58 protein-coding genes and 1 other RNA gene (2 of these 59 running past the window's edge) are annotated in these 57,671 nt (G+C 31.3%); 3 read left to right on the top strand and 56 right to left on the bottom strand.

Translation table 11 applies throughout. The features are described from left to right. The 41 genes from FVE72_RS01055 to FVE72_RS00855 all read right to left on the bottom strand — a co-directional run. On the bottom strand, window positions 1-768 hold the beginning of the coding sequence (locus tag FVE72_RS01055) for a hypothetical protein (RefSeq protein WP_026736915.1). It extends 1,398 nt beyond the left edge of the window; the window shows 768 of its 2,166 coding nt (coding positions 1-768); it begins with the start codon at window positions 766-768; its stop codon lies off the left edge, out of view. Between the two features lie 462 nt (window positions 769-1,230). Further along, a complete protein-coding gene (locus tag FVE72_RS01050; RefSeq protein WP_155830839.1) occupies window positions 1,231-1,602 on the bottom strand; it encodes a hypothetical protein in 372 nt (123 codons plus the stop codon). Between the two features lie 30 nt (window positions 1,603-1,632). Then, complete coding sequence (locus FVE72_RS01045; RefSeq protein WP_036055978.1) at window positions 1,633-1,908, bottom strand: hypothetical protein; 276 nt, start codon at window positions 1,906-1,908, stop codon at window positions 1,633-1,635. Window positions 1,909-2,110: 202 nt separating this feature from the next. Continuing rightward, on the bottom strand, window positions 2,111-3,604 hold the full coding sequence (locus tag FVE72_RS01040; RefSeq protein ID WP_026736914.1) for a contractile injection system protein, VgrG/Pvc8 family: 1,494 nt from the start codon (window positions 3,602-3,604) through the stop codon (window positions 2,111-2,113). Between the two features lie 13 nt (window positions 3,605-3,617). After that, the gene (locus FVE72_RS01035) at window positions 3,618-4,073 is read right to left on the bottom strand and encodes a hypothetical protein (protein WP_006806861.1); all 456 of its coding nucleotides are present in this window, start codon (window positions 4,071-4,073) and stop codon (window positions 3,618-3,620) included. Between the two features lie 15 nt (window positions 4,074-4,088). Continuing rightward, window positions 4,089-4,820 carry a hypothetical protein gene (locus tag FVE72_RS01030; protein ID WP_026736913.1) on the bottom strand — a complete coding sequence of 244 codons (732 nt, stop codon included), beginning with the start codon at window positions 4,818-4,820 and terminating at the stop codon, window positions 4,089-4,091. Continuing rightward, window positions 4,817-6,091, bottom strand: a complete 1,275-nt coding sequence (locus FVE72_RS01025; RefSeq protein ID WP_026736912.1) for a hypothetical protein — start codon at window positions 6,089-6,091, stop codon at window positions 4,817-4,819. Before FVE72_RS01025 ends, FVE72_RS01030 begins: the two co-directional genes overlap by 4 nt. 28 nt (window positions 6,092-6,119) lie before the next feature. Continuing rightward, window positions 6,120-6,638 carry a hypothetical protein gene (locus tag FVE72_RS01020; protein WP_006806856.1) on the bottom strand — a complete coding sequence of 173 codons (519 nt, stop codon included), beginning with the start codon at window positions 6,636-6,638 and terminating at the stop codon, window positions 6,120-6,122. A gap of 22 nt (window positions 6,639-6,660) precedes the next feature. After that, window positions 6,661-10,620, bottom strand: coding sequence for a PAAR-like protein (locus FVE72_RS01015; RefSeq protein ID WP_051411708.1), 3,960 nt, complete (start codon window positions 10,618-10,620; stop codon window positions 6,661-6,663). A 24-nt stretch (window positions 10,621-10,644) separates the two neighbouring features. Next, complete coding sequence (locus FVE72_RS01010; RefSeq protein ID WP_006806853.1) at window positions 10,645-11,622, bottom strand: tetratricopeptide repeat protein; 978 nt, start codon at window positions 11,620-11,622, stop codon at window positions 10,645-10,647. A gap of 282 nt (window positions 11,623-11,904) precedes the next feature. Beyond that, window positions 11,905-12,684, bottom strand: a complete 780-nt coding sequence (locus tag FVE72_RS01005) for a hypothetical protein (RefSeq protein WP_026736911.1) — start codon at window positions 12,682-12,684, stop codon at window positions 11,905-11,907. A gap of 642 nt (window positions 12,685-13,326) precedes the next feature. Further along, window positions 13,327-14,664 (bottom strand): signal recognition particle protein, encoded by a 1,338-nt coding sequence (gene ffh / locus FVE72_RS01000; protein WP_026736910.1) that lies wholly within the window; start codon window positions 14,662-14,664, stop codon window positions 13,327-13,329. Beyond that, window positions 14,664-14,993 (bottom strand): YlxM family DNA-binding protein, encoded by a 330-nt coding sequence (gene ylxM / locus FVE72_RS00995; protein ID WP_006806354.1) that lies wholly within the window; start codon window positions 14,991-14,993, stop codon window positions 14,664-14,666. Before ylxM ends, ffh begins: the two co-directional genes overlap by 1 nt. 14 nt (window positions 14,994-15,007) lie before the next feature. After that, complete coding sequence (tgt, locus tag FVE72_RS00990; RefSeq protein ID WP_036055972.1) at window positions 15,008-16,168, bottom strand: tRNA guanosine(34) transglycosylase Tgt; 1,161 nt, start codon at window positions 16,166-16,168, stop codon at window positions 15,008-15,010. Window positions 16,169-16,211: 43 nt separating this feature from the next. Beyond that, a complete protein-coding gene (locus tag FVE72_RS00985; protein ID WP_036055970.1) occupies window positions 16,212-18,377 on the bottom strand; it encodes a RelA/SpoT family protein in 2,166 nt (721 codons plus the stop codon). A 378-nt stretch (window positions 18,378-18,755) separates the two neighbouring features. Continuing rightward, window positions 18,756-19,286, bottom strand: coding sequence for an adenine phosphoribosyltransferase (locus tag FVE72_RS00980; RefSeq protein ID WP_026736908.1), 531 nt, complete (start codon window positions 19,284-19,286; stop codon window positions 18,756-18,758). 9 nt (window positions 19,287-19,295) lie between these two features. Next, complete coding sequence (locus tag FVE72_RS00975; RefSeq protein WP_026736907.1) at window positions 19,296-19,748, bottom strand: NUDIX domain-containing protein; 453 nt, start codon at window positions 19,746-19,748, stop codon at window positions 19,296-19,298. Beyond that, on the bottom strand, window positions 19,735-21,054 hold the full coding sequence (locus FVE72_RS00970) for a hemolysin family protein (protein ID WP_026736906.1): 1,320 nt from the start codon (window positions 21,052-21,054) through the stop codon (window positions 19,735-19,737). The genes FVE72_RS00975 and FVE72_RS00970 overlap by 14 nt, the downstream gene beginning before the upstream one ends. A gap of 44 nt (window positions 21,055-21,098) precedes the next feature. After that, a complete protein-coding gene (gene accB / locus FVE72_RS00965) occupies window positions 21,099-21,584 on the bottom strand; it encodes an acetyl-CoA carboxylase biotin carboxyl carrier protein (protein ID WP_026736905.1) in 486 nt (161 codons plus the stop codon). 27 nt (window positions 21,585-21,611) lie between these two features. Next, window positions 21,612-22,463 (bottom strand): bifunctional methylenetetrahydrofolate dehydrogenase/methenyltetrahydrofolate cyclohydrolase FolD, encoded by an 852-nt coding sequence (folD, locus tag FVE72_RS00960; RefSeq protein ID WP_026736904.1) that lies wholly within the window; start codon window positions 22,461-22,463, stop codon window positions 21,612-21,614. A 1-nt stretch (window position 22,464) separates the two neighbouring features. Then, entirely contained in the window at window positions 22,465-23,121 is a 657-nt protein-coding gene (locus tag FVE72_RS00955) for a redox-sensing transcriptional repressor Rex (RefSeq protein WP_026736903.1), read from the bottom strand. Window positions 23,122-23,149: 28 nt separating this feature from the next. Then, complete coding sequence (gene fmt, locus FVE72_RS00950; RefSeq protein WP_026736902.1) at window positions 23,150-24,082, bottom strand: methionyl-tRNA formyltransferase; 933 nt, start codon at window positions 24,080-24,082, stop codon at window positions 23,150-23,152. A gap of 4 nt (window positions 24,083-24,086) precedes the next feature. Continuing rightward, on the bottom strand, window positions 24,087-24,599 hold the full coding sequence (gene def, locus FVE72_RS00945) for a peptide deformylase (protein ID WP_026736901.1): 513 nt from the start codon (window positions 24,597-24,599) through the stop codon (window positions 24,087-24,089). 27 nt (window positions 24,600-24,626) lie between these two features. Next, window positions 24,627-26,816, bottom strand: coding sequence for a replication restart helicase PriA (gene priA, locus FVE72_RS00940; protein ID WP_232049492.1), 2,190 nt, complete (start codon window positions 26,814-26,816; stop codon window positions 24,627-24,629). Between the two features lie 44 nt (window positions 26,817-26,860). Continuing rightward, window positions 26,861-28,825, bottom strand: a complete 1,965-nt coding sequence (locus FVE72_RS00935) for a penicillin-binding transpeptidase domain-containing protein (RefSeq protein WP_006807714.1) — start codon at window positions 28,823-28,825, stop codon at window positions 26,861-26,863. A 96-nt stretch (window positions 28,826-28,921) separates the two neighbouring features. Further along, window positions 28,922-30,355 carry an Asp-tRNA(Asn)/Glu-tRNA(Gln) amidotransferase subunit GatB gene (gatB, locus tag FVE72_RS00930; protein WP_026736899.1) on the bottom strand — a complete coding sequence of 478 codons (1,434 nt, stop codon included), beginning with the start codon at window positions 30,353-30,355 and terminating at the stop codon, window positions 28,922-28,924. 16 nt (window positions 30,356-30,371) lie between these two features. Further along, window positions 30,372-31,481, bottom strand: a complete 1,110-nt coding sequence (locus FVE72_RS00925) for a DUF3829 domain-containing protein (protein ID WP_026736898.1) — start codon at window positions 31,479-31,481, stop codon at window positions 30,372-30,374. 115 nt (window positions 31,482-31,596) lie between these two features. After that, window positions 31,597-33,060: an Asp-tRNA(Asn)/Glu-tRNA(Gln) amidotransferase subunit GatA gene (gatA, locus tag FVE72_RS00920; protein ID WP_026736897.1), complete on the bottom strand. Its 1,464-nt coding sequence runs from the start codon at window positions 33,058-33,060 to the stop codon at window positions 31,597-31,599. 214 nt (window positions 33,061-33,274) lie between these two features. Continuing rightward, the gene (gene gatC / locus FVE72_RS00915) at window positions 33,275-33,577 is read right to left on the bottom strand and encodes an Asp-tRNA(Asn)/Glu-tRNA(Gln) amidotransferase subunit GatC (protein WP_006807704.1); all 303 of its coding nucleotides are present in this window, start codon (window positions 33,575-33,577) and stop codon (window positions 33,275-33,277) included. Continuing rightward, the gene (locus tag FVE72_RS00910; protein WP_006807700.1) at window positions 33,567-34,238 is read right to left on the bottom strand and encodes an HAD-IB family phosphatase; all 672 of its coding nucleotides are present in this window, start codon (window positions 34,236-34,238) and stop codon (window positions 33,567-33,569) included. Before FVE72_RS00910 ends, gatC begins: the two co-directional genes overlap by 11 nt. A gap of 9 nt (window positions 34,239-34,247) precedes the next feature. Beyond that, window positions 34,248-34,934, bottom strand: a complete 687-nt coding sequence (locus FVE72_RS00905) for a pseudouridine synthase (protein ID WP_026736896.1) — start codon at window positions 34,932-34,934, stop codon at window positions 34,248-34,250. After that, window positions 34,921-35,547: an SMC-Scp complex subunit ScpB gene (gene scpB, locus FVE72_RS00900; RefSeq protein ID WP_006807703.1), complete on the bottom strand. Its 627-nt coding sequence runs from the start codon at window positions 35,545-35,547 to the stop codon at window positions 34,921-34,923. Before scpB ends, FVE72_RS00905 begins: the two co-directional genes overlap by 14 nt. Before the next feature lie 57 nt (window positions 35,548-35,604). Next, window positions 35,605-36,645: a rod shape-determining protein gene (mreB, locus tag FVE72_RS00895; protein ID WP_026736895.1), complete on the bottom strand. Its 1,041-nt coding sequence runs from the start codon at window positions 36,643-36,645 to the stop codon at window positions 35,605-35,607. Between the two features lie 70 nt (window positions 36,646-36,715). Further along, window positions 36,716-39,178, bottom strand: coding sequence for a DNA translocase FtsK (locus tag FVE72_RS00890; protein ID WP_026736894.1), 2,463 nt, complete (start codon window positions 39,176-39,178; stop codon window positions 36,716-36,718). Window positions 39,179-39,392: 214 nt separating this feature from the next. Continuing rightward, the gene (tenpIN, locus tag FVE72_RS00885) at window positions 39,393-39,926 is read right to left on the bottom strand and encodes a type III toxin-antitoxin system TenpIN family toxin (protein ID WP_232049461.1); all 534 of its coding nucleotides are present in this window, start codon (window positions 39,924-39,926) and stop codon (window positions 39,393-39,395) included. A gap of 85 nt (window positions 39,927-40,011) precedes the next feature. Then, a complete protein-coding gene (locus tag FVE72_RS00880; protein WP_036055967.1) occupies window positions 40,012-40,857 on the bottom strand; it encodes a PhnE/PtxC family ABC transporter permease in 846 nt (281 codons plus the stop codon). An 11-nt stretch (window positions 40,858-40,868) separates the two neighbouring features. Further along, window positions 40,869-41,669 carry an ABC transporter permease subunit gene (locus FVE72_RS00875; protein ID WP_026736891.1) on the bottom strand — a complete coding sequence of 267 codons (801 nt, stop codon included), beginning with the start codon at window positions 41,667-41,669 and terminating at the stop codon, window positions 40,869-40,871. Between the two features lie 2 nt (window positions 41,670-41,671). Beyond that, window positions 41,672-42,424, bottom strand: a complete 753-nt coding sequence (gene phnC, locus FVE72_RS00870; protein ID WP_026736890.1) for a phosphonate ABC transporter ATP-binding protein — start codon at window positions 42,422-42,424, stop codon at window positions 41,672-41,674. A gap of 144 nt (window positions 42,425-42,568) precedes the next feature. Beyond that, window positions 42,569-43,570 (bottom strand): phosphate/phosphite/phosphonate ABC transporter substrate-binding protein, encoded by a 1,002-nt coding sequence (locus tag FVE72_RS00865; protein ID WP_026736889.1) that lies wholly within the window; start codon window positions 43,568-43,570, stop codon window positions 42,569-42,571. 28 nt (window positions 43,571-43,598) lie between these two features. After that, a complete protein-coding gene (locus FVE72_RS00860; protein ID WP_006807817.1) occupies window positions 43,599-44,489 on the bottom strand; it encodes a DMT family transporter in 891 nt (296 codons plus the stop codon). Between the two features lie 90 nt (window positions 44,490-44,579). Beyond that, window positions 44,580-45,239: a helix-turn-helix transcriptional regulator gene (locus tag FVE72_RS00855; protein ID WP_026736887.1), complete on the bottom strand. Its 660-nt coding sequence runs from the start codon at window positions 45,237-45,239 to the stop codon at window positions 44,580-44,582. A 93-nt stretch (window positions 45,240-45,332) separates the two neighbouring features. Here FVE72_RS00855 and FVE72_RS00850 point away from each other — a divergent pair, with 93 nt between their 5' ends. Together FVE72_RS00850 and FVE72_RS00845 are read left to right on the top strand one after the other, a co-directional pair. Beyond that, window positions 45,333-45,749, top strand: coding sequence for a pyridoxamine 5'-phosphate oxidase family protein (locus tag FVE72_RS00850; RefSeq protein ID WP_026736886.1), 417 nt, complete (start codon window positions 45,333-45,335; stop codon window positions 45,747-45,749). A 15-nt stretch (window positions 45,750-45,764) separates the two neighbouring features. Beyond that, window positions 45,765-46,325 carry a DNA-3-methyladenine glycosylase I gene (locus FVE72_RS00845; protein ID WP_006807828.1) on the top strand — a complete coding sequence of 187 codons (561 nt, stop codon included), beginning with the start codon at window positions 45,765-45,767 and terminating at the stop codon, window positions 46,323-46,325. A gap of 29 nt (window positions 46,326-46,354) precedes the next feature. Here the strand turns inward: FVE72_RS00845 and FVE72_RS00840 are convergent, their stop codons facing one another. The 13 genes from FVE72_RS00840 to FVE72_RS00785 all read right to left on the bottom strand — a co-directional run bounded on the left by FVE72_RS00840 (window position 46,355) and on the right by FVE72_RS00785 (window position 55,792). Then, window positions 46,355-46,951 carry an Abi family protein gene (locus tag FVE72_RS00840; protein WP_258454532.1) on the bottom strand — a complete coding sequence of 199 codons (597 nt, stop codon included), beginning with the start codon at window positions 46,949-46,951 and terminating at the stop codon, window positions 46,355-46,357. Continuing rightward, window positions 46,884-47,246: an Abi family protein gene (locus FVE72_RS11530; RefSeq protein WP_258454531.1), complete on the bottom strand. Its 363-nt coding sequence runs from the start codon at window positions 47,244-47,246 to the stop codon at window positions 46,884-46,886. Before FVE72_RS11530 ends, FVE72_RS00840 begins: the two co-directional genes overlap by 68 nt. Before the next feature lie 182 nt (window positions 47,247-47,428). Further along, window positions 47,429-47,767: a transfer-messenger RNA gene (ssrA, locus tag FVE72_RS00835) on the bottom strand. A gap of 51 nt (window positions 47,768-47,818) precedes the next feature. Further along, window positions 47,819-48,427, bottom strand: coding sequence for a protein adenylyltransferase Fic (gene fic / locus FVE72_RS00830; protein WP_036055964.1), 609 nt, complete (start codon window positions 48,425-48,427; stop codon window positions 47,819-47,821). Between the two features lie 106 nt (window positions 48,428-48,533). Continuing rightward, complete coding sequence (locus FVE72_RS00825) at window positions 48,534-49,409, bottom strand: DMT family transporter (RefSeq protein WP_006807826.1); 876 nt, start codon at window positions 49,407-49,409, stop codon at window positions 48,534-48,536. Between the two features lie 2 nt (window positions 49,410-49,411). Further along, on the bottom strand, window positions 49,412-49,858 hold the full coding sequence (gene smpB / locus FVE72_RS00820) for an SsrA-binding protein SmpB (protein ID WP_026736883.1): 447 nt from the start codon (window positions 49,856-49,858) through the stop codon (window positions 49,412-49,414). Window positions 49,859-49,879: 21 nt separating this feature from the next. Continuing rightward, entirely contained in the window at window positions 49,880-52,000 is a 2,121-nt protein-coding gene (rnr, locus tag FVE72_RS00815) for a ribonuclease R (RefSeq protein WP_026736882.1), read from the bottom strand. Between the two features lie 12 nt (window positions 52,001-52,012). Continuing rightward, entirely contained in the window at window positions 52,013-52,591 is a 579-nt protein-coding gene (gene yqeK / locus FVE72_RS00810) for a bis(5'-nucleosyl)-tetraphosphatase (symmetrical) YqeK (RefSeq protein WP_172966384.1), read from the bottom strand. 18 nt (window positions 52,592-52,609) lie between these two features. Then, window positions 52,610-53,155: a GerMN domain-containing protein gene (locus FVE72_RS00805; RefSeq protein ID WP_026736880.1), complete on the bottom strand. Its 546-nt coding sequence runs from the start codon at window positions 53,153-53,155 to the stop codon at window positions 52,610-52,612. A gap of 41 nt (window positions 53,156-53,196) precedes the next feature. Next, a complete protein-coding gene (locus tag FVE72_RS00800) occupies window positions 53,197-54,261 on the bottom strand; it encodes an N-acetylmuramoyl-L-alanine amidase family protein (RefSeq protein WP_026736879.1) in 1,065 nt (354 codons plus the stop codon). 78 nt (window positions 54,262-54,339) lie between these two features. Continuing rightward, window positions 54,340-54,597, bottom strand: a complete 258-nt coding sequence (gene yajC, locus FVE72_RS00795) for a preprotein translocase subunit YajC (protein ID WP_006807679.1) — start codon at window positions 54,595-54,597, stop codon at window positions 54,340-54,342. A gap of 118 nt (window positions 54,598-54,715) precedes the next feature. Next, on the bottom strand, window positions 54,716-55,459 hold the full coding sequence (gene sfsA, locus FVE72_RS00790) for a DNA/RNA nuclease SfsA (protein WP_026736878.1): 744 nt from the start codon (window positions 55,457-55,459) through the stop codon (window positions 54,716-54,718). 12 nt (window positions 55,460-55,471) lie between these two features. Further along, entirely contained in the window at window positions 55,472-55,792 is a 321-nt protein-coding gene (locus FVE72_RS00785) for an ArsR/SmtB family transcription factor (protein ID WP_006808455.1), read from the bottom strand. Between the two features lie 170 nt (window positions 55,793-55,962). On the opposite strand from FVE72_RS00785, the gene FVE72_RS00780 reads away from it, so the two are divergent. Next, on the top strand, window positions 55,963-56,247 hold the full coding sequence (locus tag FVE72_RS00780) for a nuclear transport factor 2 family protein (protein WP_172966383.1): 285 nt from the start codon (window positions 55,963-55,965) through the stop codon (window positions 56,245-56,247). A gap of 81 nt (window positions 56,248-56,328) precedes the next feature. Here the strand turns inward: FVE72_RS00780 and nrdG are convergent, their stop codons facing one another. After that, window positions 56,329-56,877, bottom strand: a complete 549-nt coding sequence (gene nrdG, locus FVE72_RS00775; protein ID WP_146966316.1) for an anaerobic ribonucleoside-triphosphate reductase activating protein — start codon at window positions 56,875-56,877, stop codon at window positions 56,329-56,331. A 31-nt stretch (window positions 56,878-56,908) separates the two neighbouring features. Then, window positions 56,909-57,671: the final stretch of an anaerobic ribonucleoside triphosphate reductase gene (locus FVE72_RS00770; protein ID WP_232049459.1), read on the bottom strand. It continues 1,361 nt past the right edge of the window; 763 of the gene's 2,124 nt are visible here — the last part of the coding sequence; the start codon falls outside the window, past its right edge — the gene reads right to left on this strand; its stop codon occupies window positions 56,909-56,911.

The following is a 57,671-nucleotide window of genomic DNA, read 5'->3' as shown; positions in this document are numbered from 1 at the left end:
TTCCACCAAAGCGGTACTGTTTTTTTCCTCAATAAGAGCAAGGTCTTTCGTTTCTTCCTGTTTATATTCGATTACTTCAAGCTCTCCTTTATCTCCCACCTGTAACATTCCAAGTTTTATCTTTTCGGATTTCAAGCTGTTTTCATCATGTCCTAAAAGCAGTCTTGTTTTTATATCTTCTATTGCTAAAGGCAACATTCCCAGTACATTACTGTAATTTTGAGATGCTTCCTCAAATTTTGCATTTAATCTGTCCCCGTATTCAAGTTTCTTAGGATTTCCTTCATCAAGTTCTTCGTATTTATTATATATGTATGCGATTTCTTTTCTTGTCTGTTTTATATCTTCTATTACTTTTTTAGGTGAAATGAGCTCAAGGATATTTTCAAATTTGAAATCCACGTTTCTGTTTCCTTGTGATTTTCTTGCTTCAATAAGAGTATTCAACATTTTAAAAAAAGTATTTCCGTTATCGATTTTTATTTCGGTTATCAATTCTTCCGGAATGCCTTCAGGTTTCTTTAAAATATATTTAATACTTTGAGTTTCCGCATTGTAATAACTGTAAACTTTAGGTTCAAATTTTGTCAAAAATTCATCAAAGCTGCTGACCAAAAGGTGTTTATTGATTTCAATTATTCTTTCATCATCCAATGAATCCAAATCTTTAGAATCATCAATTAACGTTATTAAATCCATTTTTTCAGGATTTATTTCTTCAAATAGAATCGTTCTATTCGTTTGATTGATAAAATTTTTATTTGCCATATATTATTAAAGTTTAAAATAATAAATTATATAAACTTTCTCCTTTCATATATAATATTTAAAATTTGATTACTTTTGAATAGAACTGAATTTCTAAATTTGAATTTTTTATTCTTATAGTTTTATTATATTATAATTTTACTTTTACTTTTCACTGTTGCCAATAGTTTTTTATTTTATTAATTGTATATATTATTTATCATTTTAAATTATTAGAAATTCGTCTATTTTTATAAATATTCTCTAAAAATATAACACTTAATCTATAATTATATTTTTTAATCTATTTTTATAACAAATCTATTTTACTTTAAACTTTTCTTTTTGTCAATACTTTTTTTACAAAAAAATAATTTTTATTTAATTTTTTCGAAACAAAAAAGAAACTGTATCAAATAATATCACTTATTTTTCAACAGTTTCTCTCACATCCGTTCAAATATTTACTCATTAAATTATAGGTTATTTTTTTCCTGCACTTTTATAAATATCTTTCATATTCTGTATTTTTTCATCCAACTCAGCTATCCCCCATTTATTATTATCTTTTTCCAGATAAATACCTGCTTTCATAATCGAGTAATCTTTAACAGTATCTATGGCTTTCTTCATTTCATCAAATTCTCTTGTCAGTACTTTATCAATAAGTTCTTTTTGACTCATTCTTTCTATTTCTTCTGGTTTAACACCTCCTAAAACTCCGTCTTTTCTCATATTTTTAAAAGTTTTTTCCATTATTTTGCTCATATCCAACATTTGTATTTCCAATGTAACTTCAACCACATCATTTGTTACGTATCTTATTTTCTCTACTTTTACTTTAGATTTTTTCATATACATATTCAAAAAATCAGAATAAAATTTTTATATTTTTTTCTGATAAAACAAAAGAAGCTCTTTATCGGAACCATCCTCAGGCTCTATCGACTGAAATATTTGAGAAAATACATTTCGAAAGCCTTCCATTGACGCTTCCTTAATCAAATTATAATCTCTTTTTGCTGCAATCTCTATTTCTTTATTATTCTTTTTCAAATCCTGTTCCGATAAAGTAACATTCTTTTTAAGAATTACTTTATAATCCTCTGAAAATAACTGTACCGACAGTAACAACATAACAAAAACAATTATTTTTTTCATAATTTTTTATATAATAGATATATAAGCCTTATTACTGCTAATATATTTATTATACTTCTCCTTTCGTATAATTTATATTAAAATTATACAATATTTTAAATATAATTTTCAATATTTTTTATTATCTGATTTCAAACAAAAATAAACAAATCCTGTCACATAGGAAAACACTGATAAAATTTGAAAAATTTCCCTTTCCTGATTAATTAGTATGCACTTTTTTCCCTTTTATTCTTATTTCATCCGGTGTTTCCATTCTGATTTCTTTTTCTTTCCCTACAATATCAATACTTTTGCCGTATACCGACATTTCTCCTATAGACTCTATTCCGATATAATCATCTGAAACTACTACCAGATTTTTTATCCCTTTATTTACAAAACTTTCTGCTGTTTCACTACTCGTTTTTGAGTTTCTTGTATAAGATTCTTCTATATTTACCGTTACACTATTTTTATCAATGTTGAAATTAAAATCTTTTCCGTTTATATGAAAATTTCTTTTTTCATAATTACTGAATCTTCCGTTTCCGTCATTGTTTATTGCCCATGAAACTCTTGCAAAATTTTCATCTTCAAAAGGAAAATATACTTCTACATTGTCATTAACTTCCGGAGTACAGAAAAATCCTGTATTCGTTTGAGAATAGAAAGTCTGATAACCCAAAGGAATTCTTTTTATTCCGTAATCATTATAGGCCCTATTTTTATTTTCAGAATCTTTTCCCTTTTCATGTACTATTTTATTAAGTCCTTCAAAAAATGTCACTTCCATTTTAGCTATATTATTTTCTTCAAACACTTTTTCGACCTTTACTTCTATCGCACTTCCTTTTATTTTTTCATTATATTTCCTGTATATATGGTAGCTTTCCATATTTGTAGCTAAAAAATTACTTTTCAGAATATAATTTTTCAAAAATATTTTTGATTTTAAAACTGTCAGATTACTTCCCTTATCCGAATTATCCTTTTCATTATTTATAGATATTGTATCTCCTGAACTTATTGCTTTTCCCGAATTTATTTTATAATATAAATTTTTATGTTCTCTTACAATTGAATAATCAGAAAAATATCTATTTTCCTGTTTTATTTCGCTGTTTTCTATAATTCCGAAGGTTATTACTCCGTCTTCGGTTACAAACATTCCTGTTTTCAAATGGCTTGATATTCTTGCTAAAAATTCCCAGTCGGTTTCATCATACTGTATAATCAGGCTATTTACAGGTTTTTGTGCTATATCCGAATATTTTATTTCTATTTTTTTATCAACATAGTCTTTATTTATTTCTTCTATAATATTCGCAAAGGTCCAGCTTATATCCTGAAATACTCTGTATTTTTTCTCATACTTTCTATCAAGTAATATACTTTTTGAAAACGCCTCAATCAAAATTCTGCACCCTTCACTTCCATAATCCAGAACTTCAAAATAATCAACTATTCCCTGAAATATTTTTCTTTTCCCTTTCATTTCACGAAGTTCTATTTTTACTTCTATATCTTCTTTAGAAACTGTATTTTCCAAATTCTTTTTTTGACTTATATCTGTTTCTATCTGCAAATTCAATTTTTGATGTTCATTTATGCTTTCTTCCAAAACAAAGTCTTTTAATATAAATCCGTTCAGATTTTTTCCGTCTAAAACAATACTTATATCCTTACCCTCATACATCCCTTCCCAATTAACCATATTTCCCCCAATCTTACTTTATTTCAATTTTGTGATTTTGATGAAATTTCTGTTTCAGCTTTATTACAAAAAGTCCGATCCCCTTTTCAATACTGAGCTCCTGAAAAAAATTATGCACAAACATATCGGAAAATTTATAATTTATTTTTTTATCGGAGCCTAAATCTACATCTACCTCAATATTTCTGTAATCATTATCCCCCAGATAAGATTCGGACCAGCTTACCAGATCAATAATATTTTTCTTATTCTTTTCATATAAATCATCGTTTATTCCTAAATTTCCCGAATCAGTACTTTCCAAATTGGAAATTATTTTTCCTGTTATTTCCATTTCAACAGAGCTTCTGTTATTTGCATAATCATTTTTTTCCGTTAATCCGATATTATATTTTACTTCTATGATTTCATCTTCACTTATATTTATTTCTTTCTTCTGATTATCCGTTATTTTTATTTTGTATTTCATTTCTCCCCCTCTTCCTTAAAATACTGATACTTCCCCTATTTTCATAGTATCATTTACACCAATCACACCAAAATGATGCCCCCAATAACATTTCAAAGTCGTTCCGAACGGTAAAAACAGACTTTCTAAAACCCTTATTTTTGCTGTATTTATTTTATCTTTTTTATAATTTATATAAACAATTATTTTATTGTCCTCAAATTTGTCCATATAAATAATACTGTCAGGAAAAAAGTATTTTATCCCAAGTTCAAAACTTTTTCTGTTCTCAATTTTAGTCGAAATATTGTTATAAATCAATAAAACTGCTATTTTTCTATCTTCTTCCGACATTCTCCGAAAGTATTTTAAAATATTTCTTCCAAACTTCCCTTTTTCTATGTCTTTTAATATATATTCGCAATATATATCAGCAACAGTTGTTCCTGTTACAAAATCAAGTTCTCTCAAGTATGCCAGAGCATTATGCTCAAGATTATTTTTAAATTTTTTATTAATTAAATCCGAATATCCTTTTTTCTCTTCGATATTTTTAAAAGTATACAGAAAATCCGAAAATATATGATTAAATCTTATATAAGGATTCACTTCTATAATATTATTCTCTCCCTGAAAGTCTTCGTTTATAAAATCACTGTTTATTTCCAGATAAGGGGAAGCATTTTCTTTTATTAAAAATATGACGTTACTTATGTCAACTTTTGGACACCATATATATTCATATCCTTCTCTTCTTCTTTTACTCATATCAGATATCCTCGACAATCGTATTCAGGCATTCTCCATTGTATCTCCGAAACAATAAAACTCAGCATATCTTCTGTATACTTATTTCTGTTTAAACACTTCACAAATAGATTTAATACGATTTTCCCTTTTTTCTGAAATAAATCAAAATCAGTTTCTACAAATTCATTACAATTATAAACATCTATATTTTTTTCCTTTTCTTTATTAAAAACAACGTCTTTTAATTCAAAATTATTTTTTATAAACTCATAATCAAAAAACTTCTTTTCCAAATAGGCTTTGCTTCTTATTCCATTTTCATTATTATAATGTTTTCTTATTTTATCTACAAAACTGATTTCTCTATAATTTGTAAAATGAATATAATCGAGATTTTCCTTATTAAAATTCATTTCCATAATTTTTCTGCATAGTTCTACCGATTTTATTGAAAATACTTTCCAGATACTGTTATCATCCCTTCGGGAAATTATACTTAACTCATTTTTATTTTCTGTATAACAACACAAAATATCATTTTTATCATTATTTTCAATTAATAATTTCTCATTTTCATCAAATTTCAAAATATACTCAAATGAAATATCAACTTTTGTGGGACGGATAAAAATTGTACTTTTTATCTGTTTTTCTTCCACATTCCAAAGCAGCTTCTTTCCTCTTATTACATTATCATCATAGTACTCAAAATCATAATCTATTTTATACTTCTTATTTTTAACCCCTTCATATATTTTATCCGTCATTTCAAAATCATAATCCGATACTTTAATTCGATACATTCTTTTTATATGAGACATATTTACTGTATTCCAGTTTTGTCCGTTCAGCTCAAATGCCTCATAAAGTCTTTTTATCTTTTCCCCATATCGTATATCTTTTTCAAGCACTACTTTTATTTCATAAGTTTCATCATCAGTATGTATCCAAGCATTAAACGTTTCTTCTTCTATATCTTTCAGCTGATAATAAGGTACATCCAAATACATATTTTCAAAATATATATTTTCATTAAAAATATCGGATATATTTTGATTTTCACTTACTATAGGATAAAAAGCTCCTCCGAATTTATATGCCTCTTTTTCATCCACTAATAACGTTTCAATAAAAAGTTCCTCATAATTATTGTTTTGAACTTCAAAAAATTTTTCTTTAATTTCGGAAAATCTTTTATCTGTTTCATTTTTCAACTCAAAAAATAGCTCTCTGCTTGAATTTCCAAGCAACTTCTTTTCAAGTTCCTCTCTTTCCCTTTCCCCTTGCATAGTAATTTCCTTTCAAATGAGATTTTTTCTAGCTTATAAACCAATCCATTATATAGTATGAGTTTCCTACCTTTTTCAAATAAATTTCATCAAATCTGCTCATATCGTCAAATTCCGAACTACAAGTTACCGTCCCAAAAATTTCTCCTTCAATATAACCTATGCGAGTAGGCTTTTCAGTTATTTCAAGAGAACAAATATACTCATATCCTCTTATATTGGCTTTTTTAAATATTTCATGTCGATAATTCAATTGTTTAAGTTCATTTGTTAAACTAAGCAATAATTTTGATGTTTGCTTTAAATATTCATCATTATTATAATAAGGATTCCCTTTAAAAATATCTTTATCATTTTTTTCCAACACATACCTTTTATTAACTCTTGCATTTGCAATAACAAGCAAGACTCTTCTTAAACTTTTCAATTCTGTATCATAAGTAGTATATTTTGGTGATTTAATTTTTTCATACTTATTTCCTGTATATTTTATTTCGGAAATACTTAACGTACTTAAAATCAAAAAAATTATTATATATTTTTTCATTTTTCCTCTCTTTCTATCATTTCTAGCCTATTGAACCTGAATTTTTATATTTTGTTATTATCGGTAAATTCCATTCTTCTGAAGATATAGTATAACTTTTAGGTTTCATGTAATAGTCAATTCTTTTTTCAGAATATGCTGTTACATTGATTTCATTATTTTGATTTCCGCCTAAAAAAACATGAGCTCCTTTCGGTGTTTTTCCTATCAGAATAGCTACATGGCTATATCCGTTATGCCATTTAAAAACTCCTATTGCTCCCACAAAAGGCTTTGTTTTTTCTCCTTCAAACCATCCTCGCCTCGGAAGTCCTTTTCTTGGTGCAACACCCCAATCATAGCCTGCTACAGAAGGATACGATGAATTTTTAAAGCCTGCTTTATTTATACAATAAGAAATAAAAGCTGCACACCATGCCTCCTTAGTCGGATCTTTTTTCTCATGCTTGGCTATTACAAAATAAACATTTTTTATTTGGCTATAAAGAGGTTCATTACCTTCTTTTTTACCCTTATATTTTTCACATTGCTCCTGTGCTATTTTAATCCAAGGTGCCTTTTTCTCAACCCCCACATGAGGACAATTATCTCCTTTACAGAAAGACTCCGCAGAATCTTTAGAAGAACTTTTGCCTGTTTCATTTTTCTTATCGGGAACAATTTTACCTGTTTCTTTATTTGATGAAATCTTATCAGATTTATCTTTTTCTGTCACTGTTTCAGGCAAAGGAGGTACATCTTTTAAAGGTTTATTTTCCTTATGATTCTGATTCCATTCCATTTGGTTGAATGGACATCTTCCCACAGATTTTCCCTGTTCCCTTATTTTATTCTGAATATCCCATTCTGTAGGAATATTTTTCACTGTTGCGTATAGAGATTCTCCTATACCTACCCAAGTCATTATTTCCGAACTCGGAATTTTCATTTTTTGACTATCTTTTGATTTTTTAAATTTACTGTCTATTCCATAACCTGTCAAATCTATATTTACAGTCCCTATTCCTACGGCATCTTTATTCAGTTCATTTTCTATTGTCTGCCTTTCCTGACTATCCATATTAAGATTCCCTGCTTTCATTAAATAACCGTATACTATTGCAGGCAATATTTTAGCTGAATAAAAATTTTTTCTTTCATAATCACATAATGATATTCCCGACTTTCTGATCACCCCTTTCGTATCCAGTTTTGGTCCCGATAACTGTTTTACTCTCTTATTCGCCTCCAAAAATGTCGACATTATTTTATTTTTAAGTTCTTTTTCTCTTGTTTCCGACGCTTCTGTTTTTGCTATTTCCATTTTTTTCTTATTATCTTTTACAAATTTCTCGTATTCTTTTTTCTTTTTTTCGTCAGCCTTCCCCATTCCCAGAACTTCTTTTACGTCATTTTTCAAATATTCAACAGCTCTTTTTTCAGTTTCCTGTTTGTATTTTCTCCATTTTGCATATTTTTGAGAAGATTTTTTCAATTCGGTTTGCATAAAATTATTATTTATATCTCTGCAAATATCTATTAACAATTTATACTCGCAATCGGCATCTCTTTGAGCTTCCTCGGTTTTTTTGTTTTCAGTAACTGCGGTACCCATTTCCTTCTGCCCTGCATCATCTATGCTTACAGTTCCCCCGTATTTACATTGTATAGTAGAGATATCAAGTAATGCAGGATGATTTCTGACTTTTACATCGGTATTTTTCTCCCACATTGCCAATAATTCAGGTTTACAGATTCCGATAGCTTTGCACATTTTAAAAGGCATTATTTTTTTATCATTTATATTTGCCTGTTTTCCCCCTTTAAGAGTTACGCTATCCTCAGCGATTATAAGTCTGCTTATATCCTGACCCAGTGTACACTTTAACATGCAATTATCATTTACAAACATCTCCTGATTAGGTTTTACTATATTTTTCAAATCATAAAACTTTCTGTAGAAAGAGTATAAATCCATAGAATCAATATTCGCAGCATAATCTCTCAATTCTTTACTGTCTTTAAATAAATTATGAATTATTGATTTATCCTTTTCAAAATCATTATTGTCCCTATATTCACTGTATACTTCGTCTATAAGATTGCTTATTTTTCTTATATTTCTCACTTTAATTGCGGACTTTGAATTTATCCAGTCGTTCAAAATTGTAGTTACCCTCATCTCCTTTCCCAATTTTTCCAATCTGTTATAAAGTCCGTTTTCGTTTTTTGAAGGTAAATCAATCCCGTTTTGCTTTTCAACATACCACAATAAATAATTTCTCACAATATTACTGTCTTTATATTTATGATTATCAAAATATTTAATTTCTTTTTCTTCTTTAAAACCTGTCTGAATTTTTAAAAACTCTATTATTATATTGTCTATGAGCCTTCTTGCCAGAGGAAAATGTCTCACTCCGTTTTCGTCTGTCAAATAACTTTTTCTATGCTCGTCCGATTCTCCCAACTCTCTTATCAAATTTTCACATTTCATCTTTGAAAATTCCGAAGAAGGTTTTTTAGTCACTCTTATTACTATTTCATCAATATCCTTTATTCCTTCCATATATTTATTGTACTTTTCAGGAAGGTTATTCTTCTCTACTTTTCTTTCTGAAACATTTTCATTACCCGTGTTTACTTCATTTACTATATTTTTTATTTTTTCCAAACTCAATTCTTTATTTTCACTATTTTCCCTTAAAGGTTTCCGATCGGGAAACAATACATATTTCGCCGAATACTGACTCAATACATATTCCAACGATTCTATTTTACTTTTATTCGGGATAGGGTATGAAAAAATATAGTATATTATGTCCTGTATTTTTAATACTTCATTTATTCCGTCTCTTCCTCTCAATAAATCAAATCCATGCTGTCTTATTACATTTCCTATATTTTCGTTATTTTTTGTCGCTTCGTCATAAATTTTCAGGATTACATTTATATCTTCTTTATTTTCATCCAATACTTTTTTCGCTGTAGTTGTTTCAATATATTTGACATAATCCTTGTTATACATACTTTCATCCTGAAATTTTGCCTGAAGTCTTTTAAGTACAACTTCATTTGAATTAACGAAAACTATATCAGGAGCTTTCTTATTTTCCGCTCTGTCTTTTTTATACTCTTCATTATCCCATACTTCCTGAAATTTTTGACCGTTAAAAATATAGACTCCTTCTTTATCCTCCACTGCCTCCCCTTTGACATTGGATTTTTCCAAAGTTTTTGACTGTTTATTTATATTTTTATTGTCATCATTAGAATCATTTTTAAGAACTACCTTATCTTTTACAGAACATTGAAATATTGTCATAAAATTCTCTTTAAAATATTTCCATCTTTTTTCTCTAGATTTTGTATGTTTATTTATTTTATCCATTATTAAATCAAAAGCTTTTCTATATTTTTCAATTCCATTTTTACTTTCTTCAATAATATTTACATATGTTTCGCACTTTTTGTTTAATAAATCTGCAAAAGATGCTCTTACTGCGTATTTAGGTTGTAGTATCAAATCAGGATTTGAAACAAAATCTATATTTTCTTCAAAAACTTTATTATAAATTTGAGTTGCTTGCATATAATTACTTCTTCCTGTTACCTGTATCAATCCGCGTCCTCTATATTTATATCCATCTCCACTATTTATCCCTCTATTTCCTAGTTCTTTTCTATCTCCATAAGCTATGTTACCTATCATTTCCTGATTAGCTTTTTTCCCATGACTTCTCCCATATTTTACTGCTAATTCTCTATTGTTTCTAAATTTAGAAAATGTACTTATCAGCTGTTCTTGACTATAATTTAAACTTTCTTCAAAGCTAACATAGTCTGTTTCTTGTCTAAAATGAGCAAAAAAATGTGAATAAGCTAAACATGAATCTAAATTAAACTTTTTAAAACATTTATTTATTTCATCTATTGTTGATACAAATAATTTTTCTTTTCCTCCAGGAAACATTTTTTTTAACTGCTCTATTGTTACTTCCATTTTCTTTCCCCCACTTTTTTATACCTAAAAACCCTCTTTCGACATATCAAATATTTCAATTTTTTTATTAACCCTATGAATATTTTCTTCACGTTCAACTATATTATTATTTCCATTAGTATCAGTAACTTTTTCATAACTTTTACTTTTGATCTGGCTTACAATTAAATTGTTTTTATCGTAAATTATTTCTATATAATAATCGCTGAAACTTTGATTAGAGTCCATATTTCTGTCGAAAATTATATACTTGTTATTTTTTATTTCATAATATACTTGACTACCAGCTCTTCCGCCATACCCTCTTAAAGTCAACGGTATTATTACTTTGCAATTATCAAATATTTTATAATCATTTCCGACACTTACCAGAAACTTTAAACATTTTGTATTTTTACCTTTTTTATATTCTCTGTCTGTAAATTCTATATCTTCCCCAGAACCTCCATTTGCTATATCAAATCTATCATCAGTTATATTTGAATACTCTATTAAATAATCTTCATTTTTATCACTATTAACATATCCTGAAATTACTTTTTTTAATTTTACCGTATTTGAAAAATATATTTCTTTATTATTAGATAACAACTTTTTGATTTTATTTCCCTTTATTAAAAGTTTTATATAATTATTATAATATTTTTCAGATTTTTCTTTTTCCTTTAATTTCCATAACACATCTGCATAATTCAAATTTGCAACATCTCTATCAGGAAATTTTTCCAATATTTTCTCCAATAAATATTTCGATTTTTTTAACTCTCCCCTTTTTTCCAACTCATAAGCATAATCATTTAATGCTGTAATATTCTCTTTTGTTATTCCGTTCTTTAATTTATTATCAATTTCATTATGTTGATCATTATTTCTACTGCTGATTTTATTAGTTTTATTATCAGAGTTCAGCTCTGTTTTTTCTTTATCTGTATTTTCTCCGCAACTATTAAAAGCAAGCACAATAAATATTATAAGGACTTCATAAAATCTTCTTTTTTTCACGATTCTATATCTCCTCTCATTCCAGATTAATTTTTTATATTCAAGGGAAATAATGAGAACTTCCACAATTATTATATTTTCAACATTTAATAAATCAAAGATTAGCTTCTCCTTATTTCCCTATAATAAACTTTTAGTCATTTTTATTCTGTCTGTACCTTGTTTCTCATCTCATTTTTAACCTTTAACCCTCTTTTATTTTCCCTTTTCTAAGACCCCTGTTTCGCAAACTGTTAAAACAACCGCAATTTTTCCCATATCAGTTCCTCTCCTTGCAAACAATTATTCTATAGTTATCTTTTGAGGTATCACTCTCCTTTTTTCAACATTTTTCCTTTCCTTTCCCAATTCATCGAGTATTTTCAATAAATTCATGTATAATTCTTCATTTGTATAATCCGACTTATGCAGATTCAATTTAGCATTTATATACGAAATTATCACTTCCCTTTCTACAGGACCTTGTAAGCAGTTCACATAAAAATTTATGTCAAATATATCCAAATTTTCTTTTTTTGCAGCTTCCGAACCCCAAAGCTTGGTTATTTTCGGATGAAGAGTTCCAAATTTGTGATTTGATGAATATTTGCTGTTTATTATTTCGAGTAGATTGAAATCTCTTCTTAAATCCTGAAAATTCATATAATCATTTCTTAATTCAGCTCCCTCCCTTGTAATAAATCTTGTTATTTCTATTCCGTCTGTTCCTGAATCATCTAATGTCTCAAGAACAAATTCCCCCTTTCTTTTATAATATTTTCTTTCTTCTATATTGGAAATCAATCGTAATTTAAGTACATATCTGTTTTCCGTTTCAGGCATTTTAAATTTATAATCTTCATACATCCAGTATATCTCGTTCTGATATTTTACAATACCTTTTGTAACGATAACTTCTTTATTTTCCTCATCAGTTATCAAATCAAATCCTTTTATGATACCGTCTTTTTTATTAAAATACATCAAGTTCAATATTTCCGAAGGATTATCTCTCAGTAACTCCAAACTTTCTTTGTCTACAACATTTCCTTTCCTGAATACAGGATATTTATTTTCAAACATTTTTGTCCTTTCTTTTATTCAAGTAAATATTTTTGAAGAGAGAAACTTTATTAAATTAAAAAATATTTTTACTTTTTTTATTTTTCTCAATTTAACTCCCCGTTTTCTTTTTAAAAATATTTCATTTATTATAAACTTATCTTTTCATTACAATTTTACCCGACTTATTTTGATTTGTCAATATTATTTAATCTTTGTTTATGATTAATCAATTTTAAATATATATAAAGAATTTAAACAAATCAATTATTTCACTATGATTTTTTATTTTAGAAGTATTCTTTTTCAAGTGATATTAACTTTTAAATTTTATTTTTATGATATTACTGAACTCTTTTTGTTTCTAAATTTTTAATTTTAAATTTTTGTTTTAATTTTTAATAATCAACTATAGTTAAATTTTATTTTAATGTTATAGTTTATATTACTATATTTTTCAAATTTAGTCAACTGTTTTTTTCAAAAGAAAAAGAGGCTTCTATCGCCTCTTTTTAATCTCTTTTCTATTTTCTTCTCTGTTTTTTATTAAAAAACCTTTAATTTTCTCCGACATCAAAATTTTAGTCATCTACTTTTTGCTACTTTTTTATAAAAAGTAGGTAAAATTTTTTCAATACTTTTTCCTGAAAAAGCAGAATCAAATTATCTCTTCCTTTTAGACTTCGGTTTCATTCCTCCAAGTCCTGGAATTGCACCGCTGTTAAACATTTTCATCATTTGCTTCATTTGTTCAAACTGCTTTATAAGCCTGTTTACGTCGTTTACTTCCACTCCGCTTCCTTTGGCAATTCTGATTTTTCGGCTTCCGTTCAGTATTTTCGGATCTCTTCTTTCTTGAACTGTCATCGAAAAAATTATTCCTTCCACTCTTTTCATTTCTTTTTCAGCCATAGCCATATCAATAGCACCCGTATCAACACCCGGTATCATTTTCATAATTCCTGCAAGAGAGCCCATTTTTCTTATCATTTTGAACTGTTTCAAAAAATCCTCAAAATCAAACTGATTTTTTCTGAATTTTTCTTCCATTTTCTTCGCTTCATTTTCATCGATAACTTCCTGAGCTTTTTCCACAAGAGATACTACATCTCCCATACCGAGTATTCTCGAAGCAAGCCTGTCAGGATGAAAAGGAGCTATATCATCAAGTTTCTCTCCTTCACTTATAAATTTAATAGGTTTTCCTGCGACTTCTTTTACGGAAAGTGCCGCTCCTCCACGAGTATCTCCGTCAAGTTTTGTTAAAACAACCCCTGTTATATCAAGTCTGTCATTAAAAGTCTTAGCCACATTTACGGCATCCTGTCCTGTCATTCCGTCAACTACAAGGAGTATTTCATGAGGGTTGAACGTGCTTTTTATATTCTGAATCTCTTCCATAAGCTGCTCATCTACGTGAAGACGTCCTGCAGTATCTATTATTACATAAGTGGCATGAACATTTTTAGCCTCTTCTATTCCTTTTTTGCATATTTCGATTACATCCGTACTTTCATCAATAGTAAATGACGGTACTTTCACCTGTTCCGCAAGGACTTTCAGCTGCTTTTTTGCCGCAGGTCTGTAAACATCGGCTCCAATCAGAAAAGGACTTTCTCCTTTGGATTTAAGGTGTTTCGACAGTTTCCCCGCAAAAGTTGTTTTACCTGCCCCCTGTAATCCTGAAAGCATTACTATTGTAGGTGCTTTAGGAGATTTTGCTATAAGTACGTTTGTTCCGCCTAAAACTTCCACTAATTCGTCATGCACTATTTTTATAAATTGTTGTGTAGGATTTACACCTTTTATCACTTCTTCGCCAAGAGCTTTATCTCTTATTTTTGCAACGAAATTTTTAGCAACTCCGTAGTTTACATCAGCTTCAAGCAATGCCAATCTGACTTCTCTTAAAGCCTCTTTTATATTGGCTTCGGTAAGTTTCCCCTGACCACTCACTTTTTTAAATATATCTTTAAATCTGTCTCCTAAGCTATTAAACATTAAAGCACCTCATTATAATCAAAATCTTCTATTATTTTTTCCAAATTTTCTTTTGTAAAATCATTTTTCAAATTTTCCAACTTTTTTTTCAACTCTTTTTCTCTTTCAAACATTCCGAGCTTTTTCTCATATTCATCAAGCTGTTTAAATCCTCTTTTTATATTATCAAAAACTGCCTGTCTTGTAATTTCATATTTTTCGGCAATTTCGCTCAATGACTCGTTTTCTTCAAGATACAGTTCCAGATACTGCTTCTGTCTTTGGGAAAACAATTCTCCGTAATACAGAAAAAGTGTAGAATATCTCAAAAAATCATCCAATTTATCCATAAATAAAATTTCCTTTAAATGGAAAAAGGCTTTATCCAATCGCTGTCTTTTCCCATAGTATAATTTTTTATAAATTCTTCTTTAAATTCTTTAAATCTTTTTTCCAAAATGGCGTTTCTTGCATCTTCCATTAATTTAAGAAGAAAATAAAGATTATGGTAAGTTGCAAGCCTTTGTCCCAGTATTTCATCAGCTTTAAACAAATGTCTTATATACGCTCTTGTATAGTTTTTACATACATAACAGTCACATTCATCTAAAGGTCTGTTATCTCGCGAATATGCAGCATTTTTTATTACAAGCCTTCCGTATTTTGTAAACACTGTTCCGTGTCGTCCTATTCTCGTAGGCTGAACACAGTCCATCATATCTATTCCGTGCTCTACCGCTTCAAGCATATCAAGAGGCTCTCCCACACCCATTAAATATCTAGGCTTGTTATCAGGGGCTTTCGGAGTTATATACTTCAATATTCTGTACATATCTTCTCTCGGCTCTCCTACTGCAAGCCCTCCTATAGCATATCCGGCAAAGTGTTCGTCCATTTCTGTAAGTTCATTTAAACTTTTATCTCTCAAGTCCTCGTAAATTCCACCCTGAACTATGGCAAAAAGTCCCTGTCTATCTTTATTTCTGTTAGCCTCTATACATCTTTTTGCCCATCTTGTAGTTCTCTCTACAGAAGGAATCATATATTCTCTTGTAGACAATCCCGGAGGGCATTCATCCAGTACCATCATAATATCACTACCGAGATTATTTTGTATTGATATTGATTTTTCAGGTGAAAGAAAATGCTTTGAGCCGTCTATATGAGAACTGAAATGCACTCCTTCTTCTTTTATTTTCCTCAAATCTCCCAGACTGAATACTTGAAATCCGCCACTGTCAGTCAATATCGGTCTATCCCAGTTCATAAATTTATGTAGTCCCCCGAAATCATTTATAAGCTCGTCTCCCGGTCTTAAATACAAATGATACGTATTTCCTAAAATTATTTGTGAATTTATTTCCTCAAGTTCTTCTCTTGTCATTGCTTTTACTGTAGCCTGAGTTCCTACAGGCATAAAAACGGGAGTTTTTATCAACCCGTGAGGAGTTTCTATTACTCCTGCTCTGGCATTCCCGTCTGTCGTTTCAAGTCTGTATTTCACAGGATTATCAAATTTACTCATTTTTTACTTTTTCCTCCGACTTTCTGTTTATTTACATTTCAAATTACTTTCTTATTATATCCACTACATCTTTCATAGACTTAAGATTATTCGCCAATCTTTCAAAATCTTCTCTGTTTTTTATCATAATTCCGAAATGCAGTAATACATATCTGTTCATATTTTCTCTTACATAATTTGTATTAACATTTATAAGTTCCATTTTATATTCATTAAGTATTCTTATAATATCAAGCAGCACTCCGTTTCTTTCGAGAACTTTAACGGTAAAGTTAAACTGATATTTGGCATTACTTGAATTGGCAGTTTCTTCATCCCACGACACTTCTATCTCTCTGTCAGGCTCATGTTCCATTAACGAATGAAAATTATCACAGTCGGCTCTATGTATGGCTATTCCTCTACCTCTCGTAACATAGCCTTTTATTTCATCGCCGGGAAGCGGATTGCAACACTTTGCAAAACGGTACATTGTATTTTCCGTTCCTGAAATTCTTACTCCACCCTGACTTTTTTCTTTACGTCTGTTACCTTTTTCAGTTTCTTCTTCAAGAACCTGTTTCAGATTTTTTTCTTCTTTCACCTCAAATTTTTTCAAAAATCCGTCAAGGGATAAATCACCCATCGCAAATTTATAAAACAGAAGATCCATAGTCGTTATATTGAATTTTTTCATATAAAGGAAAACTCTTTCATCTTCTTCCAGATCTTTCAGTTTTATTCCCAGTTTTTCAAACTCTTTTTCAAGAAGTTGCTCTCCTTCTTTAGTTTTTTCCTCAAATTCCTTATCTTTAAACCACTTTCTTATTTTGACCTTGGAACTATGATTGTTAACCATATTAATCCAGTCTTTTCCCGGTCCTTTTGTATTTCTCGAAGTCAGAACTTCCACTTTATCAGCATTTTCCAATACCTGATCGAGCTGAACTATTCTGTCATTAACTTTTGCCCCTATAGTTCTGTAGCCTATCTGTGTATGCACCTGAAATGCAAAATCAAGTGCCGTAGATCCGTTCGGAAGTTCCATTACATCTCCCTTAGGAGTAAAAACGAATATTGTCTGATTTAATACATTCCCCGTTATTGTCTGTGCAAATTTTTCGGGATTTTCAGAATTTGTCTCAATCATCTTTTTAACTGCAGCATAATATTCTTCATTTTTAGCTTTGGATTTTTTTTCTTTGTATTTCCAGTGTGCAGCAACCCCGTCCTCAGCTATTCTGTGCATATCAAAAGTTCTTATCTGTATTTCCACATTCTGATCATTAGGTCCCTTTACAGTCGTATGTATCGACTGATATCCGTTTGACTTGGGAACGGCTATATAATCTTTAAATCTGCCCGAAACAGGAATAAAAAGATTATGAATTATCCCCAAAACATTATAGCATTCTTCTTCTTTGTCGACTATTATTCTTATCGCAATCAGATCATTTAAATCAGCAAATTTCTTTTCTTTTTCGTACATTTTTCTGTAAATGCTGTATAAATGCTTAGGTCTTCCTGTAACTTCAGACTTTACATTATGTTTTTTTAGTTCTTCTTCTATTTTTCGAATAATTTCAAGGGTGTAATTTTCTCTTTCTTTTCTTTTAAAATTCACTAAATCGCTGATTTCTCTATAATCTTCCGGATATAAAAATCTGAAACTTATATCTTCCAGTTCCCATTTTATCCTTGCCATCCCTATCCTGTGAGCAATAGGTGCGTATATTTCTATAGTTTCTTTAGACTTAATCTGCTGTTTTTCAGGCGACATATATTTTAATGTACGCATATTATGCAGTCTGTCTGCAAGTTTAATAATCACAACCCTTATATCCTCAGACATTGCGACAACCATTTTTCTTATATTTTCTATTTTTTTACTGTCCGTTTTCGGTAAATTTCTCAGTTTTGTTACTCCGTCAACCAATTTACTTACATCTTTTCCGAAAGAATACTCTATATCAGGCAAAGTTATCAATGTATCTTCAACTACATCATGCAAAATCCCTGCAACTACAGTATCTGTATCCATTCTCATATCAACCAGTATTTCTGCAACTTCCACAGGATGCAGTATATAGTCTTCTCCGCTTCTTCTTTTTTGGCCTCCATGAGATTCTGCAGCCAAAGTAAAGGCTTCCGTTATTTTGTTTATGTCAACTTCAAGATTATTCTTCTTTATTCTGTCAATTAATTTTCCCAATAATTCTTTTTCTTCCATAATATCTCTCCGTTTTTGAGATTTATTAACTGCCCTCGTATACTCCCGATACCCACGTTCTGTAGGATTGTGTCGACTACAAAAATGCGGGATTTTATTTTTATATAATATTAAGAATCCTTTATCTTTCCCGACATTAAAATTTTACTTCGAGAAATACGATACGAAACGTTATAAAAACAACTGTTTGAGCGTAGCGAGTTTGTTGTTTTTATAGTGCAGTGAGTTATTTCGAGTTAGTAAAATTTTAGTCGGATTGTTTTTTGCTGCTTTTTTTAAAAAGCAGTTAAAAAATTTTGATCTGTTTTTTCGTTTACCTTTTTTGAAAAAAGGAAATTAAATATTTTTGCTGCTTTTTTCTAAAAAGTAGGTAAAAGTTTAATATTGCAACTGTGAATAAACCTCATGCCCTTTCAGAACATCTCTGCCTTTTAAATCTTCCAATTCAATCATAAAAGCCAATTCATATATACTTGCACCGAGCATTTCAACCAATTTTACCATAGCTGCAGCAGTTCCTCCCGTTGCCAGAAGATCGTCCACAATAAGTACTTTATCCCCTTTTTTAAAAGAGTCTTTATGGATTTCTATACTGTTTTTACCGTATTCCAACTCATATTCGATTTTTACAGTTTCTGCAGGCAGTTTCCCCACTTTTCTCGCAGGAACAAATCCCACTCCTATATTATAAGCGATAGCAGCCCCGAAAATAAATCCTCTCGCATCTGCTCCCAATACATAATCAATGCCTTTATCTTTATATCTTTCTGTAAAATCTTTTATTACAATATTAAGCCCTTTTTTGTCTTTTAATGCAGTAGTAATATCTCTGAATACAATTCCTTTTTCAGGAAAGTCGGGAATAGTTCTTATTAATCCCTCCACTATTTTTTTTTCTTCAGTTTTCATTTTTTCCTCCTACTTATCCCATAACAATCCTAAATACGGGACTATCTTTTCTTTATTCAATAATTTTATAATCTGTTCTTTTATATTCGGGTACAATTTTATATTTTTTATTTTTTCTTTTTCAAAAAATTTCAAATCGGTAAGCATTTCTTCGTTGCCTAATTTCAAATCTTCTTTGGAAGTATCTTTTCTTTTTACTTTAAAATACAGATTTATCACATGTTTTTCTTTATTGGGAGCTATTGTTTCCGAAAGAAACAGGAAACTTTCGACTTCTATATCGAGATTCGTTTCTTCTTTATATTCTCTTATGAGAGATTCTGCCGTACTTTCACCCCAATCTACACCACCTCCGGGTACGAGCCAATATTTTTTATCATTTTTGGAATGCTCTATTAAAAGTATCCTCTCATTTTCTATTAAAATTCCGGCGACTCTTACTCTAGGTCTAATCTTTTCCATCGTCAGCTTCCCTTTCGTTATTTTTTTCAGTAATTATTATTCTCAATTTCTCTATTCTTTTATTGTCAACTTCCATTACTTTCAGGATAAATCCGTCTCCTTTTACCTGATCTCCCTCTTCGGCAACTTTTCCCAACTCGTCCTGAACATAACCCGAAACTGTGTCGTATTCTTCGGAAACAGGCATATTAATATCAAGTTCTTCGTTCAGTTCTTCTATTACCGTATCTCCTCTTATATCAAATATTGTTTCTTTTATCTGCTGAATACTTTCCTCTTCCTGATCAAATTCATCCCTTATTTCTCCGACAATTTCTTCGAGCAAATCTTCAATAGTTACTATTCCTAAAGTCCCCCCGTACTCATCAATTATAATTGCCATGTGAGACTGTTTTTTCTTAAATTCTTCAAGTAATTCAACCAGAGTTTTCGTAGTCGGTACAAAATAAGGCTCTTTCATCAGTTCCTTAATTTTCATATCCGAATGTTCTTCTTTGTTGTATTTTATCATATCTTTCATATGGACTATACCGACTATTTTGTCTATAGTTTCATTATATACAGGAATCCTCGAAAATCCCTGTTCCACTACTTCATCCCAAACTTCTCCTATGGTTTTTTCCATATCAAGAGCAAAAACTGTCGTTCTCGGAGTAAGTATTTCTTTAACTGTCGTATCGGAAAATTCAAAAATACTGTGTATCATTTCCTCTTCGCCTTCTTCGATTACCCCTACTTCTGTTCCTTCTTTTACGAAAGTTTTTATATCCTCTTCCGTTATCTCGAACATCTGTTCTTTTACTTTTATCCCGAATAATTTAATTATAAGTTTGGATATTTCAAGAAAAATTAAAATTACCGGTCTTAAAATAATTCTTAACGTATTTAACGGAACTATCAATGTTCTGGAAATTTTCGCAGCACTGTTTTTGGCAAATACTCTCGGTGTAATTTCAGTAATTATAAGCATTATAATTACTATAATGACAAATGCCGAAAACATATAAAATGATCTGTTCATATGACCGAAAAAACTGTTATAATAGCTTTCAGCAAGCATTACTGCAGTAGATACCGACAATACATATACTGCCGTTTTTCCCAATAAAAGCGTTGTTAAAAGTTCATTGGGATTTTTCAGCCATAATTTGAGCAGTGTTTCTTCTTTTGAATTTTTCTCCTTAATATCTCCTATATGAATTCTTTTAAGAGAAATCAATGCAGCTTCAGTTGCCGAGAAAAATGCGGATAAAAATAATAATATAATTAATAAAATAATTTTTACCCAAATCCTCTGTTCTTCCAAAATATATTACACCTTCCTTTAAATTCGGACTTTTTAATCATTTTCTATTCTATTATAACTAAAACCTGTCCTTTTTTTATGGCATCTCCGTCTTTTGCCATTATTTTTTTTACTTTTCCCGAAACTGAAGATTTTACTTCATTCATAAGTTTCATAGCTTCCACTATACATAATGTCTGACCTTCAGTTACATTATCCCCTTCTTTAATAAACGGTGCCGATGTAGGTGACGGAGCTATATAAAAAGTTCCTACCATCGGTGATTCTATTTTTGTTCCGCTTATTTCCTCAGTTGTTTCAACTTTTTCCGCTACTGTTGAAATATTGTCAATAACGGCTTCCGAAGATACCTGATTACTTGCTTCAGGTTGTACATTTACAGGTGCTCCCCCGTAAATCACCGTTCTTTTTTCTTTTCCTTTTTTTCTTAACTGTATCTCAAAGTTATTTTCTTCATACTGAACTTCCTCAATTTTATTTTCATTCATACTTTGAGCCAATTCTCTTATAAATTTTATTTTTTCTTTCACAAGATCTCTCCTTTCGATTACACTTTTTTATTTTTCAACTTTATTAATGTATGATTTAAAAGTATTTTTTATTAAACTTGCTATTGTCATAGGACCTACTCCTCCCGGAACCGGAGTTATATATCCCGCTTTTTCGGATACTTCTTCATAATTGACATCTCCGCACAGTTTCCCGTTTACTCTGTTTATTCCTACATCTATTACAACAGCACCTTCTTTTATATCTTCAGCACTTATAAGATTCGGTACCCCCGCGGCTGCTATTACAATATCCGCATTTTTAAGTTTTTCTCTTATATTTTTAGTTTTTGTATTGCACACCTGTACAGTTGCAGATTTTTCTATAAGCATAAGAGCCAGTGGTTTTCCTACTATATTACTTCTTCCGACAATTACTACATCTTTTCCTGCCGGATCTATATCGTATTCTTCTAAAAGCTGTATTATTCCGTAAGGAGTACACGGCAAAAATCCGCTTTTGTCTCCTGTCATCATTTTACCTATATTTACAACATGAAATCCGTCTACATCTTTTTCAGGCGAAACGGCATTTATAACTTTAAGTTCATTTATATGTTCAGGCAGCGGAAGCTGTATTAATATTCCGTCTATTTTATCATTTTTATTAAATCTTTCAATTTCTTTTATAAAATCTGCTTCTGTAACATTTTCATCCAGTCTGACAATTTCCGAATAAAATTTTACACTTTCACATGCCTTTATTTTATTTTTCACATAAACTTCCGACGCAGGGTTATTTCCTGCCATAATTACTGCAAGTCCTGCAGTTCTTTCGTATTTATCTCTTAATAATTTATGTTCTTTTTCTATATATTTCAAAATTTTTTGAGAAATATCTTTTCCGTCTATTTTTATCAAATTATTCCTCCCTGTCGTTTATATTCAATCTCCAGAAGTTCAATTCCTGCAACTTAGCAGAAATATCAATATCTACAACTACTATATTTTTAGGAAGCTCCAATTTATATGTTGTCATATTCAGTATAGCTTTTATACCGCTTCTTATAAGCTTTTCAGCAGCAATCTGAGCCTGATCTTTTACAACTGCCAATATAGCTGTCTCTACCGCTTCCGAAGAATTTTTTATAAAATCTTCTACTTCTTCCACATTTTTTATTTCCATTTTCAAATCGGGAATTTTCTCTCCGATTTTTTTCTTATCTTTATCAAATACTCCTACTATTTTAAAGCCTTTTCCGAGGACTTTACTGTTGGAAGTTATCATTTCTCCCATTTTTCCGTGTCCTACTATAATAACATCATTTACTTTGTTTATCCCTAAAATTTCTTCGATAATTTCGATTAATTTTTCAATATCATATCCTTTTCCTCTTACTCCGAATTCTCCAAACGTTGACAAATCTTTTCTTACTTGTGCAGATGTAGTATCCATAATTTTTGAAAGCTCTATGGAATTTATTCCTTCTTCATATTTTCGGACTTCTTTTAAAATTGATAAATAATTTGTGAGTCTCTGGACCACTCTGTCCGATATATCATTTTTTTTCAATTTCATTTATTTCCTCCGTAATTATTAAGATTTTTTATATCAGTTTTTCTCCCTGTAATAATTTTCTTCCGTTTATAACATCCGTTCCTTTTTGAATTTTTTTCCCTTCAAATTTCACTTCCGTTAATATTATACCTCCATTCCGAACTTTTACTACAGGTCCTTTTTTATTTATTATTTCTACAATTTCTCCAAATTCTCCATCGTACAATTTATCAGTCTTTTCTCCTTTGTAAACTTTAATATTTTCGTTTTTTTCATTAAAAGTATACGCACCCGGAAAAGGATTCAATCCTCTTATTTTATTATATACATTTTCTTTGGTATCTGTCCAGTCAATTTTTGCCTGTTCTTTGGAAATAGGCTTTACAAAAGTCGCTTTTGTATCGTCCTGCTTTTCAGTCTTTACATTTTCACTTTCGATAAGTTTTAAAGTTTTTCCGAGCCCCGTTGCTCCCAACTCTTTCAGCTTATCATGTAATGTTCCCAGAGTATCATCTTCAGTTATTTCACAATATTCTTTCAGTATAACATCTCCCGCATCAAGTTCTTCTTCAATGTACATTATACTTACTCCCGTTTCCTTATCGCCGTTTAATATAGCAGAGTGAATAGGCGATGCTCCTCTGTATTTAGGCAGTAGAGAAGAATGTACATTTATAATACCGTATTTCGGTATATCTATTATCTCTTTCGGAATGATTTTCCCGTAAGCCACAACTACTATCAAATCGGGATTTATTTCTCTTATTTTTTCTGTAATTTCAGCCTCTTTAAGTTTTTTAGGCTGTATTATTTCTATATTATTATCAAGCCCGAACTGTTTTACCGGAGAAAATATTATTTTGTTTCCCCTTGCATTACGTTTATCTTCTTTAGTAAAAATCAATTTCAAATCGGTATTTTTATAAACAGTTTCCAAACTCGGTATTGCAAATTCAGGTGTTCCCATAAATATTGTTTTCACTGATTTATTCCTCCCTGTATTTTTTCCCTTTGGCAAATTCTTTTTTCATCAATTCCAGTTTTTTGGAAATAAGTCTTTTATTCAGAACGGATATTCTGTCTATAAATAACACTCCGTCAAGGTGATCGAGTTCATGCTGAAAAGCTCTTGCCCACATTTCTTTTAACTCCTCAATTACTTCTTCACCTTTTTCATTAAGATATTTTACTTTTATTTCACTAGGTCTGTTTACTTTTTTATAAATTCCCGGTATACTCAGACATCCTTCTTCATATTCGATAATTTCATCACTTGACTCTATTATTTCGGGATTAACTATTTTTCTTACTTTATTTTCCACTTCAAGAACGAAAAATCTTTTCGGTATACCCACCTGATTTGCAGCAAGCCCCACTCCGTTAGCTTTTCTCATAGTTTCTACCATTTCGTCCAGTATTTTTCTAAGTTCATCATCTACAATATCCACTTCGGTTGATTTCGTTCTGAGGGTAGGATGCTCATATAAAACTATATTCATTATAAATTTTTCTCCTTTTTACTTTTATTACAACATAGACACAGGATCCACGTCTACGCTTATTCTCATATTTTTTTCATTATAATCGTTTAAAGTCGCTCTTATTATATTTTTTATTTTAGTTATATTATTTCTGTTGAATTTTATAAATATCTGGTATCTGTATCTCGTATTTATTTTGTATATCGGTGCTTTAAAAGGCTCTGATATAAATTCGTTTTTTTCAGGTTGTATTTTTCTTTTTACCGAACTCATTATCTTATTATAAAATATTTTCACTTTTTCTTCCAGTCCGTTTTCTTCATCAGACGACAGGACAATAATAATAAGCCTGCCGTAAGGAGGATAATTGAAAAGTTTTCTTATTTCCATTTCCTTTTCAAAATAGCCTTCATAATCATTTTCTACAGTTTTTTTTATAACTTCATTTTCCTTATTGAAAGTCTGTATAATAACCTGTCCTTCTTTTTCCTCTCTTCCTGCCCTCCCTGCCGACTGGACTAGCAGCTGAAAAGTTTTTTCTGCCGCTCTGAAGTCGGGAAAATTCAGTATTATATCCGAATTAACTATTCCCACAAGGGTTACATTGGGAAAGTGAAAGCCTTTGGCTATAATCTGTGTCCCCAACATTATATTGTATTTCTGATTTTTAAAGTCGTTATACAGATTTTCGTAATCTTTTTTAGTTTTCACACTTTCCGAATCTATTCTGACTATTTTTCCGTCATAAAATATTTCTTTCAGCTCTTCTTCTATTTTCTCTGTTCCGCTGCCTATCTGTATCATTTTGTCACTACCGCAGCTTTTACATTTTTTGTCGAATCTTTCTTCATATCCGCAATAACTGCATTTCAGCTTATTATCATATTTATAATAACTTAGAGAAATACTGCAGTTAGGACATGTCGGAATATTTCCGCATTCTTTACACTTTAACAGATTGGAAAATGCTTTTCTGTTTAAAACGAGCAGCACCTGTTCCTTTTTTGCAAGTGTATTCGAGATTTCTTTCAGCAATTCATCGGAAAAATTATTCGGAGTTTCATTCAGATCCACTACTTTATATTCGGGAATTTTTGCATTATTAAATCTTTCTTTCAGTTCGATAAGTTCTAAATCTCCTTTTTTCGCCTGATAATAAGACTCGAAAGAAGGTGTAGCCGATCCGAATATTACTTTTACATTTTCTTCTATCAATGCCCTTTTTATAGCAGCATTTTTCACATGATATCTGGGATTTGTATCCTGTTTGTAAGTATTTTCATGTTCCTCGTCAATTATTATATATTTCAGATTTTCTACCGGAGCAAATATTGCGGACCTTGCTCCTATTACAATTTTCTTTTCCCCTCTTCTTATAAACGACCATTCCGCCCTTTTTTCCACATCGGTAAGTTTACTGTGAAGTACCGCTACCGAGCCTGAAAATTGTCGCTCAAGTCTTTCAATCATTTGCGGAGTCAATGAAATTTCAGGTACCAAAAATATACTCCCGCAATTTTCTTTCATTGCATTTTTTATAAGATTTACGTATATTTCAGTTTTACCCGATCCGGTAACTCCTTTTATTAAATAAAATTTATTATTACCGTTTTCTATTCTGTTTACGGCTTTTTGCTGTTCATCATTCAAAACAACACTGTCTTTTAATATTTCACTTTTTAATTCGGTATTTTCTTTTATTTTAGACTTAGTTATTATTTTTTTTTCTATTGTAACAGCTTTTTCTCTTATTGCTTTATTTATAATTTTTTCCGAAAAATTTTTCTGCAGTGTCTGAAAAGTAACTTCTTTCTTTTTTTTCATATATTCGTTAAATTTTTCAATACTTTCAGACTTTCCGCTTTCTTCTTTTTCAAAAAGTTTTTCTTTCTTTTCTTTTATTTCCAAATCTTTTACATAAACCGCTTTTTTTGAATAATTTAATTTCAATGCTCCCGGATAAGCAGCTTTTATAACACTGTTATAATCGCTCAAATAATAGTCTTTTATCCATTTCACGAGTTCCATTATCACCGAAGGCACTGACAAAACAGGAGCTTTATCCGAAATAAATTTTATTTTTGCTGTATCTATTGTCAGCTCTGTTTCATTGATTTCAGATAAAACGAGTGCCATTTTATTTCTGTTGGCAAAATTTACAATGCACCATTCTCCGATTTCATATTTATCCTGTGATTTATATGTATATATATTTTTATTATTTTCCACATACATTTGATAATAATACATTATAACCTCTGTTTTCCGTTTTATTAAATTTATTCAAGCACTATTTTTATTTCCGTATTTTTATCCAGTTTTGCTCCTGCTGCAGGCCACTGGTCTGTTACTCTTCCACTCCCCGCAATATTATATTTCGGAAACTTTTTCTGAGGATAAACAGATAACAGTTCTCTCATACTTATCCCTTTAAGGTCGGGCATCAGATTTTTTCCAAAATCCTCGGATATTTTTTTCAAATCTTTTTTCGTGTAAGAATTTATTGCTATCTGCTGTTTTTGTGCAGTTATAATTCCCTGGGGATTTATCCCCTTGTATTTAATCAGTTTTTCAAGTACCTGTTTTACCGAAGGCAATGCAACTGCCGCTCCGTAATAAGCTCCATGAGGCTCATTTACTGTTATCAGTATTGCATATTTAGGATTTTCTACCGGAAAAAATGCAAAAAACGAACTGAAATATTTTCCTGTTTCGTATCCTCTCGTTCCCGATTTTTGTGCCGTACCGGTTTTTCCTCCTATATTATATCCTTCTATTTGTGCTCCTCTTCCTGTTCCTTTCGTAACAACGGCTTCCATATAATATCTGTTCAATCTCGAAACTTCTTCACTGAAAACATTTTCCAGAACAACAGGAGAATTTTGAGAAATTATATTTCCGTCATCATCTTCTATATGATCTACAATATAAGGTTTCATTAATTTACCGTGATTTACTACCGTATTAAGAGCCATCATTATCTGCATTTGTGTCATGGCTATTCCCTGCCCGAAAGCAATATTGGATTTTTTTACCTCTGTCATATCTTTCAATGGCAACAGTTTCTGTGTAGTTTCCGAATAAGTATCGATTCCTGTTTTTTTCCCTAATCCCACTTTTTCAAGGTAAGAATAAAAATCTTTAGTTTTCATCATTTGAGCAATTTTTACCATTCCGACATTTCCCGATTTTGCTATAAGATTTTCCAAATTCAGGCTTCCCGTAGTGGAAGAATCATGGTCTTTTATAACTCTGTCGGCTACTCTTATATGTCCGCTTGATTCTATCATACTGTTTTGATTGATTACTCCCAACTGTAACCCCGTTGAAACGGTAATCGGCTTAAATATTGATCCCGGCTCAAACAAATCGGTTATAGGTCTGTTTTTTACTTCAGCATTGTTTTCCGCTTTGGGATATGAAGACATCGCGAGTATTTTCCCTGTTTCCACTTCCATAAGTATTCCCATTGTGGAAACTGCACTATACTCCTCGAAAGTTTTTCTCAGTTCCTCATCAAGAGCATATTGCAAAACACTGTCTACAGTCAATATTACGTTATCTCCGTTTTTAGCAAGAACTACTTCTTTCGTATCTTTTAACGAAGTGATCGTAGTAAATTTACGCGGTATTCTGAATCCTTCAATAAGCCCGTCAACTCCCGTAAGCTGATCATTATATGTTTTTTCTATTCCGTAAACACCCTTATTTTCAGTATTCATATAACCTATTGTTTCCTGAAAAGCTTTATTTCTTATATAGTGTCTTATATAATTTGTTTCAAAAAATACTCCCGACTTCAAACTTTTGTCTTTGGATAATTCATCTAAAATAGCTCTTTTTTCATTATATCCCAAAATATAATCAAGTTTCAGATACTTTTTGTTCTGTCTCATTTTATCCGAAATATCGTTTTTAACTTTGTTTACATCAAAAGAAATTATATTTTTTTTCAAGAGTTCCATAAGTTTATCTATGTTTTCAGGATCTATCAATGTGGGATCCAATATCAAATCATACGTTTCCCCGTCATAAGCCAAAACTTCTCCATCGTTGGTTATTATACGTCCTCTTTTGGATTTTACCGTAAATTCACTTTTGTACTGCATTTCTCCTGTCTTTTGCCATTCACTGCCTTTTACAATCTGAATATAAAACAGATTTATAATGACCCACAAAAATCCTGCCGATATAAACAATACCAAAATCATCAATCTGAATCTAAAACTGTTCCGTTCTTTCATTTTATATTACTCCCGTAACCGAATCTTAAAATTTTCCGAAAATATCAGATTCTTATAATTTAACATTTCCCAAGTATCCGAAATTCTCTGTTTAAATTAACCCAGTTTCTCTAAAATCAATTCATTTATCATTTGCGGATTGGCTTTTCCTTTGGAAAGTCTCATCGCCTGTCCTACAAGATATTTCAACGCATTGCTTTTCCCCGCTCTGTAATCTTCTACAGACTGTTTATTTTCTTCCAGTACCTGCTCGACTATTTTTTCTATTTCACTGTTATCAGTTATTTGAACAAGCCCTTTTTCTTTTACTATAATTTCAGGGTCTTTATTTTCCAACAACAGCATTTCAAATACTTCCTTAGCTATTTTCGAGCTTATAACATTACTTTTTATAAGTGTTATCAATTTTGCAATATTTTCTGCAGAAACTGAAAACTTCTCTATTCCTGTATTTTTCTCTTTCAATACTCTCAATATTTCAGTCAGCATCCAGTTTGCCGAAAGTTTAGGTTCTCCAGACTTTGTTACGACTTCTTCGTAATATTCGGCTAATTCAGGCTCTCCCGCAAGAATTACAGCTTCTTTTTCATTTAATTTATAATCATTAATAAATCTTTTCGCTTTCTCGTCTGCAAATTCAGGCATTTCCTTTCTTACATTTTCCAGTCTTTCTTCGGAAATAATAACTTTCGGTAAATCAGGCTCGGGAAAATATCTGTAATCCATAGCTTCTTCTTTGCTTCTCATAGGTCTTGTAACTCCCTGTTCTTCATCCCAAAGCCTTGTTTCCTGAACTACTCTTCCTCCGTTTTCAATAACTTCTATCTGTCTGTTTGTTTCATATTCTATGGCTCTCACAACTGCCTTAAATGAATTTAAGTTTTTAGTTTCGGTTCTTGTTCCCAAAGCAGTATCGCCTTTTTTTCTTACCGACACATTGGCATCACATCTGAGCGACCCTAATTCCATACTTACATCACTTACTTTTGTATATTTCAGTCTGTCTTTTAATGTATTCAGATAAGCATAGGCTTCTTCGGCATTCTTAATTTCAGGCTTTGAAATTATCTCAATCAAAGGTATGGATGCTCTGTTAAAATTTAACAGACTTTCAGAAGTCGTATGTATACTTTTTGCCGTATCTTCTTCTATCTGGATTCTTTCTATCCCTACTTTAGTCTCTTTTCCGCTGTTTGTAACTATATGCAGTTCTCCGTTTTCAGCATAAGGCTTAAAATACTGAGTTATCTGATAGTCTTTCGGAGAGTCCGGATAAAAATAATTTTTTCTGTCAAACTGACTTTCTCCGTTTATTTTACAATCCAACGCCAACGCAGCTTTTATTGCATAATTCAAAACTTCTTCATTTAACTTGGGCAATGCTCCCGGTTGTCCCGTACATACAGGACATGTGGAAACATTAGGTACTTCATTATCATAATCGGCGTTACATGAACACCATACTTTAGTTTTTGTTTTTAATTGGCAATGCACTTCCAGTCCGATGACTGTTTCATATTCCATGCTCATTTTTTGTTTCCTTTCCTTAATTCGCTAAATTTGAATTTAATTTTTCTAGTACGGAGTTAATTTCTTTTGAATAATCAGAAATCATCTCGTTCAAATTCTCATTTTTCCTTTTTTCAATGTTATCTATGATTTTTCCGGTTTCCCTTGAAATTTTTTCTATTTCTTTTACTGATTTTTTATAATTTTCAGAATTAATATTTTCTTTTTCTAACTTTGAAACATCAGTCTTCTTCATATCAGAAAGTAAATTTTTAATTGTCTTCTGTATACTTTTCAGCTCATTTACATACTGCACTTCATCTTTTTCTTCTATAATAAACGGTTTAGATGTATCCAAATATAATTTTGTTCCGAACAGTTTTTCATTAAGCATTTCAAAAAGTAATTTTAATTTTATTATATCTGACTCTACTTCTTTTCCCTCAATATCTTTCAAAACACCTATGGTATTTTTCATTGTAATGTATTTTACTCTATTTCTTTGATTACTGAATTTTTTAAAACTTCCCTCTACTTTTTTCCGATTAGATAAATATTGTTCGGATAAATTTTTCCCTTTTTCAAAATTATCCTCTTTATACTTTCCGTTTTTATAATATTGCTTTATCTCTTCAATATTTCTTATTTTTTCTTCAAGAGAACTTAAAAATTTTTCAGCAGCTTTATCTAATTCTTCATTTTTATATTTTACTTCTTTTTTTTGCCACTCCTTAACTTTATTCATCTTTACTATCAATTCTTCATAACCGATACCTTCTATTTCTTTTGAGAAAGTATTGATTTTCTCTTCATTCGGTATTATAAAATTATTTTGATTATCTAAAAAAGTTCCCTCATAATCATTATGGAAACTGTCAGGAAAAAATGTCAGTCGGTATGAAATATCTAAATTTCTATAACTTTTTGATAATTCAGGATTTTCCATTTTTCCAATAATAATATTTTGCAGTGTAGCGGTATCTATGTCCTTATTAGAAAAATCTATCTCGGGTATTTCATCATAGCTTTTAGCTTTTACTGCATTATTCTTCTTTGAATTTTTTTCACTGCTTTTTTTACTCCCACAACCAAATACTAACAGTAATATTACTAATAAGAATAAATATTTTCTATTTTTCAATATCATAGTTTTTCTCCTTAAGGAGAATGTTGTATTCAGTAATATTTTTTTCACTAATTGCAAACAGATCAATCGACTTATACATTTAATCTCCTCCTTTCATTTAAATCCATACCATTCATTAAATTTCCGGATACTCTATCTTTCCTCTGACTTCTTCAAATTTATGTGACGCATTAAACAGTAAATCTTCTTTAAAATAATTTCCTATTAACTGTATTCCCACAGGAAGTCCATCTACAAATCCTGCCGGAACACATATTGCAGGCACTCCTGCCATATTTATCGAAACTGTGTAAATATCCGCTAGATACATTTGCACAGGATCTGTATTTTTTTCTCCTTTTTTGAAAGCTGTAGTAGGTGAGGTAGGCGTAAGTATAATATCCACTTCAGTAAGCACTCTTTCAAAGTCGTCTTTTATGAGTCTTCTCACTTGAGAAGCTTTCTTATAATAAGCATCGTAAAATCCTGAACTCAACACATAGTTTCCGATCATTATTCTTCTTTTTACTTCAGGTCCGAAACCTTCACTTCTTGATTTTACATACATATCTTCTACACTGTCATCACTTTTTCTCACTCCGTATCTGACACCGTCATATCTCGAAAGATTTGATGCTGCTTCAGCAGAGGAAATTATATAATAAGTAGAAATTGCATATTCAACATAAGGCAACGAAACTTCTTTTATTTCGGCTCCCAGCCCTTTTAACTGTTCTACCGCTTTATTTACTACTTCTTTTATATTTTTGTCCAGTCCTTCGGCAAAATACTCTTTCGGAAGCCCTATTCTCAATCCTTTTATATCGTTATTTATGCTTTTCAAATAATCAGGCACTTCCACATCAGCAGTTGTGGGGTCTTTTTCATCATATCCCGCTATTATTTTCATAATTCTTGCCAAATCTTCGGTAGATTTTGCCAATGCACCTATCTGATCAAGAGACGATCCGAAAGCCATAAGCCCATATCTCGACACTCTTCCGTATGTAGGCTTTATTCCCACCGTTCCCGTCAGGCATGCAGGCTGTCTTATACTTCCTCCCGTATCAGTCCCTAAGGCTATAGGAATCATCTGTGCCGCCACTGCCGCTGCCGAACCGCCGCTGCTTCCTCCGGGCACTCTTTCCAAATCCCAAGGATTGGATACGGATTTTATTGCAGAATTTTCATTTGATGAACCCATTGCAAATTCATCCATATTCGCTTTTCCCACTATAGGAACTCCCGCTTTTTTCAGTCTTTCCACAACTGTCGCATCGTATATTCCTTCATAATTTGCAAGAATTTTGGACGAAGCTGTTGTCAAATCTCCTTTTGAGAGAATATTGTCTTTCAATGCTACAGGTACTCCGAACAACGATGTATTATCATAATTTTTTCTTTTTTCTTCGTTATTGTCATTATCATATATTTTGGCACTTTCCAATGCTTTTTCCTCTAAAACACTTGAAAATGCTCCTATTTTATCTTCCAGTAAATTTATTCTTTCCAAAAAATGTTTTGTTACTTCTTCTGATGTTATCTCTTTACTTTTAATCATTTCGGCTATTTCACTTGCCGTTTTTTTATATAATTCCATTTTTTCACCTTTCCAGTAAAATTATTCTTCTATCTTCCTTTTTTATAAAAAAGGAAGCGAAAAAATATGGCAACTTAATATTTTACATACTCAAAAATGCCCGTTCGCTACAAAAGCAAAATAAGTTGTTTTTGTTACACTCACTATCACATTTTTCACGTTGTAAAATATAAATGTTGCAAAAATTATGAGCCGTAACTCTCATAAAATTCGATTAATTATCTGTATTCCCCCCACCTACTATTTTAGGAACAATTATAAAATCATCATCTTTATTCGGTGCATTTTTCAAGAGTTCTTTTTTAATATCTACACTTTGCACTTCATCTTTTCTAAGTCTGTCCTTTAAATCCAGAACATTAAACAAAGGCTCTACTCCTGTAGTATCGACATTATTTAATATTTCCATATGTTCCAGTATTTTATTCAAATCAGTTTGAAATTTTTCTATTTCATCTTCCTGAAATTCCAGTTTTGACAATTTCGCTATTTTCAAAACATCTTCTTTAGTCAGCATTTTTACTTACCTCTTTCCCGTTATAATATGAAAGAATTTCATTAAAATTATCAAATTCCTTAAATTTTATATTATTTTCTTTACAAAAATCAATCGCTCTCGTATTTTTTCTGATAAATGAAAAATCGGCCGTCTCTATTGCCCGGTAATCCGACGGTCCATCTCCCACAAAAATCACTTTATATCCTTGTCGCTTAAAATTTTCTACAGCTTCTTTTTTATCTACTCCGTAATACATTTCCTTATCCAAAAACGGATTTGTAATAGTTATTTTCTTTCCTTCAAAATTTATATCATTGGAAATAATTTTTTCATTTTCCAAAACTACATTATACTTCAAAAGTGTCCCCTGTATATTCAGTCTTGTTCCCGCACTGACTATTCTGAATTCCACTCCGCTTTTTATAAAATCTAAAAATGACACATCTATGTCAACTTTATCCTGTAAAGTTTTAATGTATTCTTCTTTTGTAATATTCAGAGATTCCAGACCGAATATAACAAATTCTCTCATAGATATTTCCTTATTTTTATATTGTTCTCTCAGCTTTATTTTGTACTTGGGATTATGTGTTTCAAGAAGCATATCTGTAGAATCTTTTTTACTGATAGTTATATCGAAATCAATTAAAAATATTAATTTTTTCTTTTCAATTTCCATTTTTCTCCTTTACAGACTTTTCAAATAGCTTACTTCTTCTTCTGTAAGTGCTCTGTAATCTCCCGGCTGTAAATATCCCAAAGTCAGTTCTCCGACTTTCACTCTTTTCAGCGACTCTACAGTATATCCTAAAATTTCCACCATTTTTCTTATCTGTCTGTTTCGCCCCTCAAATATAGCTATTCTTATTTCTTTTTTATCAATTTTTTTTACTTTTGCAGGTGCAGTTCTTTTACCGTCGATTACAACTCCGTGCTTCCATGCTTCCATATCCTTTTCTTCAACTTCTCTGCTAAGTTTGGCAATATAGCTTTTATACAGTTTTTTTCTCGGATGCATCACATGATTATACACTTCACCGTCATTACTTATAATAATAAGTCCTTCGGTCATATAATCCAGTCTTCCGTATGTAAACAGACGTTTTTTAGATTTTATATACTCTATCGCTAATCTTCTTCCGAATCTGTCCTCATTGGAGCATATAACTCTTTTAGGCTTATTCAGCATATAGTATTCGTAAACCGTGTTCAGTTTTATTTTTTCACCGTCCACTCTTACAATATCCCCCGAAGATATTTCCATTCCCAGAACGGCTTCTTTTTTGTTTACGGTAACTCTGCCTTCTTTTATCATTTCGTCGGCTTTTCTTCTCGAACATACTCCCGCATCAGCCATATATTTATTCAGTCTCATCTTCTACCTCTGTTTCTGCTTTCTTTTCTAATTTTTCCATTATCGACTCGGGTATTTCACCGTTTTCTTCTTCTTTCATTTTGTATAACAACTCTATTTTTTCATATTGCTCAAATCCCGGCAGTTCCGTTTTGTCATTAATACTCAAATAACTGTAAAAATCTTCGGTTACTTCATATAAATTCGGTGTTCCGATTGTTTTTTTCTTTCCCGAAATATAGACAAGGTTCTTTTCAAGCAAATTCGCCATTGTCTTTTCCACACTTACCCCTCTTATCTGCTCTATTTCAGTTTTTGTTATAGGCCCTTTATATGCAATTATTGCAAGGGTTTCCATCGTTGAACGGGTCAGTTTTTTTATTTTCATTTCAGGATTGAAAAATCTTTTCACATCTTCTCCGTAAAGAGGATTTGACACGAGCATTATCATTCCATTTTCGATTTTTACATTTATTCCGCTTGTTTTTCTTTTTTCTTTCAGATTTAAAAGTATTTCTTCCATTTTACTTAATTCTATTTCGTAGAATTTTGCCAATTCTTCCACTGTCAGCTGTTCTTTTGAAAGAAATACTATAGTTTCAACTCTGTCTTCCAAATTTTCATTAATATCCATACATCTCCCTAAAAACCCCGATACTTAACTTTCCTCATCGGATTATCCGTCAAGTTACTAATATTCATTAGTCGGAGATATAATTATATTTTTATAGGAATCAAAGTCATCCAGTACTTTTGCAATTCCTCTTACAACGGCATGGATAGCTTCATCACAAACTGTAACCTGCAATTTAAGCTCTTCTTCTATTTTTTCTTTTAAGATTCTTATTCCTGCTCCTCCACCGGAAATATAAATCCCTGTTTCAAATATATCGGCAGCAATTTCAGGCTCTATTCCTTCCATTGTCAGTTTTATCTCATCGATAATCAAATCTATATTTTTATCAATAGCTCCGTCTATTTCCGAAGCAACAATTTTTATACTTTTAGGAAGTCCTTTTCCAAGTTCTCTACCTCTTATTTCAAAGTCGGTATTTTTATCTTTCAGGCTTATAGTATTTACTTTCAATTCTTCAGCAGTTCTTTCTCCGATTAATAAATTATGTTTTTCTTTTACATATTCCATTATATCCTCGTTCAAATGGTCTCCTGCTATTTTTACGGATCTCGACGAAGCCGCTCCTCCCGAAACTATAAATGCTATTTCGGTAGTTCCTCCACCTATATCTACGATCAAGTGTCCTTTAGGCTCGAAAAGGTCTATTCCTGCACCGATTGCCGCTGCAATAGGTTCTTCAATAAGATAAACTTCTTTTGCTCCCGCTTCTTTTACTACTTCCACTACCGCTCTTCTTTCCACTTGTGTAACTCCGCTCGGAACACATATTATTACCCTTGAACTTTGAAATTTATCTTTTCTTATTCTTTTTAAAAATTCCGCAAGCATTTTTTCCGTAACTTCATAATCGGAAATTACTCCATTTTTTAAAGGTCTTATAATTTGAGTATGTTTTGCAGTTCTCCCCATTATTTCTTTTGCTTTTTCTCCGATATGTTCCACTTCGTCTGTTTTTACGTTTATTGCCACATAAGTCGGCTCGTTTATTAATATTCCTTCATCTTTTACATACACTACCGTATTTGCCGTCCCTAAATCAATTGCAATATCCCTTGTCGGCTTTGTGCTGAACTTAAAAAAATTAAAAAATTTCATAACTATAATCTCCTTTATTTTTTGTTTTATTTTATTAATTCCCTAAATTTTTTAACATATTATACCTGTTTTAATCAAAATCATCAATCAAAAGTTGGTTATCATCGCTGATTATTCCGTTTTCTTTTAACTGCTCGTAAATTCTCGATGCTCTGTTAAAGCCCACATTGAGCTTTCTCTGTAACAGTGATATGGAAACTCTGCCTTCCTGTTTTATTACATCTATCGCATTTTCAAATAACGGATCGGTTTCCTTTCCTTTTTCAACTGTTTCAATTAAAATCTCTTCCATATACGAGACTTTTTTATTTGTTTTGAGTGCCGTAGTCAATTTCATAACTTCGTCATCGGAAATAAATGCTCCCTGTATTCTTTCCAGTTTGGAAGAACCGTTTTCAAGAAGCAGCATATCACCCTGTCCGAGCAACTTTTCAGCTCCCGGAGTATCCAGAATGGTTCTCGAATCTATTTGGGATCTGAGTGCAAAAGATATTCTGCTCGGCAAATTTGCCTTTATCATTCCGGTTATGACATCTGTAGACGGTCTTTGAGTTGCAACAACAAGGTGTATTCCTACGGCTCTTGCTTTTTGAGCGATTCTTGCTATGGACTCTTCCACACTTCCCGCAGCTACCATCATCAAATCAGCCAACTCGTCTATTATTATTACTATATAAGGCATTTTTTCCACATATCCCAGAGAATTATACCCTACGATATTTCTTACACCGTTTTCCATGAGCTGTCTGTATCTGTTGTCCATTTCATTGACCGCCCATCTTAAGGCTATAGCAGCCTGCTGAGGGTCTATTATAACCGGCACAAGTAAATGCGGTATTCCGTTATAGGGCATAAGCTCTACCATTTTAGGATCCACCATTATAAATCTTACTTCTTTTTCGGATTTTTTTGTAATCAATGTCGATATAAGCGTGTTAACTGCCACACTCTTTCCCGAACCGGTTTGACCGGCTATGAGTAAATGGGGCATCTTCGCAATATCTATTATTCTGTCCTGTCCGACTATATTTTTTCCTAAAATTACGTTCAATGCTCCTTTTTCAAGTTGCGGATTTCTTATAATATTGGAAAAATGAACAGGCTCTTTTATTTTATTCGGTGTTTCTATCCCAATAGTATTTTTCCCGGGAATAGGTGCTTCTATTCTTATGCTTTCGGCTGCAAGGTTCATAGCAATGTCGTCTGTCAACGAAGTAACTTTGCTCACTTTTACGCCTTTAGGTATTGTAACCTCATATCTTGTAATGGTCGGTCCGTATTCATAATTTACAACTTTTGCGTTTATTCCGAATTCTTTCAGAACCGATTCCAGATGAGATACATTTTCCACGATACTTTTTTCTATCTCTTTTTTCTTACTCGGATCCATTGCTTTCGACTTAAATATTTCTTCGATGGACTTTTTCAAAAGTTCTTCGTATTCATCATTATTTTCATTTTCTTGACTTTTCTGTATAATTTCAGACTCTTTTTTTATTTCCGTTTCAACTTTTTCCTGAAAATCTTTTTTTAGCTTCTCTAAATCTTCATTTTCAACTTTTTCCGATTTTATTTCGAGTTTTTCCTCAAAATTATCGTTTTTACTTATAGGTTTTTCTTTGTTTTCGTCTTTATTTTTCTCAATTTCAATACTTTTATCGAAATGTTTTTCCTCTTTTTCAGGCTTTATATTTTCCCTTTTTTCAGGATTTTTTTCCTCTTTCTGCCTGTTTTTATTTTTCTGATTTTCCAGTAATTCGAGCCATTCTTTTTCTTTATCGATCAGTTCCGCTTCAGAATACATTTCCGTTTTCTGAAGAAAACTGTCTTTCGGCTTTTTGGAAATCTCAAAACTTAATTTCTGCTTTCTTGACTCGATAAGTCTTTCACGCAGCTCTTCTCTTCTCTGCTTTTTTGAAACTATATATTCCTGCTTTTCAGCCTGTTTTTTTGCTTTCAATATTTTTAATTTCTTTTTATAATCTTCACTGGAATAATATTTAACAAGTCCTGCCAAAATTTCATATATTAACACCAGTACTTCCTTTAATAATACCAATATACATATTACCGTAACGACTTTTAATATTACCTCTACTATATGTAAATGCATAAATCCGTATAACGGCATGGATGCCAATGCCCCCGCAAGCCCTCCGCTCTGACGGTTAAAACCTATTTCCAGAAGTTTTCTGCCTGCTTCCGTAAAAGAGTCTGGCAACGGTGAAACTACCGATTTTTTTATTAAAAGCATTGAATCCGCTATAAATAAAATTATTAATGCGGCTATTTTGGATTTATGAAATTTAAGCTTTATATTTCTTGTGAAAAAATCAAATATTCCCCAACAAGTTATTAATATACTGACAAACCACGACATTTTCCCAAACAGCAAACTTGAAGCATTTAAAAATATTGCCAAAAAATTTTCCTGTCCCTTGGTTGATGCCTGGATTCCATTTTTATTTATTAAAAGATAGATTAAAAATATTCCTAAAACAAACAAAAGTATTCCTCTGATTTTCTTGTTCATTTTACAGTCCTTCCTTTTAATCCGAACAATTACACTAATTTTCAATCATTCTGCAGTCTAAACTATTTTTATAGACTATTCATAATATTATACATTATTTTTTCCGTTTTGTCATTTTTTATTGTGATTTTTTTCTGAAATTTCTTATATTTTTAAATTTCGTGTATTTATTATTTTACTTATATTTGAATTTTTTTATTAAACGCATTAATTTTCAAATTCCCAACTCTGCATGAAAGTATTTCAGGCAACTTTTTCCGCAAAGATTTCTGTATTTGGAATCTGATAAATTTTTAAGCCCTTTTTTATATTCTTTAATATATTTTTCCAATTTCTGTTCTATAAAATACTTTTTTGACAGTAATATTTTATATTCTACAGAATTAATAACAGCTACTTTAGTATTATCAATATATTTATCATTTTTTATAACTACAGTTTTTGATAAATCAAGTCCCTGATTATTGACTGTTTTTACTGCATAATTATATTTTATATTATGTCTTATCGGTATAGCAAAAGTAAGCCCCTGATAATTTACAATACATAAAACTGCATAAGGTCTTAATTTTTTCTTTTCCATTTCACCACAATTACAGTAGTCTTTATAAAACTGTTCCGTCAAAAATCTGAATTCCATGTTTAATCCCCGTCTCCCCTCAAAAAAAGCCTTACTGTTTTTCGGTAAGGCTTCATCTTCTATTTGAGCTTTCTTTTGATTATACTGTTCGCTTCGCTCTCCGAACATATCTTCGTATTTTTATTTTATCTTAATTTTTAAATAATGTCAACATTATTTCCAAACTTTCTTTCTCTTGTGAGCTTTCTTTAATTTACAATGATTTCACTATATATTTTCTTCTCAAATAAATGGAAATACTTTCAAGTATTAAAGCCGTTCCGAATATCAAATATACAAAAAATCCTATTTCTCTCGAGTCAAAATACATTTTCCCTGCCATAAACATTTCATAGCCTATTCCTCCCACTCCTGCAGCAGCTCCCACAACAACCGCATTTGTAAAGTTCATTTCCAGACGTACAAAAGTCCACGATAAAATAGAAGTTACCGAAGCAGGCAAAACTCCCTGAAATATTATCTGCCCTTTGGAAGCACCTGTCGCTTTAAGAGCTTCTATTATTCCGTTGTCTATTTCTTCAATGCTTTCTGAATATGCTTTTATCAGATATCCCGTACTGTGAAAACAGATGCCTATAACAGCAGCTTCCACACCTATTCCCGCAACTACGGAAAACACCATGACCCACAAAATTGTCGGTATGGATCTTACAAATGAAACTACTATTTTTATTGCTTTTGATATTTTTTCATTGGACAGATTTTTCGCCGCAAAAAAAGAAAAAAATAATCCGATAAACGCACCAATAAGAGTCGTAAATATTGCAAGAGATATTGTTATTCCAAGGCTTTGAAATATTTCCAAAAGAGTATATCTTTCAGAAAGCCGAGGTTGTAAAAACATTAACTTCATATTTTTGAAAAATTCTATAATCGCTTGACCCATATTTACATTTCCCGTATCCATTGTAGCCAATTTAAAAATACTTATAATAAAGCAGATTCCAAGAGTTCCCCACAGATATATTCCCGATTTTGTCATTTTTTTTATTTTTATTTTATTCTTTTTCGTCCTTAGGGCATATTTCAAATTTTCCATTTCATTCCCCTTTATATCATTTCTTTTCTTATTTTATTCGACAAAAGCTCTATTATTATAACTATTATCAAAATTACCAGAATAACCAGTCCGGCTCCGTCATATCTGTTACTTTTGTAATACAAATCGAATACAAATCCTATCCCCGTCCCTGTCAGAACTCCTATAAGCGTCGCTTCTCTGATGCCGTTTTCTATATAATAAAGAAGCCATGATATAAGCTGACTCGCTATACTCGGTATAATTCCCTGAAATACTATCTGAAAATATGAGGCTCCTGTGGATTTTAAAGCTTCCGCAACTCCTTCTCCGGCTTCATCTACAGTTTCCGTAAACGTTCTCATCAAATAGCCGAAACTCACAAAAAACAATGCCAGAAATCCTGTAAATTCACTTTGCTTAAAGGAAAAAAGCAATATTAAAGACCATGCAACTACAGGTATATTTCTGAAAAACAGAGCAACTGTTTTTGTAAAAATTTTCATAAATCTGTTTATCCCTATAGTTTCCGAGCCGAGCACTGCTGCAATTAATGCAAAAAAGCCCGAAACCGTTGTTGCTGTAACAGCCGTCAAAATTGTATGAAGCCCTGTTTTCAATATTAAAGGCAAGTATTTCAACGAATTTTGAGTAGGAATAAAGTTTTTAAACAACCATATTATTCCTTCAGGAATCGACAAAAAACTCACTATTCCTTCAAATTCCAAAATTTGAGCAAAAGAAATATAAACAATCAGAAACAGTATGACAAATATTATTTTTGATTGAAGTCTTTTTTTCAAAATATCTTTTTCAATTTCATTTTTTTTCATCGCTAAAGTCCTTCATTATTATCCGAATATATGCTATTCATTATATTTTCCGTAAATTTTGACGTTTCTTCGTCAAATACTTTTTTTCCCTGATTCAGACCTATTATTCTGTCGGAGTATTTCGCCGCAATATCAGTCTGATGTAAATTTACAATACAGGTTATACTCATCTCATCGGTAATCTTTCTCAAATAATCCATTACCCTTTCGGAAGTTTTAGGATCGAGAGAAGCCACAGGCTCATCACAAAGAAGTAATAGCGGCTCCTGCATCAATGCCCTTGCTATCCCTACTCTCTGTTTCTGACCTCCGCTTAATTCACTGCATTTCTGATACGCATATTTTCCCATATCCACTTTATTAAGAAGCTCAAAAGCCTTTTCTTTTTCTTCTTCAGTATAAATACCTAAAACTCCTGACAGCAACGACTTGTATCCAAGTCTTCCGTGTAACACATTTTCTATAACACTCAGTCTCTCGACCAGATTATAGTTTTGGAATATCATTCCGATTTTTCTTCTCAGTTTTTTTATTTCATTATTTTTAAGCTTTTTAATCTGCACATCTTCAAACAGTATATTTCCATGTGTAACATCTATCAATCGGTTTATAGTTCTTAGCAAAGTGGACTTCCCCGATCCCGAAGGTCCTACAACAGATATAAACTGACCTTTTTCAGCTTCAAAAGACACATCATTTAAGGCTTTTATTCCGTTTGAATACTGCTTTGAAACATTGCTTACTTTTAACAGCATAAAATTTCCTTTCATATTATTAAAAAATCTAAAAATTTTAACATCTTTACTGACAAAAAAATTTTACTTTTCTTATGAATGAAAAATCCCGCATTATTACAGTGGGCAAAACTGCAAAAACTGTATTAGCGGGAGTTTTTTATATTATTCACCGTTTTTAATCTGTTTATACCATTCTGTATTCGCTTCTACAAATCCTGTATTCGGATTTTCTTTCAAAAACAGACCTCTTACTTTGCTTGTTTTAGGGCTGAATATATAAGGATTATCAGTTACCTCTTTAGATAAAAGTCCTTTTTTTATTTTTTCCTGATCTTCCTTTGAAAGAGTTTTTACATTGAACACAATAGGCCCGTTAGGTACGGCTATGGATTTTATTACAGTAAAGCTTTTACCTGCATAATCTCCGAAAGGTGCTATAGCTCCCTGTTTTACTTTGTAAGTTGCTCCGACTTTATTTTCTTCCCCTCCAATCAGTTCGTATATCGTAAAAGCCTTCGGAATAGCAAATGTCGCAACATCGGCATCTCCCTTAAACAAAGTTACCTGTGTTCCCGGATGAGAACTTCCGAAAATGACTTTTGAAAAAACTTTTCCTTCCTGTAACACTTCATCTGTATCTTTTAATCCGAATTCTTTTACTATAGCCTTTGCAGGTATTACAAATCCCGATGTGGAAGTATTCGTAACAAATGCCATTACTTTTCCGTTTATTTTTTTCAAATCATAGTTTCCGTCAGTTTTATACTTATCGACATCTTCTCCTCTGACAGCTATAAAACTGTAATACAAAGCATCTTTTAAAGTTCCGCTTTCTCCGGAATTTGTGAGAACTGCCTGAACATCTTTACTTCTTTCGTTGGCACTGAGATAAGTTTCAGCACCTATATATGCTATTTGAGCTTTTCCCGAAATTATACTTTCCAATGCTATGTTATAATCTGTAGTAGTTACGATTTCAACTTTTTTTCCTGTAGCTTTTTGTATAGCCGCAGCAAATTCCTCACGGGATTTTTTAAGAGATTCGTTTGATTCGTTAGGTAAAAACACTATTTTTATAACATCATTTTTAGCTTTCTTCCCACAACTTATTAATATTATTGACATTAAAACAATTACAATTATTTTCCAAAAATTTTTTTTCATCTTTTCTGTCTCCTCACATTTAAGTATTTTATTTCGTCTGTTTAAATTTATTAAAGCCTGTTATTCCTATTAAAATAAGTATTCCTCCTACGATTGTGGATAACATGAGCTTTTCGTTCAAAAAAATTATTCCTGTTAAAGTGGATATAAAAGGTCCCAAAAACATAAAATTTGCTATTTCTCCCGCACTGTCAGCCATTTCCAATGCTTTTCCCCAACAAATATAAGCTACTACCGTTGCCAGAAAAGCCATAAAAAATATTACTGAAAACTGATTTATATTCATTTTCGGAATTTCTCTTAAAGAGCCCGGAGAATAAACCATCAGCACAATCGCACCTGCAGATATACTGTATATAGTAGCTTCCGTTCCCGAATATTTGTCCGAAAAACTTTTTTGCATTATGTTATATACTGCGAGCAAAAAAGCCGCAAGAAGCATCCAGAAAATCCCTTCATTAAATGAAAACACTCCTTCCCATAAAGTAAGCACGATTATTCCCGAAAAAGAAATAAAAATGGAAATCCAGCAGTATAAGTTTATTTTTTCTTTCAAAAAAATCACCGATAATACCGAAGTAAAAATAGGCGTACATGCCAACAATATACTTGAAGTAGCAGAACTTAACGTACTCACTCCTTTATTAAAAGTAATCATATGGAAAGCTATTCCTACTCCGCCTGCCAGAAAAAACATCGGAAAGTCTTTTAATTTCGGTAATTTTATCTTTTTTACTACCATAAATATTACTAACATCAAAAATGCAAATGAATATCTCAAAACTGCCAAAGTTGTCGAATCATAATATTCTGTTCCCACTTTTGTAAAAACTACCGATACCGCCCAAAAGAAGACAGTAATAAAAGCCAACAATTCCGCTTTTCTGTTATTATCAAACTTCAGATTAATTTTCTTCACTTTTATCCCTTCCCTCAGCTCCTTTTTTACAACCTATTATAACAATTTTAAACATAATTTTCTATAAAAATTTATTCACTCCGAAAATCTTTACAATCCTACGATAATTTCTTCCAAAGTTTTAAAAGGCTTTATATCCGTTTTTTCAACAGAAATTATTTTATTACACTTCAAAACTTTATTTTTACCGTTTTTATAACTGAGAACTTTTGCATTCCAACATCCCTGTTTTGCAAATACTCCCAAAAACTGTACTTCTTCTTTTTTCTCATTTCCTTTATAACTTATTTTACAAACCTTATTTTCAGTTATCGCTTCGACAATGTCTTTTAAAATCCGACTGTTTTCATTACTTTTTTTCATTTCCGTTTTCATTATTTTCTCTATCATAAAAATTTTTTCCGACTGTTTTTTTGACAGACATGCTTCAAATTTTTCTTTTAATTTATCCTTATTCAAATTAAGAGGGCACATTTCATAGGCATCGAGTGTAAGCATTCCGAAATACAGAGCTGAAATCTCGTCAGCAGTAAACATGACAGGCGATAAAAGTTTGTTATTTAAAACTTTGTATTTACCGTAACGACCTACTTCCGAATAGATTGCAAGTCCTAATTTTTCAAGCGACTGAACATCTCTTAATGCTGTTCTTTTGGAAATACTGTATCTTTCAGTTATATCTTTCAAATTAAAATAATTTTTTTTACTGAGAAAAATTATCATATCGTTTATTCTTTCGGACTTAGTCATAACTTCTCCTGAAAATATTTTTATAAAATTGACATAAATTGTCACTATTTAGTATTATACTATAAAAATATTGAAAAAGAAAGGATAAAAAAAATGGACATAAAAAAAGAATTTGAAACTATTATGAAAGATCAGGCTCAAATAGCTCTGGCAACATCTGTAAACGATATTCCGAATGTAAGAATTACGAATTTTTTCTACTGTGGAGATTCTAAAGCTTTATTTTTCGGTTCTGCGAAAAACAGTAAAAAGATAGAGGAATTTGCATCAAACAGTCATGTAGCTTTTACTACTGTTCCTAAAAATGAAAGTAAATATGTGAGAGCTCAGGGAATTATTAAAAAAAGTGAAAAAACTGTTTATGATGTAAAAGAAGCGTTTGTGGCTAAAAATCCGAAAATGGAATTTATAATCGATAATTTCGGAGATAATCTCGATTTATTTGAAATTCCCCTTTCAGAAGTAACTGTAACTCTGGAAAATCAGGAAGTTCACAAATTAAAACTATAATGAAAGCGGTAATTTATGGAAAATAATAATCGTTGCGGCTGGGCAAAAGGGGAAAAAGACATTCTCTATCATGATACTGAATGGGGGGTGCCTTCCCATGATGACGGCTATATCTTTGAAATGCTTATTCTCGAAGGCTTTCAAGCGGGACTGAGTTGGAACACAATATTACAGAAAAGAGAAAATTTCAGAAAGGCTTTTGATGATTTTGATTATAAAAAAATAGCAGAATATGACGAAAATAAACTTAACGAGCTTCTTCAAAATGAAGGAATTATAAGAAACAGGCTTAAAATTTATTCTGCAGTAACAAATGCGATTGCATTTATGAAAGTCCAAAAAGAATTCGGATCATTTTCCGATTATATCTGGAATTTTACCGATAATAAAAGAATTATAAACAATTGGAAAACTTTGTCGGAAGTTCCTGCCACAAGTGAATTATCCGATAAAATAAGCAAAGACCTCAAAAAAAGAGGTTTTAAATTTGTAGGCTCTACAATTATCTATTCTTTTTTACAGGCAATAGGAATTATAGATGATCATTTGGTTAGTTGTCCTTATAAAAACAAATAAAACAGGGGGAATAAGTCCCCCAAAAATCTCTATATTTTTATTTCTTTGATACTTTCTATTGTTTTAAATCCTGTTTGTTTTAAAATTCTTTTGTCTCTTTTGTATAATCTCATTAAGCAATTTCTTACTGCATTACCGGGAAAATCTTTATTTATATTCATTATCAAATGTTCCATTATCAAAATTGTTTTGCAAATTTTATCAACTGATCTGTTATTCTTTTCATTTACTATTATTTTATCTTTCCATCTATTTAATATCTTAGGTTTTGTTCTAAATAAAATATCTAATACATTTGAATTATAGGCAGATAAATTTCTGATTAAATTTATATTTTCTAACCATGACACAAAAATAGAAGCTGTTATATTATGATTTTCAGCTATTTCTTCTTTATATTCTTTTTTCATTAATTTATATAAATTCAATATTTCTCCAAAAGTTAAAACATCTACTATTAACCATACAGGAATTTCGCTTTGATTCTTATATTCTTGTATTAATTTGTTTTTTGACTGCTTAATGTTTTTATCTATTCTTCTAAAAAACTCTTTCTGCTTATAAATGCTTACAATATTCTTCAGAATCTGTCCATTTTTTAAAATCCAAATATCCTGTATCTTCAAATTCTCTACCTAATATTCTTGAAAAATTAGTTTTCAACGATACTTCTATCTTTTCAACAATTCTCAAAAAATATAATCTCAAATTTCTATCTTCATAAAATCTAAAAACAATATCCCCAAATTTCGTATTTTTTTCATACATTCCATTATGTAAAAACGGTAATGAGGCTTCTTTTATTTTATAATAATTTATAAAAACCAATTTTTCTGCGGCTTTTTCTTTATTTTCTACAATCATACCGCGACTTCTAAAAAGTTCTATTTGTTCTGAAATTTCCAAATATTTTTTATTCATAATTAACTCCATAAATAAAAACCCTACACGAACTATAAAAACAATTTATAGTTTGTAGGGGGTTTGATATAATAAATTATACATTATTTATTTATAAAAATCAATAAAAATTTAAAAATAATCTTCAAAACTTAGAGATTTTCTCCTAAATAATATAAATTCTCAATTATTTCATCTCATTTTGGTGGAAATGACGGGAATCGAACCCGTGTCCAAAATACAAAGTTCCTACTATCATCTACAAGTTTAGTCCGTTTAACGCTTTAACTGCCGGATATTAAGCGGACAAAAGTCCGACAGCGAGATTATAAGTTGTCCTCCAATGACATAATCATACATTCGAGTAAGCCGTTAATAATGACGTCATCTGAAAGAAAAACGGCAATTCCTTACAATGACGAGCTGCGACTTAGGCAGCTAATGCGTAATTATCGTTTCCGATTATATTTAAGTTGGATTTTAAAGCTCCCGCTTACTTGCCGATAACAGGCTTCCTATCCTGTCGAAACCAAAACATTCCCGTAATTAATTACTTTTTTGGAAACTTTTCTATTACAATTTTACCATAAATATTAAATTTTTTCAATATCATATTCATACATATTCTCATATTTGTAGCTTTGATTAATTCCATGCATATAAATTTCTCTGTTATCAATGTCTTTTGTAATATTTTTTTCGAGCAGAGTTCTCAACTCCAAAGTATTAACAGGGGATTGCTCCATTGCCTGTAAATATTCTGCAGGGTTTATTTTTGACCAGTCAATACATATACCGAGATTTTTTATAAACATTCTGTCAAACCATATTCTCATACTTCTACCGTTTCCTTCATTAAAAGGATGAAGTATATTCATTTCGACATATTTATCAATAATATTTTCAAAAGTACTTTCAGGTATTTTATCAAGTGTTTTCAGATTATCTTTTAAAAAAATTGCTGAAGCAAATCTGACCCCCCCTTTGGAAAAATTTTTTTCTCTTATTTTTCCCGCATCTTCAAATATATCCTTAAATAAATACTCGTGTATCTGCTGTAATCCTTTAAATGTACCGACTTCAAAGTTTTCCATAATTTTTTTATCATACAGTTCTTTTGCTCTTTTTTTACTTAGCAGCTCTTCTTCTTTTTCTGAAACCATTCTTTTAAGCTCATTATCTTTCCAATCATATTTAGACATCTGCATTCTATCCTTTATAATAATTTAGTATAATTATAGCACTTTTTCGTTTAACATCAAAGTCATTAAAATTTCAGCCAAATCAAAATATACTTGTCTTTCTCCGCTACTTTCCTTTAAACTTATTATATCCCAATATCCCCGACAAAATCATCGTTCCTCCGATAATTGTAGGTATTGTAAGTTTTTCATGCAAAATTATTATTCCCATTATAGTAGCTATAAAAGGATTTAAAAACAGTAAATTTGCAATTTCTCCAGTATTTTCAGCGAGGGAAAGTGCTTTACTCCAGAGAATATAACCTACGACTCCTACAAAAACCGCCAGATAAAAAACAATAATAAATCCTGCCGAACTCATATGAAATATTTCCATTGCAGACTTCGGAGAGTAAAGTACGAGTAAAATCGTTCCCGTAAAAATACTGTAAGTCGTGGCTTCGGAGGCTGTATATCTTCTCATTAATTTTTTCTGGATAATATTGTATATTGCCAAAAGAAGTGCCGAAGTCAAAATTAAAAAGACACCTTCATTAACCGAAAGAACTCCTTCCCACAACATTAAAACCGCTATTCCCGCAAATGACACAAAAATACAAATCCAGCCGTACAAATTTATCTTTTCCTTTAAAAATATAACCGACAGTACGGACGTAAGTATAGGTGCAAATGCCATTATGACACTCACAGTACTTGAAGACAGAGTAGTCAGTCCTTTATTCAAAGTTATCATGTATAAGGCAAATCCTGTAAATCCTGAACAGAAAAAAATGGGAATATCTTTCAATTCAGGCATTCTCATTTTTTTCATTATCATATAAAATATTAACACGAAAGATGATATTATATATCTCAATACAGATAATGTCATCGAATCGTAATAGTTAAGTGCTATTTTTATAAACATAAATGAAGACGACCAGAAAAATATTGTCGCAAAAGCTGCGATTTTAGCTTTATCGTCATTACTTAGTTTTCTCATTATTATCTCCCGAAGTTTTTCTGAATTTTTTTCATATCTTTTTCCTGATCTTTTCTTTTCAAACTCTCTCTTTTGTCATGGAGTTTTTTCCCTTTGGCAAGACCTATCTCCATTTTTACGAGTCTTTTCTTTGTATATACCGATAAAGGAATAATCGTATATCCCTGTTCTTTCATTTTAGATGCCCATTTTTCTATTTCTTTTCTGTTTAAAAGGAGCTTCCTCACTCTCGATTCGGGCAAATTATTAATATTTCCGAACTCATAAGGAGTAATATGCATATTCATTATAAAAACTTCGTTTTTTATTATTCTTATAAAACTTTCTTTTATACTTGTTTTTCCGGCTTTTACGGACTTCACTTCAGTCCCTACAAGCTCTATTCCCGCTTCCAGTTTGTCTTCTATAAAATAATCATGAAAAGCCTTTTTATTTCTCGCTAATACCATTTCCTTCCCTCCTTTAGCCTGTTATTCTTCAGTTTCAGGCAGTATTTCAGCTGTTTTCTCTCTGTAAGGTATTACTTCTATTTCCATTTTCTGATAGGATGCCCCTGTAATAATGACTTTCAAAGTATTCCCCATTGTGTAGAATTCCCCTGTTTTTGTATCGGTAATTTTAAAGTTTTCTTCATCATATATAAAGTCATCTCTTGAAGTCAAAACATTGTAAACTACTTCAATGTGATTTTCCAATTCCATAAAAACTTTATTTTTATTCATACCGCTAAGTCTTCCAATATAAACATTTCCGATTTTATCCTGCATATATTCTATCAACTTTATTTTAACACTGTCTTCTTCAAGTTTATCAGCAACTCTTTCTGTTTTGGAAATAGTTGATGCAACAATGTCAAGATTTTCCGAATAAGCCTGTTTTTCTTTTTCTTTCATAAACTTCGTAATAGATTTTTCAAGCATTCTATGTACTACAAGATCCGAATATCTTCTTATCGGCGAAGTAAAATGCAGATAATATTTGGAAGCAAGTCCGAAATGCCCCAAGTTTTTATTAGAATATCTGGCTCTCTGCATAGCTCTTAAAATCAATTTATGTATCAAGTACCCTTCAGGAAGTCCTGTCGTTTTTTCTATTATCGTCTGAAATTTTCCGGGATGAAGTTCGTTGGTATTTTTCAAGTGATAGCCGAATTTTATCAGTGACTCGTTTAATGCACTTATTTTTGCTTTATCGGGATCTTCATGAACCCTGTAAATAGCCGGAATTTCTTCCCAGAAAAGTTTTTCCGCTACGACCTCGTTTGCTGCAACCATAAAGTCTTCTATCAGTCTTTCAGCTTCCCCTCTCGAACGCAGTACAATATCCTGAACAAGTTTATTTTCATCAAGAACTACTTTTATTTCAGGCAATTCAAAATCAATGCTCCCACGACGCTTTTTAATATTTCTTATTGTTTTTGAAAGGGAAAGCATATTTTGAAGCATTTCATATATTTTAGAATATTTTTTTATAAGTTCTCCGTTTCCTTCAAATATTTCATTCACTCCCGAATAAGTCATTCTGTACTTGGACTTTATAACCGATTTGTAAAAATCGTTTTTTACAACTTTTCCGTTATTGTCAAAGTCTATTTCTACGGAAAATGTGAGTTTATCTTCATTGGGATTTAACGAACACAGATTATTTGAAAGTTTTCTCGGTAGCATAGGGATTACCCTATCTACAAGATATATTGAATTTCCTCTTTTTAAGGCTTCCTTATCAAGTTCACTTCCATTTTTTACATAATAGGAAACATCGGCTATACTTATAATAAGTTTATACCCTGTTTCAGTTTTTTCCACATAAACGGCATCGTCCAAATCTTTGGCATCGGATCCGTCTATAGTAATAATATCAAGGTGTCTTAAATCTTTTCTTTTTTCGATTTCATCGGAAAAATCGTCATCTATTTTCCCCGTTTCCTTAATTACTTCGTTGGGAAACTTTTCCTGTATACCGTTATTTATAAGAAGAGCCGATATTAATGCTTCAGTATCTTCAGGATTTCCTAAAATACTGACAATCTCTCCTTCGGGTTTTTTCTCTTCATCTCCCCAGAAATAAATTTTGACTGCAACCAAATTTCCTGTTTTGGCACCTCTTATTTTCTTTTTGGAAACATAAATATCCCTTCCCGAATTTCTCGGTCTTACAAATCCGAAGCTCAAATTATGTTCAAAAATCCCGACGATTACGTCTCTCGCTCTTTTTACAACTTTATAAACTTCTCCTTCACGGCTTTTATCCGAATTTCCGTTTTCTTTAAGAATTCTGACTAAAACAGTATCTCCGTTCATAGCAGTATTTAAATAGTGGCCGGGAATAAAAATGCTGTTTTCTCCGACCACATCCAAAAATCCGAAATTACCGCCTGTAATGGATATTTCTCCTTTAATCAGTCCGGCTTTTTCAGGAAGAGTATATTTACCGTTTCTTTTTAAATAAATCTCACCTTCATCTTCCCATGAAGAAAGTATCTGTTTATATAGTTTTCTTTTTTTCGGAGTCCATTCCAACATTTGGATTATTTCTTGAAATGTCAGTTCATGGTCTTCGAGTAACTTTTTTAAATAAATAAGTTCTTTCATTTACTCTCCTTGTTATCCTTTATAAATTAAAGAGTTTCTGAATAAAATAATATTCGGATGTATAATATTTTCTATTGACAGCAAATATTCCAGTTTTGTTTTTATCTCGTATATCAAAGCCTTATCCAAATCTTTTTTGGCAAGTTCTCTTGCTTTTTCCACACCGTCCCACGTTCTTCCCGATTCTATGGCATCGGCAAGATAGATAATTTTTGAAAGAGTACTCATATTTTCGCTTCCGATAGTATGATATTTTACTGCATCCAAAATTTCTTCATTATCTATTCCGAACAGGTCGTAATTATTTCTTATAAACTCGGCCCCTGCAAAACCGTGCAGGATAGCTGTAGTCTGAGACATTTTATTTTCAACTTCGGGATATTTTCCCCTTACCAGATCAATCATCTTCGTAATTTCAAAAAATTTGGCAACATCGTGAAGATAAGCCGCTGCAACAGCATCTTCTGCCGGAACATTATATATTTCAGCAAGTTCTTTTGCTGCTGCTGCAACTCTTTCTACATGTCTGTACCTTTTCTCATCAAGATATTTTTTCACATTTGTCTTTATTTTATCTATATTTATTCCCATAAATGTACCCCCTGTTTTCTATTGAGCCGTAGTTTCTCCGTCTATTTGTATAACAACTGCCTGCACATTAGGAAAATTTTTCATTATTGTCTGTGTTACTGCTTGAGAAAATCCATCAAATAAAACTTTATCCGACTTCAATCCTGCAAATTGCGAACTCAGTTTAACAATAGTCGTATTTTTGTCATCCATATTTAAAGTATATGCATTTTGAAATTTCATATCCTTTGTTATATAAGGAGAATCTTTAATTATTTCATTAATAAAATCTCCTTCAATAATATTAAGCTGCTTAGGAATGGAAACTTCCTTACTTTCTACGGTTTTTGAAGCCGGATCATATACAAAAATATTGATTTTCTGAGTTTGCTCCGCACTTGATGAAGACTTTTCCATAAGTTTCGGATCTACAGTAACGTTTATAGTTTGAGAATTTTTTTTATCATAATAATTCGCAGTTATTGCTCCTGCAGACAATAAAACAAGTATCATCAGCAAAAGGTTTTTCTTGAAAAAACCTTTGATTTTTTCACTTTGACTGCCAGTTTTTACTCCGTTCCCCATGTTTACACCTCATTTTCAGTTTTTAACATTTCCCGTTTTTACTAATTGAAATGTTTTCTTATTGCATTGGCAATTCCCGCTGCAAGACGTTCTTTTCCTGACTCGCTTAAATACTGATCTATATCTCCGTAACTTGTTATAAATCCTACTTCTACAAGTATGGCAGGTGCATTTGTTCCACGTAACACCGCAAAGTTTGCTCCGTAAACACCTCTACGTCTTAGCCCGAAATTGGAAATTATACTGTCCAAAGCATCTGTTGCCACTGCAGCACTTTTCTGCTGATTTATTCTGTAAAAAATATCATTTATTATGAAATCCGAAAGCGGTATGTCTTTGTAGTTACTGTCTACACTGTTTTCAAATTTTGCAACTTCGGCAGCATAAGCCGATTCTTTTTTAGAATAATAGAAAGCTTCCGCTCCATTTGCCGAAGCACCTCCCGAATTTAAGTGAATACTTACAAAGAAATCCGCATTTGCATCATTGGCTATTTTGGCTCTTGTCTGTAACGGTATAAATACGTCTGTACTTCTTGTCATTATAACGTTATAATCTTTTTTCAGATTATTCGCCAATTTTAGTCCTATCGCCAATGCAAAATCTTTTTCTCTGTATCCGTTTCCTAAGGCTCCCGAATCTTTTCCTCCGTGTCCCGGATCCACAACAATAGTATATTTTTTCTTTTTACCTGATTGAGTATTCTGATTTTTTGAAGGCTGATTTTTTACAACACTGTTACTGTTATTATTTTGTCCGCTGAATGTAACCTGAACTTCTCCGTTTCTGGTTACAATTCTGTATTGTGTTCCCGCTTTCAAATAAAATGAAATAGTAGAAATCCCTGCTACTTCGGTAATACTTACATTGTCCACATATTGATCATTCACTCTTAAATTATTAGGTATCCCGTCTTTTACAGTTACATTTTGAAAGTCTAATGCCAATACCGACTGACTCTGATTAAAAGTAGCACTGACGTTTATTTTCCTCTTTTCTTTAAATGTTGCAGTATATACTCCGTTTCTGTATGTTACTTTCTCCAAAGTCTCTGAAAATACTACTGTACTTATTAAAAGTAACATTAATATAAAAATTCTTTTCATTTTTCCTCCTGTGTTTTATTTCATTTACTTGTCAGAGATAATTACACGATTTTTAAATCCAACGAAATTTTCAACACATTATTTTGAAACGCTTGAAACAGCACTTTTCAATATAGTCATTCTTGCAGTTTTATCAATTTTAATTTCAACAGTATCTGTCAACACTTCTACTACAGTTCCTTTTATACCGCCGATTGTAGTTATTTTATCTCCTGCTTTCAAAGAATTTATCATTTCCTGTTGTTTCTGTTTTTTCTTTTTGTTTGTAAAATAAGTCGGTCCAAGTACAACTGCCATTATTACAATATATATTATAACCATCTGAAAATAATTCATCTTCTTCTCCTTCTAAAAATAATATTTCTGTTTTGTATTATAACATAGTTTTTTATATAGTTCAATCTTAAACGACAGAAAAATAAAGCTCAAACCTTTATTTTTAGAGCTTTTTCAATCAAAAACTTTTTCTTAAGATTCTCAATTTTTTTTCAAAACGAATATTTTTATTTTTGTAACTCAACAACATCGGATAAATTTCCACACCTTTTCTTTTTGCTTCATAAAAAGTTTCGGCAAAATCTTTGTCTGTTTCATGTCTCGGTCTGAAAACATCGGATTTTCTGAACACAAGAATAAGTACTGCCGCTCTGAATCCTTCTTTTTTCAATTCCATAAGTTCGTTCAAATGCTTTACCGCACGGACAGAGGGTGCTCCCGGAAAAGTTGCGACTTTATCTTCTATAAGGGTACAGCCTTTTACTTCAAGATAAATTTTTTCCTTTTCAGTTTCCAGATAAAAATCAATACGACTTTTATTATATTTGACTTCAGGCTTTATATTTTTAATTTTTCCGAGCGGAGAAAGTTTTTCATTTTTCAGTATTGATTCGGCAATATATCTATGATAAGCAGTATTTATAAGGACTGTTTCATCATCGACTTTTACTCCTATAACATCCCATTTTGTCTTTCTGTTCTCATTTTCAGCTTTTTTTATAAGAAGTTCGTTTCCTTTCACGAGCAGTTCTGTAAGCCTCCCCGAATCATGTAAATGAGCCAAATTTTCACTTTCATTATTTTCCGACTTTTCTTTAAAATCGAAAGTTACCGTAAATCTTGTTATTCTCTCTTTGAAAATAACTGTTTCATCATAGTCTATTGTATAAATGTTTGTATTACTTCCGTTTTTGCTTTTCATTTATTTTTCCTTTTATAAAAGTTTGTTTTCTTCACATCCGTTATAAATAGAAGATAATAGTCCCGGAAACTTCTTATTTATCTCATCTTTTCTCGTAGAAATAAATCTGTTTCTTCCGTCTATCCTCACTTTAATAACTCCGCTTTCTCTTAAAACCTTGAAATGATGAGAAAGATTATTCTTTTTACCTAAATCGACAAAACATCCGCATTTCCCTTCTTCTTCGGAACTGTACAGTCTTCTGAATATTTCCAGTCTTATCGGATCACTTAAAGCATGCAGAAGTCCCTCTAAAGTAACATCTTCTATATTCGGATGAAGTAACTTATCCATTGTATATTTTCTCCTTTCAACTCTTTAAATCATACTGACATTATAACAATTTTAATGTTATAATTCAATTATTCAATAATTTCCGAATTATTAAGGAGGGATTTTAAACGGATATTACAGACAGTTATTTTTCTTTATCTGATCCTGCAGTAACTGATGAAAATGTACTTTTGAAATTATGCAGTCTTTTTTCAGATGATACAGTCATCAAACTGAATAATATGCCCGAAATAAAAGGAAAAGACAATATTATTTCTTTTTTTAAAACTTTTTTCGGAAGAAATGAAGAAGCAAAACATCTTTGGACGACAGTTATTTCAGAAGACAAGCTGAAACAGGTCAACTGGGGAGTTGTATGTAAAAAAAATGGAGAACTGTTTACTCTCACAGGAACAGACTATTTCAAAATAGAAAATAATAAAATTGTTTATTTGGAAGTTGTGGGGAATGGGTAATTTGGATAATTTAATACCAATATAAAATTTCAGGGGGAAGTCCCCCTGATTATCCGTTAAAATCACTATTATTAGGCTGCTTTATTGAACATACACATTTTGAGGCTGCGTATTTTTTTCACAGGAATATTTTTCAAACTCTGATTTTTTAATAATTCTCTGATTACTGCTTCCTCTAAATTCCAAGTCAGGAGCGTATAATTGCTTGATGAAAGGCCCGTCAACCAGTACATCTATATATTCCAAACATTTACTTCTATCCTTGTCCGACTTTATATTTTCCAAAGTATAACCCGTATAAAGCCAAATGTTTTTTCCTGTTTTCTCTTTTAAAAACTTCAAAACTTTAAGCATATCTACAGGATTAAATAAAGGATCTCCTCCGCTTATCGTAATACCGTCAAGTATAGAATTTTTATTTATCTCATCGGCAATCTCCTGCAACATTTCGTAGCTTACAAGCTCTCCATTATCAGGATTCCATGATTTTTCATTATGACACCCCGGACATTTATGTATACATCCGGCAAAATACAAAGAATATCTGAATCCTACTCCGTCTACTATTGTTTCTTTAAAAATTTTTAAAATTCTCAAAGTAAAATCATTTTTTTTATCTTTGCTGTCCATAAAAATCCCTTTCCTTTATCACTTACTATGACTACAGCCCGTGTTTTACTCTGTCTTTTTCCTCGGCTTTTTTTGCACTGTTCCAACAGTCCAAATCTCCTGTCAGATATCCCGTAATTCTTCTTATTTTGGAAATATCGTGACTTCCGCAAACAGGACATTTGTCGTCTATTATCGTTTCAGTTCCGCATGTTCTGCATCTGTCCACAGGATGATTTATAGAACCGTATCCTATTCCGCTGTCTTTCATAGTTTTTACTATTTTAAGTATAACTCCTATATTTTTTCTCGCTTCTCCGTCCAGTTCCACATACGTGATATGACCTCCGCTTGTCAACTTATGAAAAGGAGCTTCTTTTTTTATCTTTTCAAATACTCCTACTTTATTTCTCACATCAATATGAAAAGAATTTACATAATAGTCTTTATCCGTTACATTTTCTATCTCCCCGAACTCTTTTTTATCAATTTTCAAAAATCTTCCCGCCAGACTTTCTGCAGGCGTTGCCAGTATAGAATAATTCAGTTTATAGGTTTTTCTTAATTCTTCGGCTATTTCATTCATCATTTCCACTGTTTCGTAAAGAGTATCATATGCAATCTCACTGCTTCCATGCTCTGCATCAAACAAAGCATACATGGCATTGGCACCTCCTACAAATCCTATACTTAAAGAGCCTGTATTCAGTGCATCATACAGCTCGCTGTTCTGATCAACTTCTCCCATACCTTTCCAAAGGTTATTTGCTCTCATAAAAGGAAATTGCTTTGCCAGAGCTGTTTGCTGAAATCTG

It is taken from the genome of Pseudoleptotrichia goodfellowii, assembly GCF_007990505.1.
GTDB classification, from domain to species: domain Bacteria; phylum Fusobacteriota; class Fusobacteriia; order Fusobacteriales; family Leptotrichiaceae; genus Pseudoleptotrichia; species Pseudoleptotrichia goodfellowii.
Note: the sequence above shows the minus strand (reverse complement) of the source record. Positions and strands in the feature narration are given on the sequence as shown.

Excerpts from the sequence above, each read along its gene's own strand:
- FVE72_RS01050 (WP_155830839.1), bottom strand. The coding sequence starts at position 1,602 with ATGAAAAAATCTAAAGTAAAAGTAGAGAAAATAAGATACGTAACAAAT.
- FVE72_RS01045 (WP_036055978.1), bottom strand. The coding sequence starts at position 1,908 with ATGAAAAAAATAATTGTTTTTGTTATGTTGTTACTGTCGGTACAGTTA.
- FVE72_RS01040 (WP_026736914.1), bottom strand. The coding sequence starts at position 3,604 with ATGGTTAATTGGGAAGGGATGTATGAGGGTAAGGATATAAGTATTGTT.
- FVE72_RS01035 (WP_006806861.1), bottom strand. The coding sequence starts at position 4,073 with ATGAAATACAAAATAAAAATAACGGATAATCAGAAGAAAGAAATAAAT.
- FVE72_RS01030 (WP_026736913.1), bottom strand. The coding sequence starts at position 4,820 with ATGAGTAAAAGAAGAAGAGAAGGATATGAATATATATGGTGTCCAAAA.
- FVE72_RS01025 (WP_026736912.1), bottom strand. The coding sequence starts at position 6,091 with ATGCAAGGGGAAAGGGAAAGAGAGGAACTTGAAAAGAAGTTGCTTGGA.
- FVE72_RS01020 (WP_006806856.1), bottom strand. The coding sequence starts at position 6,638 with ATGAAAAAATATATAATAATTTTTTTGATTTTAAGTACGTTAAGTATT.
- FVE72_RS01015 (WP_051411708.1), bottom strand. The coding sequence starts at position 10,620 with ATGGAAGTAACAATAGAGCAGTTAAAAAAAATGTTTCCTGGAGGAAAA.
- FVE72_RS01005 (WP_026736911.1), bottom strand. The coding sequence starts at position 12,684 with ATGTTTGAAAATAAATATCCTGTATTCAGGAAAGGAAATGTTGTAGAC.
- ffh (WP_026736910.1), bottom strand. The coding sequence starts at position 14,664 with ATGTTTAATAGCTTAGGAGACAGATTTAAAGATATATTTAAAAAAGTG.
- ylxM (WP_006806354.1), bottom strand. The coding sequence starts at position 14,993 with ATGGATAAATTGGATGATTTTTTGAGATATTCTACACTTTTTCTGTAT.
- tgt (WP_036055972.1), bottom strand. The coding sequence starts at position 16,168 with ATGAGTAAATTTGATAATCCTGTGAAATACAGACTTGAAACGACAGAC.
- FVE72_RS00985 (WP_036055970.1), bottom strand. The coding sequence starts at position 18,377 with ATGGAAGAAAAAGAATTATTGGGAAAATTAATTGACAGAATAAAGAAG.
- FVE72_RS00980 (WP_026736908.1), bottom strand. The coding sequence starts at position 19,286 with ATGAAAACTGAAGAAAAAAAAATAGTGGAGGGATTAATAAGAACTATT.
- FVE72_RS00975 (WP_026736907.1), bottom strand. The coding sequence starts at position 19,748 with ATGGAAAAGATTAGACCTAGAGTAAGAGTCGCCGGAATTTTAATAGAA.
- FVE72_RS00955 (WP_026736903.1), bottom strand. The coding sequence starts at position 23,121 with ATGAAATTGAAAAAAAATGATATATCGGACAGAGTGGTCCAGAGACTC.
- def (WP_026736901.1), bottom strand. The coding sequence starts at position 24,599 with ATGAATATAGTTTTATATGAGCATCCTACCCTCAGAACGAAATCAACC.
- priA (WP_232049492.1), bottom strand. The coding sequence starts at position 26,816 with ATGTATGTGGAAAATAATAAAAATATATATACATATAAATCACAGGAT.
- FVE72_RS00935 (WP_006807714.1), bottom strand. The coding sequence starts at position 28,825 with ATGAAAGAACGGAACAGTTTTAGATTCAGATTGATGATTTTGGTATTG.
- gatB (WP_026736899.1), bottom strand. The coding sequence starts at position 30,355 with ATGAGCATGGAATATGAAACAGTCATCGGACTGGAAGTGCATTGCCAA.
- FVE72_RS00925 (WP_026736898.1), bottom strand. The coding sequence starts at position 31,481 with ATGATATTGAAAAATAGAAAATATTTATTCTTATTAGTAATATTACTG.
- gatA (WP_026736897.1), bottom strand. The coding sequence starts at position 33,060 with ATGGAATTATATAAAAAAACGGCAAGTGAAATAGCCGAAATGATTAAA.
- gatC (WP_006807704.1), bottom strand. The coding sequence starts at position 33,577 with ATGCTGACTAAAGAAGATGTTTTGAAAATAGCGAAATTGTCAAAACTG.
- FVE72_RS00910 (WP_006807700.1), bottom strand. The coding sequence starts at position 34,238 with ATGGAAATTGAAAAGAAAAAATTAATATTTTTAATTGATTTCGATATA.
- FVE72_RS00905 (WP_026736896.1), bottom strand. The coding sequence starts at position 34,934 with ATGAGACTGAATAAATATATGGCTGATGCGGGAGTATGTTCGAGAAGA.
- scpB (WP_006807703.1), bottom strand. The coding sequence starts at position 35,547 with ATGGATATTAATGAAAATTTGGAAGACAGAGTTGAAACTATAGTATTT.
- mreB (WP_026736895.1), bottom strand. The coding sequence starts at position 36,645 with ATGAAATTTTTTAATTTTTTTAAGTTCAGCACAAAGCCGACAAGGGAT.
- FVE72_RS00890 (WP_026736894.1), bottom strand. The coding sequence starts at position 39,178 with ATGAACAAGAAAATCAGAGGAATACTTTTGTTTGTTTTAGGAATATTT.
- tenpIN (WP_232049461.1), bottom strand. The coding sequence starts at position 39,926 with ATGTTCGGAGAGCGAAGCGAACAGTATAATCAAAAGAAAGCTCAAATA.
- FVE72_RS00880 (WP_036055967.1), bottom strand. The coding sequence starts at position 40,857 with ATGGAAAATTTGAAATATGCCCTAAGGACGAAAAAGAATAAAATAAAA.
- FVE72_RS00875 (WP_026736891.1), bottom strand. The coding sequence starts at position 41,669 with ATGAAAAAAAATGAAATTGAAAAAGATATTTTGAAAAAAAGACTTCAA.
- phnC (WP_026736890.1), bottom strand. The coding sequence starts at position 42,424 with ATGCTGTTAAAAGTAAGCAATGTTTCAAAGCAGTATTCAAACGGAATA.
- FVE72_RS00865 (WP_026736889.1), bottom strand. The coding sequence starts at position 43,570 with ATGAAAAAAAATTTTTGGAAAATAATTGTAATTGTTTTAATGTCAATA.
- FVE72_RS00855 (WP_026736887.1), bottom strand. The coding sequence starts at position 45,239 with ATGACTAAGTCCGAAAGAATAAACGATATGATAATTTTTCTCAGTAAA.
- FVE72_RS00850 (WP_026736886.1), top strand. The coding sequence starts at position 45,333 with ATGGACATAAAAAAAGAATTTGAAACTATTATGAAAGATCAGGCTCAA.
- FVE72_RS00845 (WP_006807828.1), top strand. The coding sequence starts at position 45,765 with ATGGAAAATAATAATCGTTGCGGCTGGGCAAAAGGGGAAAAAGACATT.
- FVE72_RS11530 (WP_258454531.1), bottom strand. The coding sequence starts at position 47,246 with ATGAATAAAAAATATTTGGAAATTTCAGAACAAATAGAACTTTTTAGA.
- fic (WP_036055964.1), bottom strand. The coding sequence starts at position 48,427 with ATGTCTAAATATGATTGGAAAGATAATGAGCTTAAAAGAATGGTTTCA.
- FVE72_RS00825 (WP_006807826.1), bottom strand. The coding sequence starts at position 49,409 with ATGAGAAAACTAAGTAATGACGATAAAGCTAAAATCGCAGCTTTTGCG.
- smpB (WP_026736883.1), bottom strand. The coding sequence starts at position 49,858 with ATGGTATTAGCGAGAAATAAAAAGGCTTTTCATGATTATTTTATAGAA.
- rnr (WP_026736882.1), bottom strand. The coding sequence starts at position 52,000 with ATGAAAGAACTTATTTATTTAAAAAAGTTACTCGAAGACCATGAACTG.
- yqeK (WP_172966384.1), bottom strand. The coding sequence starts at position 52,591 with ATGGGAATAAATATAGATAAAATAAAGACAAATGTGAAAAAATATCTT.
- FVE72_RS00805 (WP_026736880.1), bottom strand. The coding sequence starts at position 53,155 with ATGGGGAACGGAGTAAAAACTGGCAGTCAAAGTGAAAAAATCAAAGGT.
- FVE72_RS00800 (WP_026736879.1), bottom strand. The coding sequence starts at position 54,261 with ATGAAAAGAATTTTTATATTAATGTTACTTTTAATAAGTACAGTAGTA.
- yajC (WP_006807679.1), bottom strand. The coding sequence starts at position 54,597 with ATGAATTATTTTCAGATGGTTATAATATATATTGTAATAATGGCAGTT.
- sfsA (WP_026736878.1), bottom strand. The coding sequence starts at position 55,459 with ATGAAAAGCAAAAACGGAAGTAATACAAACATTTATACAATAGACTAT.
- FVE72_RS00785 (WP_006808455.1), bottom strand. The coding sequence starts at position 55,792 with ATGGATAAGTTACTTCATCCGAATATAGAAGATGTTACTTTAGAGGGA.
- nrdG (WP_146966316.1), bottom strand. The coding sequence starts at position 56,877 with ATGGACAGCAAAGATAAAAAAAATGATTTTACTTTGAGAATTTTAAAA.